Raw genomic sequence first — 55,476 nt, 5'->3', positions numbered from 1 at the left:
CGGAACTGTTCAGCCTGGAAAGCTACCCGAACGTGCATCACCTGGTCAGCAGCGTGACCGGCGAATTGGCCGACGGTAAAGACGCCCTGGACCTGATCGCCGGCAGCTTCCCCGGCGGCTCCATCACCGGCGCCCCGAAGATCCGCGCCATGCAGATCATCGACGAACTCGAACCGACCCGACGCGGGCTGTATTGCGGCTCGTTGCTGTACCTGGACGTGCGCGGGGAAATGGACAGCTCCATCGCCATCCGCAGCCTGCTGGTCAAGGATGGGCAGGTGTGTTGCTGGGGTGGCGGCGGGATTGTCGCGGACTCGGACTGGCAGGCGGAATATCAGGAATCGATCACCAAGGTCAAAGTGCTGCTCGATACCTTGCAGAGCCTCTGAGCCTCAATACAGTCCTGTTTGATCGTTCCCACGCTCTGCGTGGGAACGATCGATCAACAGCGTATGGGGTTACAGGCTCAGGTGGCGGTTCGAGGCCTTGAGGAATTCCTGTTTCAACTCGGCAAAGCTGTGTACCGCCGGGAATTGCGGGAATTCCCGGATCACATTGTCCGGCGCATGGAACAGGATGCCGGCGTCGGCTTCGCCGAGCATGCTGGTGTCGTTGTAGGAATCACCCGCGGCAATTACCCGGTAATACAGGCTCTTGAAGGCCAGGACCGACTGCCTCTTGGGATCCTTCTGACGCAGTTGATAGCCCGTCACCCGTCCCCCTTCATCCGTGATCAGGCGATGGCAGAGCAAGGTCGGGAAACCCAACTGGCGCATCAGGGGTTGGGAAAATTCGTAGAACGTGTCGGAAAGAATCACCACCTGGAAGCGCTCGCGCAGCCAGTCGACGAACTCGATGGCGCCGTCCAGCGGCTTGAGCGTGGCAATGACTTCCTGGATGTCGGCGAGTTTGAGCCCATGTTCGTCGAGGATGCGTAACCGCTGCTTCATCAGCACGTCGTAGTCGGGAATGTCCCGAGTGGTTGCCCTGAGGGATTCAATCCCGGTTTTTTCGGCAAAGGCGATCCAGATTTCCGGAACCAGCACACCTTCCAGGTCGAGACAGGCAATTTCCACAAGACACTCCATTTTCTGATGTTTATCGGTTGGGTGAACAAAAGGCCTGCCGACTCTAGCCGCAACGCACAGGAACGCGCCAGCCCTGGCCACTTTTGTTACCATCAGCGCCTATAGAGCGCGCAGCGCCACCGACCTGTAGGAAACCGCCTGATGAGCCCAACGTTTGATGTCGTGGAACTCGCCACGACCTATGCCAACAAGTCTCCACAAGACATCCTCAAGCTGGCCTTCGCCGAATTCGGCGATGACCTGTGGATATCTTTCAGCGGCGCCGAGGATGTGGTGCTGGTGGACATGGCCTGGAAGCTGAACAAGAACGTCAAGGTATTCAGCCTCGACACCGGTCGCCTGCACCCGGAAACCTATCGGTTCATCGATCAGGTCCGTGAGCACTACAAGATCGACATCGAACTGATCTCACCGGACCATGCGAAACTGGAGCCTTTCGTGAAGGAAAAGGGTCTGTTCAGTTTCTACAAGGACGGCCATGGCGAATGCTGCGGCATCCGCAAGATCGAACCGCTGCGCCGCAAACTGTCCGACGTCCGCGCCTGGGCCACCGGCCAGCGCCGCGACCAGAGCCCCGGCACCCGCAGCCAGGTGGCTGTGCTGGAAATCGACACGGCGTTCTCCACGCCGGAGCGTACCCTGTACAAATTCAACCCGCTGTCGCAGATGACCAGCGAGGAAGTCTGGGGCTACATCCGCATGCTTGAGCTGCCCTACAACAGCCTGCATGAGCGCGGCTTCATCAGCATCGGCTGTGAGCCCTGCACCCGCCCGGTGCTGCCGAACCAGCACGAACGCGAAGGCCGCTGGTGGTGGGAGGAAGCCACGCAAAAGGAATGCGGCTTGCACGCCGGTAACATCATCAGCAAATCCAAGGCCTGATACGTAGCCGATCTTTCTGTACACAAAAATGTCACTTCAGGTGGCATTTTTTGTGTGCACTTCGTCAGGAAATGCACCGAAAAGTTACACCTTTGCGTTTCTCCCGCTGACCTTCGTTTCTCTCCTTCCGATTCTCAGAAAATAAATACCTGTTCAAACGGTCAATTTATAAGTCCGTAACTTCAGTGACTTATCTAAAATCGATAACTAATCGGAATCAAGGTTGCTGTAGTTAGACCTTTGACTGGCATAAATCTGGCTTGAGACGACAAGTGTTTTGTATACAAACCAAATAAAACATACACACACTTTAGATCCGCAAGCCTGAAGCGCCCTATCCCGTACAGGCTGCAGATGCCCCGTAACCAATGATGCTCGCCGTGCCGCGACGAAGATTGCCGAGCCTCGCGCTCATGCACAGTCATCGCTGCGCCGAGAATCAGGAGCCTGCCGGAATGCGTACAAGCCTCTCCAATAACATCGCGCTGGATCTACCCTCTCCAACCACTGCCTTCGATGACAAAACCGCAGCCACCCTGGCCTTGAGTCCAAGGCTGCACAACAAGGACCTGGCGCCAACCAAGGCCGAAGGTCGACGTTGGGGTCGCTACAGCATTTTTGCCCTGTGGACCAACGACGTACACAACATCGCCAACTACTCCTTCGCCATCGGCCTGTATGCACTGGGCCTGGGTGGCTGGCAAATCCTGTTGTCCCTGGGGATCGGCGCGGCCCTGGTGTACGGTTTCATGAACCTGTCCGGCTACATGGGCCAGAAGACCGGGGTCCCCTTCCCGGTCATCAGCCGGATCAGCTTCGGCATCCACGGCGCTCAAATTCCCGCGTTGATCAGGGCCGTCATCGCCATCGCCTGGTTTGGCATCCAGACCTACCTCGCGTCGGTGGTTTTCCGAGTACTGCTGACGGCGATTCATCCAGGCTTCGCCGACTACGACCACAACTCGATCCTTGGCCTGTCGAGCCTGGGCTGGGTGTGTTTCGTGGCGATCTGGTTCGTGCAACTGCTGATCCTGGCCTACGGCATGGAAACGGTACGCCGTTACGAAGGCTTCGCCGGGCCGGTGATCCTGGTGACCGTTGCGGCCCTGGCCGGGTGGATGTATACCCAGGCCGACGCAACCATTGCCTGGTCGATCCGCGAGCCGCTGACCGGCGGCGAGATGTGGCGCAACATTTTCGCCGGCGGCGCGCTGTGGCTGGCGATCTACGGCACGCTGGTGCTCAACTTCTGCGACTTCGCCCGCTCTTCACCATGCCGTCGGACCATCATCGTCGGCAACTTCTGGGGACTGCCGGTGAATATTCTGGTGTTTGCCGCCATCACTGTCCTGTTGTGCGGTGCGCAGTTCCAGATCAACGGACAGATCATCGAGAGCCCGACCCAAGTGATCGCCTCGATCCCCAACACCTTTTTCCTGGTGCTCGGTTGCCTGGCGTTCCTGATCGTCACCGTGGCAGTGAACATCATGGCCAACTTCGTCGCGCCGGCCTTCGTGCTCAGCAACCTGGCGCCCAAGTACCTGAATTTCCGCCGCGCCGGGTTGATCAGCGCCGCCATCGCCGTGCTGATCCTGCCGTGGAACCTCTACAACAGCCCGCTGGTGATCGTGTACTTCCTGTCCGGGCTCGGTGCCCTGCTCGGCCCGCTGTACGGCGTGATCATGGTCGACTACTGGCTGCTGCGCAAAGGTCGTATCAACGTGCCGCAGCTGTATAGCGAGGACCCGAACGGTGCGTACTTCTACAGCAACGGGGTCAACCTGCGGGCCGTGGCGGCATTCATCCCGGCGGCGCTGATCGCGATCGTCCTGGCGCTGGTGCCCGGCTTCGATAGTGTTTCACCGTTCTCCTGGCTGATCGGTGCTTCGATTGCCGGCCTGCTGTACCTGATCATCGCCAAGCGCCAAGCGTATTACGAGGACGTCAGCGGTGAATCCATCGCTGTGGATAACGTCAGCCATTGATCGTTCAAGGCGGCCCGCCGGTGCGGGCCGCCGTCTTTTCTGCGTTAAAGGAAACTGCTCATGCGAATTCTTGTAGTCAACGTCAACACCACCGAATCCATCACCGAGGCCATCGCCCGACAAGCCCAGGCCGTGGCCGCCCCCGGCACCGAAATCGTCGGGCTCACACCGCATTTCGGTGCCGACTCCGTTGAAGGCAATTTCGAAAGTTACCTGGCCGCCATCGCCGTGATGGATCGGGTGATGTCCTACGACCAACCGTTCGACGCGGTGATCCAGGCCGGCTATGGCGAGCACGGCCGCGAAGGTCTGCAGGAACTGCTCGACGTCCCGGTGGTGGACATCACCGACGCGGGCGCCAGCACCGCCATGTTCCTCGGCCATGCCTATTCGGTGGTCACCACCCTGGACCGCACCGTGCCGCTGATCGAAGACCGCCTCAAGCTTTCCGGCCTGTACGACCGCTGTGCCTCGGTGCGGGCCAGTGGCCTGGCGGTGCTGGAGCTGGAGGAAGACCCGCAGCGAGCAGTCGAAGCCATCGTCCGTCAGGCCGAGCTGGCGGTGAGCCAGGACAAGGCCGAAGTCATCTGCCTGGGCTGTGGCGGCATGGCCGGGCTCGATGAGCAGATCCGCCAACGCACCGGAGTGCCGGTGGTCGATGGGGTGACGGCGGCGGTGACCATTGCCGAATCCCTGGTGCGGTTGGGCCTGTCGACTTCGAAAGTGCGCACCTATGCGACGCCTCGGCCCAAGACCATCATTGGCTGGCCGGGGCGGTTTGGGCGGTGAGTTCACAGCTGTAGACCGCGTCGCCCCTATCGCGAGCAGGCTCGCTCCCACAGGGGATTTGTTTGCGCTCCAGATTCATGTGGGAGCGAGCCTGCTCGCGATGGAGGCAGCTCGGTCTGAAGCCAGGCTCACACCGCGCTGAACCGCTCCCCCAACCCTTGCGCGGCAAACTGCTCGATGATGAAGTCCACAAACGCCCGGGTCTTGCCCGGCAGCAGTTTGTGCTCGGCGTAATAGATGGAAATGTTGCCATCGTCGACGTACCAGTCCGGCAAGACCCGCTGCAAAGCACCGCTCTTTAGATAGGGTGCGGCGAACGGCATGCTCACCAAGGCAATCCCCAGCCCTTGGCTTGCGGTAGCGCAGGCGGCCTCCGAATCGCTCATGGTCATGCGCACTTTGAGCGTCAACGGGCTGTGTTGCCGGCTACGGCTGGTCAGTTGCCATGAACGGATGCGACCGGTTTGCGGTGAGCGGATCAAGATGCCCTGGTGCTGTGCCAGGTCTTCCGGCTCGACCACCGGAGCCTGTTGCTGCAAATAGGACGGCGCGGCGACCAGTACCCGGTGAGCCACCGTCAGCTTGCGTGCGACCACTCCCGGGGGCAGTTCGAACCCGCCGCCAATGGCTGCATCGAAGCCTTGGCCGATCAAGTCGACCTGGCGGTTATCGAAATGCCAGTCCGGGTTGATCGCCGGATACCGCCGCAAAAAGTCCCCCAGCAATGGCACCACATACAATCGACCGAACGCGGTGCCCATGCTCACCTTCAGGGTTCCTGCCGGTTGTCCACCGGCGCTGGCGAGGTTGGCGACGGCGTTCTGGATGGTATTGAGGCTGCTGCTCACTTCACCCAGGAACAATTGGCCCGCTTCAGTCAGTGTCAGGCTACGGGTGCTACGCTGGAACAGCCGCACACCCAGACGCGCCTCAAGCTTGGCGACGCTTTTACCCACCGCCGCCGGGGTCACGCTCAGGCGGCGCGCGGCTTCGGCAAAGCTGCCGACTTCGGCGCTACGCACAAAACATTCGATACTGCTGAAAGTCTCCACTGGCGCCACTCTAAACTTTTGGTTGATACAGACTGTAGCAAAAACCGTCTACACAAGGTGGCGCCGCATCCTGATACTCACCCCATCGCCGCGGCATCTCGCCCCGGTACATTTTGGAGAACATCATGAGCACTCACACATTGAACGGTAAAGTCGCCTTGATCCAAGGCGGTTCCCGCGGCATCGGCGCCGCCATCGTCAAGCGCCTGGCCGCAGAAGGTGCCGCAGTGGCCTTCACTTATGTCAGCTCAGCCGCCAAGGCTGAAGAATTGCAGAACAGCATCACGGCAGCGGGCGGCAAGGCCCTGGCGATCAAAGCCGACAGCGCCGACGCCGATGCCATCCGCAACGCCGTCGAAGCGACTGCCAAGACCTTCGGCGGGCTGGACATTCTGGTTAACAATGCTGGCGTCCTGGCGATGGCACCGCTGGACGAGTTCAAGCTCGAGGACTTCGACCAGACCCTGGCCATCAACGTACGCAGCGTGTTCATCGCCACCCAGGCCGCCGCGCGCCACATGACCGAAGGCGGTCGGGTGATCAATATCGGCAGTACCAACGCCGACCGTGTGCCCTTTGCCGGCGCAGCTCCTTACGCCATGAGCAAAGCCGCGTTGGTAGGCCTGACCAAAGGCCTGGCCCGTGACCTTGGCCCGCGGGGGATCACGGTCAACAACGTACAGCCAGGCCCGGTCGACACCGACATGAACCCGGCCGACAGCGACTTTGCGTCCAGCCTGATGCAGCTGATGGCCATCGGGCGCTACGGCAAGGCGGACGAAATCGCCGGCTTCGTCGCCTACCTGGCGGGCCCGGAAGCGGCCTATATCACCGGGGCCAGCCTGACCATCGACGGTGGTTTCGGCGCCTGATCCGGGCATGAAAAAACGCCGGTCATGGCTTCAACCATGACCGGCGTTTCGTTGTGTCGCTGCGGATCGTCAGGCCCGCTCCAGCTCCGGCAGGCCACAGAGCCCTGGTTGGAACATTTTCAGCGAACGGATGATCCCGTCGGCGTGAGTATATTTTTCGTCGGCCATGGCCGGATCCGGGATGGCGATGGCCGTCATGCCTGCCGCCTTCGCTGCCGTGACGCCGAACGGTGAATCCTCGAACACCAGGCAATCACGAGGATCAACGCCCAGGCGACGGGCCGCCACCAGGAAGATATCCGGTGCCGGTTTTGCCGCGCCCACCTCCGGATCGTCCGCAGTGACAATGAAGTCGAACAGCGCGAACCAGTCCCGATGCAAAGTGGTTTTCAAAGCAAAGGTATGGCGTGATGAACTGGTGCCCACCGCAATGGGCACGCCACTGGCCTTGAGGTGGCGCACCAGTTCCTCGGCGCCCGGCATCGCCAGGGCATGGGGAAAACGCTCGCGCATCAACGGCTCGCGGATCACCAGGAACTCCTCCGGGGTAATCGGGAGCTCCAGGGCCTGGACCACATAGCGGGCCAGATCCCCGGCACCCCGGCCGATGATGTTCTGCTTGACGCTCCAGTCGAACGTGCGCCCGTAACGCTCGGCGATAATGGACGTGACCTCGGTATAGATGCCCTCGGTGTCCAGCAGCAGCCCATCCATGTCGAAAATCACGGCTTTGATCGGGCCAAACTCTTTCAGGGGTGCATTCATCGCATCTGATCCGTTATCAACACAACATTCCAGGGATGGCTCAGGTGCGACCGGAGCAACGTGTTTGCCTTAAAGGATTCAGCAGAATAGCGAGGGGGGCCCGGATGAGGCAACGGGAAATCGTATGAACATCCCGTAGGAGCTGTCGAGCATAGCGAGGCTGCGATCTTTTGATCTTGATCTTCCCAAAACTTGTGAACATAGGGAAAAGATCGCAGCCTCGCTACGCTCGACAGCTCCTACCGGGTTCCATCAGGACTTGGTCATTGGCTTGAGCTGCTGGAGCCGCCCGAGCTACCGCCGCCGCTGCTACCGGCCGCGGTTCCGCTGCTGGAGGAATCGCCGCCCATGGTGCTGCCACCGCTGGTGGAACCGCTGCCGGTGCCGGGGCTCGTACTGCTGCCACTGGCGTCGCCGCCATTACCGCCACTCACGGAACCGGGAGGCAGCGCGTTGGCATTGGCGTTGGAGTCGGAGGTCCGGCCGGCATCCATTTGAGTCGAAGGTGGCATGCCGCCCTTATCCACAGGCGGGCTGCCGCCCGAAGACTGAGCGACAGCAACGACTGAACTGACTGAAAGAATGCCGGCGAGGGTCATTGCCGTCATGTTTGACTTCATCATGGTGAGTCTCCTTTTCGAAGTACCTACCTGATGTGGCAACGGGGGCGTGCAGATGGTGCCGGAAAATCGACAGGCGGCCCGGGCCGTCAGCTCGGTTTGCCGGAAGCATCATCACCGGCGATATCCGGATCATCCGGGCTCGCCTCGACCTCCTCGTCCTCGCTCGGCCCCGGCTCCGCGCCGGTTTCATCATCCGGCGGCCGTTGGTCGCGACTCAGGGAATTGGTTGGCGAAGGCAGCGGGTATTCCGGGGTTTCGTCCTCGGTCTCGATCAAGGGAACCAAGGCATCATCCATCAGCGAACCGGGGTCTTCATTGCCCGGATCATTGACGGAAGACAGACCCGGCGGGCCTTTTTCTTCCTTGCCTTCGGTTTCCGGCGTCATGGCACACCTCGCATTTGCACATGGATGTATCAATTCGAGGCGCAGGGACAGTAAACGTTCCGACAAATACCAAGAAAGGAAAAAATCGGCACAACGCCCAACCGTGGGAGCAAAGCTTGCTCGCGATAGCGGTAAGTCAGTCAGCAATAACGTTGACCGACCTGCCGCTATCGCGAGCAAGCTTTGCTCCCACAGGGTTTGCACCGTTTGATCCTTAACTGACCGGCATCAGGCACAAGGCCGGGCTTCCTCAGTCAGACATCGACTCAGCGATGCTTTCTTTTGTGTTTGTACTTCTTGCCGGAATGACGGTCGTTGTCGTTGGACAGGTTGCTGCCCAACGCACCACCCGCCGCGCCGCCGATACCCGCGCCGATGGTCGAACCGGAGGAGCCACCCAGGCGATTACCGACAATCGAACCACCGGCCGACCCCAGGCCGCCGCCAATGGCTGCTTCTGTACGGCTGCCCTTGCGAGCGCCTACCGCACTGCCAGCCGCGCCGCCGACACCGGCACCAATCGCAGCACCTGTGCTGCCGCCCATCTGCTGGCCGACCACATTACCCAATACACCGCCAAGGCCACCGCCGATCGCAGCGGTACCATCGCCAGCCGCCATCGCACCTTGGGCAACCACAAGCCCAAGCACCAGGGTGGACAAAGTCAAACGCATGATAAAACCTCAAGAATGCCGCATCGGGAAAGATGGCCGGTGCGTGCGGGCGCGAGTTTACGCCAAACCGCATCAACCATGCTGTTTGGACAACAACCACAAGGAGAGTTTTATGACAGGCAAAAAAAAGCCCGCTGGGGAAACGGGCAGGTACTGCTTTCTAACGGATGAGCTCAGCCTACGTATCCGAGTGTGAAAGAAACGTGAAAGAAATCGCTCGTAGGAAAAAAAGTAAACGTCTTTTACATCGCAGAACAGGCATAGTCTGAAGCGAGGGAACTCGCCCCAGCCAGGCTGCACAGCGGAGCGCTTTGTGAATGCCTGGCCCCAAGTGGGAGAAGCTCCCTCGCCACAGGCTCATCCAATTTGAATGAACAGCATGTGTCTTCAGTGGCGGGGCTGTGCTGCGTTATTTGCGGGCAGGGACCCTGGGCAGGAACTTGGCTTTTTCCCCTCGCTGCACTTTTGCAACCTTCGTCCGGATGGACTTGATCGGCTCATCGCCAAAGTCCGACCGATACGCCGATTGACCACACTGCAGCCCTTCATTGATCGGATATGCGGCTGCGACTTCCTCGCTGTACGGTGCTCCCATCGCCTTTCCCCTTTCATCGAGATCGATACCGGCATCACCCGACGGCCTGAAAAATATCGACCTTCACGACTTTGAGACTAGCCGGTCATCAACGGACCGCACGACCACACGAACATTGCCCGACGAATGGAACCCACTGTTTCAAAAGGGAAACACTCAATCGGCGGCGCGCATCGTGCGGCTTAGAATCCGGGAAACCTGGTCGGCCGAATATGGCTTGGGCAAGAACTCGAAGCCTTCAGGGCCGCTATGGGCAAGCTCCTCGCTGTAGCCCGAAGTCAGAATCACCGGCAAGTCCTTACGGCGCCGACGCAATTCCCGAGCCAGGGCGATGCCGCCGATGCCTGGCATGACCACATCGGAAAATATCGCATCGAACGCAGCGGCGTCCGGGCCGGCCATCTCCAGCGCCTCTTCGGCGTTGGTCGCCCAGGCGGTTTCGTACCCCAGGTCCTGCAGGATCTGGTTGGCAAAACGTCCTACCTCCAGGTTATCTTCCACGATCAACACCCGGCGCCTGCCCTTTTCCAGTATCAGGTGCGTGGATTCTTCCCTGGTGGGTTCATGCCGCTTTTCGGCTTCGACTTCCGGAAGGTACAAGGTAAACACGGTGCCCTCCCCGACAACGGTCGAAACATCGACGTTGCCACCGGACTGCTTGGCAAAGCCGAACACCTGGGACAACCCCAACCCCGTGCCCTTGCCCACCTCCTTGGTGGTGAAGAAAGGTTCGAAAATGTGCTCGAGGTCTTCCGAGGCAATACCCGTCCCGGTGTCCGCCAGGGTCACGGCGACAAAGGGCTGGCCAGACCCGGCATGGCCACGAATCGGCGGCATGCCTTCACCACATTTGAGCCGAAGCCACAATGTGCCCTGGCCGTTCATGGCATCCCGGGCATTCAACGCCATGTTGATCAGGGCCGTTTCGAACTGGCTCAGGTCCGCACGGATGTAGCAAGGTCGATCGCACAACTCGACCTTGACCTGCATCCGCGCGCCCGTGATGGTTTCCAGCATGTCCCCCAGGTTCTGCACCTGTTTGCCGACATCGATGACTTCCGGCTTCAACGGCTGGCGTCGGGCAAATGCCAGTAGTTGGCTGGTCAGCTTGGCGGCCCGATCCACCGTTTCGGAAACCGCAGTCATGTAGCGCTGGCGGCGCTCATTGGACAGACCGGGCATACGCAGGAAGTCGACGGAAGAACGGATGATCGTCAGCAGGTTGTTGAAATCATGGGCCACACCACCGGTAAGCTGACCGATAGCCTCAAGTTTTTGCGACTGGCGCAGCGCTGCCTCAGTCTGTTTCAGGCGCATGCTGCGTTCCTCGACCCGCTCCTCAAGCGTTGCATTCAACTCGGCCAGGGCCGCCAGGCCTTCCCGCACGGCGGCGTCCGCACGGGCGCGCTCGATATGGGCCCAGGATCGCTCGGTGACTTCCTTGAGCAGCGCCAGATCATATGAAGACCAGCACCGGGGCGTTTTGTCATGGATCGCCATCAACGCCGTCAACCGCCCGCCCTTGATCAGCGGAACGCAAATGGTCGCCGCAATGCCAAGGGACTGGAACGTCGCCGCCTCCTGCGGTGCCAGTTCCACCCGGTTGTCGTTGACCACCAATGCCTTGCCGGCCCGAAGGTTGGCGACGGCCAGTCGACCGAAATCCGCCAACCGGTAATGCCCGACAATACTGGGCGAGCCCGCCCTGGCCCAGTCGCCGCGAATCGTGAAACCGTCTTCGTCCTCATCCATGTCGGCATAAGCGCAATTGGACAGGTTCAGGTGCGCCGCCAGGATTCGCGTGGTGGCCGCCATGATGTCTTGCGGATCGGTGACGTTCGCCACGGCGGTGCCGATGGCATCCAACACCGCCAGGCGCTGGTTCATGAACACCGTCGAGGTGGTCTCGGTGACGGTATCGAGCATGCCCACGACCTTGCCGAACTGGTCACGGATGGGGCTGTAGCAGAACGTGAAATAAGCTTGCTCGGGACCTTCGCCACGCTCGATGACGAGAGGGAAGTTCTCGATATAGGTCGCCTGCCCATCGAAGGCCCCCTGCACGATCGGGCCGATCTCGCTCCAGGCTTCCCGCCAGACCTCATCGAACCGCCGCCCCAGCGCATCGGGCTTACTGCCGAGAATGGGCACAAAGGCATCGTTGTACAACATGATCAGGTCCGGCCCCCACACAATGGCCTGGGGAAAATGGGAGGCGAGACTGAGCGCCACGGTGGTCTTGAGTACATCGGGCCACTGTTTCGGTAACCCAAGGGGCGTGCTCGCCCAATCATGGCGCCGCACCCGCTCGGCCATTTCCCCATAGCTTTGCAGCCAGTCTGTCATTGCGTTAGATCCTTCTGCCGCCCATTCAGTCGAGGTACGAAGCACTCCGGCTTCAGACCGGTGCGTATTATCCCGCTGAGTGTGGGAATGTGCGACGGATTCTGAAGGATGGAACGTATTAAATCGTGGGAGCGTGGCAGAGATGGCTGATTGGCCTACGGTAATGTCCTACATATCTTGGGATAATCGAGTTGGCGCACCGTGAACGGCCGACAAAACGCTTCGCACAAGCTATGGCAACCTCCTACATAACATTGGGAATCGTCTGCCGAATCAACCCCTTGTGTCATTTTTGCCGTGGCGACTATAGTTTTGGCGTCGTCCAGATGGCGACCGGGTTTGGCGACCCGTAGTGGGATGCGAAAGCGCTTGCTTGTTGCAGGCGCTCTTGCATCTGTAGAGTTGTCGTTATGGCAGCTGTACGCGGGAGACCTTCGGGTCTGCCGGCTTCCACTCCGGTTCGCCAACCTGCGTACAGTTGCCACCTATTCGTTTGGCGACGATTGGTGGCGAAACTTACCAGTGGAGCTTACCTATGAACCGCTACATGAGCCTTACCAGCAACGCCGACGAGCAACCCTTATACGTCGACACCACCGCCCCGCTCCACGTACTCCTTGACGCAGCGGGCTACCGAATCCGAGCCGTCACCCAGTTCCTGGAAAATATCGCGATGCGTGACGAACGCCCTATCGATCCCACGACCCTTCAGGACCTGGCGCAGCTTTGCTGCATATCCCTGCGCGATGGCTGTGATGTGATGGATGTGATTGCGCGACGCCTGGATGCAGCACCCGCCGGGTCCGCTCTGTAAGGCGTGGAAATGCTGGAAACCGAAGCCCCCGGCTCGAATCAGGGGCTTTCATTCATAACCAGCCAAACCCCTTGGCCATCATCCCGGCCAGTCCCAGTGAGGCCACGATCAAGGCTGCGAACAGAACCCTGAAGTCCAGCCTGGTTTCGGTGCGATGTTCCCGCAGGTCCACGCCCATTCCGTTCAGTTCATGCCGGATATATTCGACATGGGTCTCAAGCTTCACGACACGCGATTCCATTCCCAACCTCCCAAAGATGCGACCTCATTTCAAGGCCTTAAACGTTGAGATTGCACGATAGCTCTTCTTGGCTTTGGACGTTTCTGTATGGAAAGTAGGAGGTTTCTTGTTTTCTTGTATCCGCTGCTCGTGCAACGCCAGACGCTATGAATACGGCGTCTCCCTCTCGCCCCCTCGCGAGCGTTTCAACAGTAGCTTGCCGGCGATCTCGACAAAGGGGGTGACAATCAGACTATAGACCGTCCGGTACCGCTGCTGATCCTGCTCCCCGGTACCAAAGCGCAGCGCCTCGGGCCGGGCGCTGGTGACGTAGAGCGTGCCGAACATCCAGTCCCAGAGTGACAGGTTCGTACCGAAGTTCCGGTTGAAATGACGAGGGGCATCGCTGTGGTGGATCTGATGCTGAGCGGGGCTGTTCAACACGTGTTCGAGCACCGGGCCGAATGACAGCCAGACATGGGTATGGCGCAAATTGGCCGCCAGGCTGTTGAAGATGAACACCAGGTAGGTCATGCCAAACAGTGTGTAGTGGCTGATCTCACCACCGCTCAGGTACCAGAAGCCCCCGGCGTACAGGCCAAGACAGGCGGTAACGCCGAGGTTTCCGGCAATCCGCTCCACAAAATGAATCCGGCTCGCCGTCGCCGGTACCAGCACCGATGCCGAATGATGGACTTTGTGGAATGCCCACAGCCAGCGCGAATGAAACGCCCGGTGCGTCCAGTAGTGGACGAAATCCTTTACCAGGAACACCCCCAGCCCATAGAGCAAGGCCAGCAACAGCGCCTCCCCCGAGCGCGGTCGCGCGCCCCAGAGGTTGTTGAAAAAAGCCAGGTAGTCCCCGGACCGCAGGATATACGGATCGACCAGATGAACGATGGGCAACATGAGCGCAATCTTGAGCGTCGTCCGCAGGAGGTAGTAGCGACAATCCAACCAGGCGGAGCGATGGAAATAGACCCGACTGCCACCGATGAACTGCCAGAACGAACGGGCTTCGGTCAGGCCGCGTTGCTTTCTGAAACGGAACAGGCCATAGGCCACGCCATAGGACGCACAGAGGAACAAAACCCCGAGGCGGCCATTGAAACTGAAAATGCTGTAGAACTGTTCGGTGATGGGGGTGATCACCCACTCGACCAGTTGCTTGTAGATCACGGGAAACACATCCACGAAAGACCGGCCTCTGTTGAAGAGGGGCCATTGTAGATCAGTCGATTGGAGGATGGCGTTCCAGAACCGACAAGGCGCTTCGGGCCTTGAGCATCGATACCCTTATAGACAGGGCTGGATCACGAACGGCCACGGAGGCGAAAACATGGGTCACCTCGCGGCGAAACATGATCGAGTTTATCAGGGTATCGCACTGATCGTCGGCGCGGTCCTGCTGCTGTCGCTGGCCGATGCATCGGTGAAATATTTCAGCAATCGATTGGCGTTATGGCAGTTGTTCCTGCTGGTGTCCTGCCTGACGGTGCCACTGCTGGGTGGTTGGCTGCTGCTTGGGCTCAGATCCGGGCAACTGCAGGTCACTTCGGTGGGCTGGGTGGTGGCCAGGAGTATCTCGCTGTTGCTGATGTGGGTGGCCTACTACTCAGCCCTGCCGCTCATTCCGCTGTCCGTGGCTGCCGTAGCCATCTACACCACGCCCTTGTTCATTGCGCTTTTTTCGACTTTTTATGGTGGAGAGAAACTCTCCCTTCTTGGTTGGATCGCTATCGGGACGGGTTTTGCGGGCGTCGCCCTGGTGCTGCGCCCTGGAGCGGACGCCTTTAACCTTGCCGCCCTCCTGCCCGTCATTGGCGCCGTTTTCTATGCGATAGCCATGGTGATAACGCGCCGTCACTGTCGCAACGAACATCCTCTGATATTGGCGCTGGGACTGAACGTGGCGTTCCTGATTGCAGCCAGCCTCGGCGGCATCGCCTCTTTTTTCGACAACGGAACCCTCGCCGACCGGGCCCCTTTCCTGCTGTCGGCCTGGCAACCACTCGGCTGGCAAGGGCTGGTCTTTGTCTGCGGGTATGCCATCGCCCTGATTGCTATCAATACCGCGACGGCAAAGGCCTATCAAATCGCACCGGCCGCGCTGATCGGCACTTTTGACTACGCCTACCTGGTCTTTGCCTGTTTCTGGGGGTATTGGCTGTTTGACGAGGTGCCGGACGGGCTGACCTGGGGTGGAATGTCGCTGATCCTGGGTGCGGGGTTATTGGTGTTACGCCGATGACTGTCGAACTGTTTCATTGAAAGACGGCTGAACCTCCAGGCGCTGCAACGGACTTGCGCAGCCGCCCTCCCGTGCCGCCGCTACGCTGCCTTTCACTTCGATCGAACGCCTCCCACCTCGACAGGTCTTCTCCTTATCACGCTTCTGGAATCAGACCATGTCCGCACACAAGGGCCTTGTTGTACTCGCTCGGGGCGGTTACGCCGCCCGAGGCGTTATCTACTTGATCATCGGCATCTTCGCTTTGCTGGCGGCCCAGGATTCGAGCCGCCCCAAGGACAGCCACAAAAGCCTGGAGGCGTTGCTGAGCCAGCCATTCGGGCACGTATTGGTCGGTCTGGTGGTAGCGGGTCTGCTCGCCTTCGCCGGGTGGCGCATTCTGCAAGCGACGCAAGACGTGGACCATCATGGCAAAGACTTGAAAGGCCTGGTGATACGGGCAGGCCTGTTGGCCGGAGGTGCAGTCAACGGTGCGCTGGCCTTTTTTGCCTTGGGCCTGCTTATCAGCGGACTTAGGAGTTCCAGTGGTTCAGGCGGTGGACAGACCAAGGACCTGCTGGCCCATCTGCTGTCCTGGGAACACTCCAATATTTTGATCTACATGATGGCCCTGGTCCCGCTGGGCACAGGCCTCGCTCATATCTTCAAGGGCTGGAAGGCTTCGTTCGAGAAGTACTTCGAAGCGGACGAAGAGGTCATGCGTTATGTCCGTCCGGTGTCGCGATTCGGTCTGATCGCCCGTGGCGTGGTCTTCATCGAAATCGCCCTCCTGCTGGCGATCAGTGGTTCGAGCTACCAGGCGATGGATCCACCGGGAATGAGGGAGGCGCTCGACGCCCTTCAGAACCTGCCTGCCGGCAGTGTCGTTCTGATGTTGATGGCTCTGGGGTTGATCGCCTTCTCGGTCTACAGCTTTGCCGAAGCGTTCTGGCGCCGGATAAACATGGAAGTGCCCGGCGTTGCCGCTATCCGATAGCCCCGCGCAGTCAAAGCCCGATGAACTTCACGCCCCACAACGCCAGCATCCCCACCACCAACGTCAGCAGCGTACTGCGCCAGCGCCAGGCCACCCACGCCGCCGCAATCGCTGCCGGTATCTGAGGGTTCTCCAACACCAATGCCCCTTGCCCGTTGGGATAGATCACCGCAGGCAGAACCAGGGCCGCCAAGACGCTCGCTGGCACGTACATCAAGGCCCGACGCATCAGGGGTGGAATCCGCCAGCGGCCATAGAGCTCGATGAAAGACAGTCGCATGGCGAAGGTTCCCAGACCCGCCGCGAGGAACAGGCCCCACAAGGATAGATCACTCATGATGGCTCTCCTTCGATGCCATCGGCGGTTGCACGGTTTGAAATGCTCTCAATCACCAACCCGGCCAGAACTCCGCCGATGGAGGCCGTGATCAACCCCAGGTTGTAGGGCAGCTTGACGGCCAGTACGGCAAGCAGTCCGCCGACCGCCGCGGCGCCCCAGCTTGCCCGACTCCGCAGTCCGGGAATGAGCAACGCCAGGAAGGAAAGTGGTATGGCAAAACTCAAGGACCAGGTGTCAGGGATGCTCGCGCCCAGGTACACCCCGGCCAGCACCGAGAGTTGCCAGGCCAGCCACATGCCCACCGCCGTACCGGCATAGTAATGATGGGCGAATGCTCCCAATTCACCCGATGAAAACTTCAAGCTGCACAGTGCATAGGCCTGGTCCGAAAGCAGGTAAGCCATCGGCCAGGTCCAGCGACGGGGCAAGTGGTGCAGGTGCGGCGCCAGGGAAGCGCTGTACATGATGAAACGTAGATTGATGACCAAGGCCGTGGCCACGATCGCCACCGGCACGACGCCGTTGTGCAACAACTGGAGTGCCACCATTTGGGCGGAGCCGGAATAGAACAGTAGCGTCATGCCCATGCTCATGCCGGGCGACAAGCCCATTTCAATGGCCATGACCCCCGTCACCAGCCCGAATGGGACGACACCCGGCGTCAATGGAAGGAGCGCACGAATACCTTGCATGAAAGCTTCTTTTCCACTTTGGCAGGGCATTTGTTTTCCTTGTTCGTTGTGCTCGCGCTAACGTTGCTCAGGGCATCGTGCGGTAGAGTGTAGGCATCGATGATCGCCGGGCTGAATCAACTTTTTTTCCGGCTAAACAGGTAGTTTTTGTTATGGCACGAAACGCCCCGCCTGATCAGGCGCTGATGAAAATGCCCTCGTTCAAGGCCATGAGATCCTTTGTCGCAGCAGCCAGGTATCGCAACTTTACCCGGGCGGCCGAGGCGTTATGCGTCACTCAGGCGGCGATCAGCCGCCAGATTCGCGATCTGGAAACGTACCTGGGCACAGAGTTGCTTATTCGCACGGGAAGAGAACTCAAGCTGACGCCGTCGGGAGCCGCGCTATTCGATGCCGCGCAGCTGTCGTTGCTCAACATTTTCCAGGCCACGGAAAGAATCCGCCGCAAAAAAAGCGAAAAACACATTCTCACCCTGTGCTGTACGCCCGCCATGTCGACCCTTTGGCTATCCCATAAGCTGAAGGACTTTTTCAGCGCCAATCCCGACATTGACTTGAACGTCATCACCACCCAGCACTTCCTGACCATGGAGCCCGGCATCAACCCGGATATCTTCATCGCCAAAAGCAGCGATCACTACCCCGGCTACTTGCGTCAGGCGCTGTTTCACGAAGTTATCTATCCGGTGTGCACACCACGCTATCTGGAGACGCATCCTGAACTGCGCACATTGGAAGGCGTGCGTAACAGCACCCTGCTGGACCTGAATCCCTATGGTCGTTCCCAACAGTCGGAACAGATCGACTGGAATGTATGGTTCGCCTATCAGTCCCAGGATTTGCAACTGCCCGTATCGGACAGCCCGCATTACTTCAGCAGCAACGACTACAGCCTCCTCCTGCAAATGACCCTGGATGATCAAGGCGTCGCGCTGGGCTGGGATCATCTGGTCAGGCATCTCGTGCAACAAGGTCGTCTGGTTAGGCCGGTCGCGGAAGAGTTGTCGCTCAGAGAATCGATCCAGTATCTGATGATCAATGAGGACAAGAAAGAGGATCCTGCTTGCGTGCGTCTGAAGGGGTGGTTGGTCGATCAATTTCAATCGTGAGGGTGGGACATTAACCCCACACTTCTGAAACTGACCCACCGCTATCGCGAGCAGGCTCGCTCCCACATTGGATCTGGGGTGCGCGCGGCCTTTGCGTGGCCCCGCGCAAAAACTGTGGGAGCGAGCCTGCTCGCGATGGCGGCGACACAGCCAACATCGCCGCAAGCTGACACGCCGCTATCGCGAGCAGGCTCGCTCCCACAGAGAGCCAGGTCGCCAATGCCTCAACCGGTGACACAGCCCTGCGGCACTTTCCCGGCAAAACTGTCCACCAGGCTCGCCACCACCATTTCCCCCATTCGCGTGCGGGTCTGCCGGGTTGCGCTGGCGCGGTGGGGTTGCAGGACCACCTGCTCGTTGCCGAACAAGGCGTCGGGAACATTCGGTTCATCGACGAACACATCCAGCCCCGCCCCCGCAATGTCACCAGCGGCCAGCGCCGCCACCAGATCGGCTTCGTTGACCAGCTTGCCCCGGGCCACGTTGATCAGGTAACCGCCCTTGCCCAGGGCACGCAGTACGTGAGCATCGATGATGGCTTCGGCCTGGTCGGCGGCGGCCGCCAGGATCAAGGCATCGCTGGCGCTGGCCAGTTGCTTGAGATCGGCGATGAAAGTGTGAGCGACATCGTTCATCGGCTGCAGGTCGGTGTAGCTGATCGTGCAACCGAACGCCGCCAGTCGGGTTGCCACGGCCCGGCCGACGCGCCCCATGCCGACGATGCCGACGCGCATGCCGGACACTTGACGGGCCAGCGGCAATGGCGCCAACGGCGTCGCGCTGTGGGGCCATTGGCCCGAACGCACGTAGCGATCGCCGGTGCACAGGCCACGGCACACCGCAATCAATAGGCCGACGGCCAGATCGGCAACGTCTTCGGTCAGTGCACCGATGGTGGCGGTCACGCGGATCCCGCGATCCCGGGCGTAGGCCAGGTCCACCGCATCGGTGCCCACACCATTGACCGCCACCACTTCCAGTTTGGGCAGCTGTGCCATGAGCGCCTGGCTGATGCCGGTATGTCCGCCGGTGATCACACCGCGAATGTGAGCGCTGTGTTCCTGCAGATAGGCCTGTTTGTCGGCCTGTTCAAAATAGCGCCTGACCGTAAACAACTCATTGAGCCGGGTGTTGATTTCAGGAATCAGGATCGGACTGAGTTGCAGGACTTCTGGTTTCATGTGGACCTCATGGAGCGAAAGAGTAGATCGATTCAAGCGTATTGCTGCCCGCTTACGGCGTAGCGAATGCCTGTGTTCAGGCTCAACCGCGACCGGCAAAAGGCATGGCCGTGGCCATGACGGTCATGTTCAGGACGTTGGCCGACAACGGCAGGCCAGCGATGTAGCGCACGGCGTCGGCCACATGCTTGACGTCCACCATCGGCTCTACCGCGATGCTGCCGTTGGCCTGGCGCACCCCCTTGGTCATGCGCACCGACATCTCCGTCAGGGCATTGCCGATGTCGATCTGGCTGCAGGCGATGTTGAATTCCCGGCCGTCCAGGGCCAGGGATTTGGTCAGCCCCAACACCGCATGCTTGCTGGCGGTGTAGGCGCTGCTGAGCGGCCGCGGGGTATGAGCGGAGATCGAACCGTTATTGATGATGCGCCCGCCCTGCGGCTGTTGTCGGCGCATCAGCCCGAAGGCCCCACGGGCACACAGGAAAACCCCGTTGAGGTTGGTGTCGATCACGTTGCGCCATTGCTCGAACGTCAATTCATCCAACGGTACGGCCGGAGCGTTGACCCCGGCGTTGTTGAACACGACGTCCAGGCGTCCGAATGTCACGGTGATGGTTGCAAACAGCGCCTCGACGCTGGCCTGATCGCGCACATCGGTGGGCACCGCCAACGCTTTCCGCCCCTCGCTGGCGGCCAGCTCGACCAATGCCTGCAAAGGCTCGGGACGGCGTCCAGCCAATACCAAGGTGTACCCGTCTTCCATCAGGCCCAGGGCCACGGCGCGGCCGATGCCACTGCCGGCGCCGGTAACCAGGGCCACTTTCAATGGGTTGGACATACTGTCATTTCCTTTTCAAATCCATAGGACACGTACCGCGCTCAAGGTCGCTGGCCGACCCGCATTTCCAGTTGGCCGATGCCGTCGATGCCGGCGCTGATGAGGTCGCCGGGGCGCAGCTCGTCGACGCCTGCCGGGCTGCCGGTCATGATCAGATCCCCAGCCCTGAGCGCCACCGATTGCGAGATTCGGCTGATCACTTCACTGACCGACCAGATCTGGCTGCCAAGGCTGTCGCGCTGACGCTCCTGGCCGTTCACGCTCAGCCACAAGTCACCCTCGGGATGCCCCGCCTTCGCGACCGGCACGATGGCGGTCATCGGCGCAGCACCGTCGAACACCTTGGCGCCCTCCCACGGCAAACCGTCGCGTTTGGCCTGGCGCTGGACATCACGGCGCGTGAGGTCAAGACCGGTGGCGTAGCCCCACACATAAGCCAACGCCTGGCTCTCGGGAATATTCGCGCCGCCCTCGCCAATGGCCACCACCAATTCGATTTCATGGACAAACTCTTCGGTCACCGACGGAAACGGTGCTTCACCGACCGCATCCATCACGCAGCTGGCAGGCTTCATGAAGAACACCGGTGGCTGGCGGTTCTGCCCCTGGGCATCGGGCCATGGGTAATTGCGACCGACACAAAACACCCGGCCGACGGGAAAACGCTGTGGGGTGCCGACAACCGGCAGAGTCACTGGCAGGTCTGGAGTAAAGACATACTCGGTCATGTTCATCCTGGTAAAAGTCCTTGTAGAAACGTCAGCGTACGGCGGCAGTCTTTGGCAAAGTTGGACAAAAACCGCCTCGTCTTGGAGAAAAACAGGTTTCAGGCTCGGGTCTTGAGTTCTATGCGATACAACCGCCCAAGCAGAAACGAGTAGGACAAGGTGCCCACCAGCGCCACGCCGCCGATGAACCAGAAGGCCAAGGCAAACGAACCGGTCTTGTGAACAATCGCACCGATCACGATCGGGGTGACAATACCGCCGATGTTGGCGGCCAGGCTGGTGATCCCTCCGGTAAGCCCGATGAGCTCCTTGGGCGCGACCTCCGACACCGCAGCCCAAGAAGACGAAGCAATGCCCTGGGCGAAGAAGGCGATGGTCAGGATGGCAATGCAGATGACGTTCGAGTCGGTGAAATTCACCAGGACAATGGACATGCCCAGCATCGAACCCACCACCAGTGGCAACTTGCGGGCAAAGGACAGCGAATAGCCACGGCGAATCAGCAGGTCGGAAATAATCCCGGCGAGCAGAATACCCACCGTCGCCCCCACGAACGGCAGCACGGCGAAGATCCCGGCCTTGATCATGGTCAGTTGACGCTCTTCGATCAGGTACGTCGGGAACCAGGTGAGGAAGAAGTACAGCGCCGAAGTGCTGGCGAACTTGCCGATGCAGATCGCCCAGACCTGCCGATAGCTGAACAGCTCGGCGATCTGCCGCCAGTTGAAGCGGGTACGCTCCTGGCTGCTCTTGACCAGCCCTCCCCCGGCCTCGATGTATTTCAGCTCTTCCTTGCTGACTTTCTTGCAGTTCATGGGATCGCGGTACAGGTACAACCAGAGCACACCGAACACAATGCCCAATGCGCCGGTGCTGTAGAACACATGCCGCCAGTCGTAGGTGGTTGCCAGCCAGAGCAGCGCACCGGTAAACAACGCCGTGCCCAGGTACTGGCCGCAGACGTAGATGCTGCTCGCCAGGCCCCGCTCCCGCGCCGGAAACCAGACCGTGACCGCCCGGCTATTGGCCGGAAACGCCGGCGCTTCCATCGCCCCCACGGCCAGGCGCAGGCCAAACAGCGAAGCGAATCCCGTGGCGAGCCCCTGACAGACGGTGACTGTCGACCAACTGATCAAGGACACCCCGTAAGTGAACCGCGAACCGAAGCGATCAGCGATGAATCCGGCGGGCACTAATGCGATGGCATAGGTCCAGGCAAAGGCGGAGAAGACCAGGCCCATTTCGATCTTGTCCAGGCCCAGGTCCTTGGCCAGGAATGGGGCCGCAATCGAGATATTCACCCGATCGATGTAGTTGATGATCGTCGCAATCAACAGCAACGACAGCATGAACCAACGCCGGCGGGACGGCCGCCGGGCAGACACGGCGGCGTCCAGGGCGCTGGCCGCCAGTGGCGGCGCGGTGGTCTGGGAGGTGTGGGAATTCGACATGGGTTGACCCTTCATTATTGTTAGACGAATCGAAGTACTTGCCAGCAGCACACCTTGATTGGCCTTGGTAGGCAGGGGCTGCATGGTCGCCAATGTGGTCGTACAACCATGTGAAATCAATTGAGGCGTTAGATCGTTTTTTTCCAGGAAAACGGCGATTGATGAGGCTGTCCAAAAAAATCGGCGCTGAAAAATGTGCGAAAATTTTCTAAAAATTTATGTAAATTTCTGTTTTAAAAGAAAAATATACATAAGTGACGCTTGTCGTGTCTTGGACAAGCCCCGTCCTCCTTTGAGCCGATAAATTCCATGCAGCCCCGACGTCATCGTATGACTTGTTGAAATGCAGCGGATGACACCCCCACAATCACAACGACCAAACCGCTGTCGAGGATCACCTGGAGATGTCATCACCGAGCCAAGTCCCCACCTATTTCATGCAGCAACGCTGCGAATTGACGGACTTCTACATCCGCGACAAGAAGGGCCGGCGCGCCGAAACCAGCCCCCATCGCCACGAGTACTTCCAGATCCAGATCAACCTCGGCGGCGACACCGTGCAGCACATCGGTCATGTCGAGCGTCCGTTCCCGCGAAACACCCTGGCGTTCATCCTGCCCCATCGCGTGCATGTGATTCCGCACCCGGCGGACAGCAATTTCATGGTGATCAACTTTTCCCAGACCTTCCTGCTGCCCCATCTGCAGTGCGACCCGATGGATCTGGAAGAAGTCTCGATTCTGCTGGCACCCGAGTTATCGCCATTCCGTTTCCAGGAGCACCTGGATTTCATTCTGGGCCAAGAGGATTTCGCCAAAGTCTGCGGACTGATCGAGCAGATGCGTGTCCTGGACAGGAACCGCCAGTTCGGCACCCGAGAGGTCCTCAAGGGGTTGTTGCTGCAACTGATCGGCAGCGTCTGCGCCTTATATGCCGAGCCGCTCAAGCAGTTGGCCGAAGAGAACGCAGCCGAAATCAGCCGACGCGATGCATTGGGCAGGATGTCCGAATATCTGCGCAGGAATATTGCCGACCCCGACCTCAACCTGATCAAGGTAGCCGCTGCAACCTACCTGTCGCCGACCTACCTGACCCACTGGCTGCGCAAGGAAATCGGCAAGACATTCACCGAGCTGGTGCTCGAGCGCAGGATGCACGCGGCGCGCAACTACCTGCTCAATGGCACCCGCCCGGTGGGCGAAGTGGCGAGGCTGTGCGGGTTCGCCGACGAAGCTTATTTTTCACGACGTTTCCGCCAGATCCATGGGCTGCCGCCCGGACAGTTCAGGCGCACGCAACTGGATCCGGACCGGCCGCAGTTGGCGTTGAATACGTGACCCTACCGAGGGCATCGGTTCAACCCACGGCCCGCTTCTGGGTCACGAGCCAATCGAGCACTTCATCCCAGAGCGGCTCTGCCGACGGCCGGAAATATCCCATGTGGCCGATCGGCTGCTTTTTCGTCTCGGGGTGGAGATCACGTACCCGAAACGGAGCATTGCGATAACCCTTGATAAAGGCGTCCCGCGAGGCAGGCGGCGCCCAAGGATCATCCACCGCATTGGCGAACACGCAGGGGGTACGCACCTGCGCGTAAAGCGCGGCGACATCCGCCATCGAAGGGTCGTCGAAGAAGTAATGGGGATAGACACACCAGCGCCGCCAGTCCTTATAGACCCCGAGCGGCAGGTCGTCGCCCATGCCCAGCATGCTCCAGGCCATGTAGCCCTTGTACGCCACGATCAGCGGCAAGACGCACCGCCACAGCAAGCGAACCTTGAACGCCTCCAGCCTGGGCATCCACCCGGCCCACCCGGCGCCGGTACCGAAGCAATAGGCCGCCGTGAGCTTGTGGTGATTGGGCAGCAATCCCAATGCATGCCCTCCAAAGGAGTGACCGACCCAGTACAGCGGGCTGTGGCCATCGTCCATGTACTCAACGGCCGCTGCCAGGTCACGCAGCCCCCAGTCCAGGTAGGTCATTTCAAAACCTTTCAAGGAATCCGGCCCGGAGGCCCCGACGCCTCGATAGTCAATCGTCAGGACGTTGAAACCTTGAGAACTGACACCCTCGGCGAAACGGCGGTAGAACCGCTGTTGCACGCCGGTCGCGCCAGCCATGATGAGATTGCCCTTCAATGGCCCCCGGGCCGAATAACGGGTGGCGGCCAGCCGATAACCATCGTCGGCCACCAACGTCACTTGCTCGATCACGGCCAGATCCGTTCTGGATGTACAGGGTAAATTGCGCGCCCCCAATGGCGCCTGGTGCTGCTGCATCGTTTGCTCTGCCCTTGAATTAACGGCCTTTGAACACCGGTTCACGCTTTTGCATCATTGCCATGACGCCTTCACGCACGTCTTCGCTCTTGATCAGTGTGAATAGCAGCTCGTTGAGCTTGGAGAGCGCCGCGTCATCACCCTCGTCACGGGCCTGGAAGGCCGATTGCAAGGTGGCCTTGATTGCCAGAGGCGCCGCCCTGGCAATGCGTTCGGCGTATTCGATGGCGCGGGCCAGTGCCTGGCCGGGCTCCACCACTTCCGTCAGCAGGCGCATGCGCAAGGCAGCATCAGCATTGAATTCTTCGCCAGTCAGCATGTAACGCATGGCGTTGGTCCAACCGGCAGCCTGGGTGAAACGCACGGTGGAGCCGCCGGACGGTGAAATACCGCGCAGCACTTCCAGGTGAGCGAAACGCGCGTCACTGGCGGCAATCGCAATATCGGCGTTGAGCAGCAGCTCGATGCCGGCCGTCCAGCAAGTGCCTTGCACCGCAACAACCAGCGGTTTGCTGCGCCGTGGCTTCGATACGCCCCATGGGTCGATGCCTTCATCCGGGTATTTGAAAGCCCCCGAAGCCAGCTTCGGTGTCAGCTCCATCAGATCGAGGCCGGCAGTGAAATGCTCGCCGTGAGCAAATATGACAGCGCAGCGTATCTCACTGTCGCGCTCGTATTCGCCCAAAGCCAAAGCAAGGTCGGTCAACATCGCGCTGTCGAACGCATTGCGCTTGCCGGCCCGATCCAGGCCGATGAGGAACAGATGTCCGCGCCGCTCCCGGGTGACACGACCCGGGCCGCTGTTTGTTTCGCTCATGGAAAATTCTCCTGGCTTCATGAGGGTGAGCCTGAAAGATTCAGGCCTATTTTCATTACTTACCGAGCGTTCGGTTTTTCAAACCTAAACAAACATTCGGTAACCGTCAAATTGAGGGCCCCAGGCTTATGACGTAGAATCAATTTGCATGATTAATGGCAGGAGTAACCTGTGCGCCCACCGAAAATCCCACGCGATGAGCTTCTGCTGCGCTGTGCCAATACCTTCAAGCGCCTCGGCTACCATGGCACCACCATGGATGAGCTGTCGTCCGCGTGCGGTCTGACCAAGGCGTCTTTCTACCACCACTACCCCAACAAGGAAGCGCTGTTGCGGGATGTGCTGGACTGGACCCATGAAGGCTTGAAACAGTCGCTGTTCAGCATTGCCTTCGATGAGGACCTGTCTGCGCAGGAACGCCTCACTCGGATGGGGCGCAAAGCCAAGCGGCTGTTCCAGGAGGATTCGATTGGCTGCCTGATGGGCGTCATCGCGGTCGATGCCACGTATGGAAAGGTGGAGCTCATGGCGCCAATCCGACGCTTCCTGGATGACTGGACCGCGGCGTTTACCGAGCTCTATCGCGCGGCCTATAGCCAGGCCGAAGCACAGAGCCTGGCGCGACAATTGGTGGCCGATTTCGAGGGCGCGATCCTGTTGGCCCGGATCTATGGTGATCCGAGTTATATCGATGCCGTGACCGAGCGTGGTTTACGCCAGCTGTAGCTCGCCAGGGTCAGCGCTTAGAGTTCCCGTTCGAAGCTTAGCTTCAGTTCTTGCCAGATAAGCTCCAGCGGTGTCGAGCTGCGTGCGGCTCGGCACAGGGCCACCGAGCCCTCGATGGAAGCAATCGCCAATAATGCCAGGCTGTGGGCACGCACCTCAGCCACGCCCGCCAATTGCAGTGCCTCGGCGACGATCTCTCGCCATTGCCCGAAAATGGCTTCGGCTCGATCCAGGAGCTGCTGCTGAATCTGGAGTTCCAGTTCAGGTGCAGACTCGCCGCGCTGTTCGGACACGTACTGCTCCACCGACACGGCCAATACCGCACAGCCAGCCTGGAAAGCCGACTCTTCGAGGGTCTTGCGCCATTGCCCAACGAATAGCTCCATGCCTTTCACCGGACCATATTTGCCCAGCAGCAGTGTCAGCGGCTCGCTGACCTCACGACCGGCATAGTCGACCGCGGCTTCAAGCAACTGACGCTTACCACCAGGAAAATGATGAGCGATGGATCCGCGCGGTGTCTGAGAGTGCCGAACCACCTCACGCATGCTCGTCGCAGTCATGCCTTTGCGGCGCAAGAGATCCGCCGCCCCCTCAATCATTCGGTCACGCGTGGAAGAACTCATAAAAAACTATGTCATCCGTCATATTGTGGTGTAGCCTCGATCTCGACTATGCCATCTGTCATAGACGCTATCCAACCCTTTCGGTACGAGGTACAAGAAAAATGACAACTCGCCCCACCCTGCCCAATCCCGTCGACTCCGTAGCCCTCGCATCGCTGGACACTCCCGACGGCTGGCTCGAATACCCATTGGGGAAGGATGTGATCGAAGGCAACCCTGACACCCGGATGAAGCTTCTACGGACTGTCGGTGTAAAAACGCCCTACAAGGCCGTGGCGTTTTTCACTTCGCAACCTTCGAAGTTTGATTGGCGTTTCGACAACGATGAAGCCTTCGTGCTGATCGAAGGCCACATCGCCATTACCCTGGACACCGGTGAACGCTTCGAGATGAAGGCCGGTGATGCGGTGTCCGTTCCGGCAGGTCATACCGGTGTGTGTGAAGTGCTGGAGTTCAGCCGCAAGTTCACGGTGGTGACCAGCGGCTGAGTGGGGCAAACCCATCACCGCCAAGGCATAGTGCAAACGGCTCGTTATTCAACGAGCCGTTTGCACAAGAGCTCCGAATCGCCCTATGCATCAGCGCAGAATCAACACCGCCGCCACTGCTATCACCAGCACCACGCCGAACACCATGCGTGCAATCCACGGCGCGGTCAGCCAGACCCCGGTCACCCCGGCAATCTGCCCGACGTTTTTCTCCGTCAGGCGGAAACTCGGCTCGCGAAAGGGGTTGCCGCATTGAGGACAAGCGTATGCCTTGTCGGAAATACGGGAAGAGCACTCAGGACAATCGATCAGGCTCATTGCGCTACCTCAGGTGGGTTGAACTTAGGCCACTCAACAGACCATTCATCAGTTCTTTTGTTCTGAGTCGAGCTTAGCCGATTGGAGCGATGCTAATGGGCAGGTTGCACACGCAACATGAGATCGTTCAGCACATAGGTATCCAGGAACGCCTTGACCTCGACGACCTGCCCCTCCTTGAACGTCATGTGCCACAGGTAGGTATTGTTATAGGGTTTACGATCCCGAGCGGTGGCGTCCCCTTTCCAGAGCACGACCACCACATCGCCCTCGGCAATAATGCTCTGGACATTGGGAGAAATAGGCGTTGCCAACCGGGCACTGATGGGGCGTACGGCCTGCTCCATCAACTGCGCCTTGCTGTTGTATACCGCTGAAACCGGGCTGGATCCGGCGACGATCCATTTGGCATCAGGCGCCAGCAGATCGAATACCGTACCTTTGCCTTGCTGCCAATTCGTGAAAGCCTCGCGTACCAAGTGCGTATTGGTGCGCTGGGTCGATGTTTGCGCAGCCGAAACAGCACTGATCGACAATGCCAGGCACAGTGCAACAGCCTGAAAACGCAGCGCCAAACTTATCCGTGGGCCCATGATGTTCTCCTGCAGTGAATGAATCTCAGGAGAACCTTAACGGCACGCGCCCGGAAGCTTTTGCTCGATGCTGCTGCGAGCTTGCCTGATGCTGTCCGGCAAACTCGCAGGAACCGAGATCGCTTCGCGGCCTATTACTGAACATATTTGGACAAGGTTGCCTTGAGCGCATCGGAGACGAGCGAAACCAGGATGGGTTGGGCATTGGCTTGCATGTAGCGACCTATTCCGGCTTGGCGTTCTTTCACTTCTGGCGCGTATTGTGAAGCGCGACCTTGCGAAACGAGCGACGACAATTCTTCTTCGGAGAAGGATTTCTCATAGGCTCTGGCAAGGCTTTCATCCCACTTGGGCTGGTATTGCGGCAACAGCGCGTTGATTTCGTCGGATACCGCACTGTTCGCACTGGCGTTACCAAGCTTATCGGCGATCGTCGCGTAGGTGGTCGTGCTCTTTGCCGTCAACAGCGCAAGGGAGGAGAGCTTCTTGCCCAACCCGGTCTGGGCGACCAGTACACGTGCCTCGCTAAGCGAAGCCGCGTCAGCTTGAACGGTGGTCGAACAGGCGATGAATAGTGTCAATGCAATAACTGTCAACGAAATCCCTTTCATTTTTTCCATTTCCAATCAGAGAGCAATGGGTCCTAGAGTAGTTTCATCCCTCAAGCCATGCCACCGGGGGCGCCGCGTATCACTTGGCACTGGATTGCTCGCCCTTGAGCGGCAAGCGCCATAGTTCGTAGCGCTCCTCACCGGGCTTGACCGCCCCAGCGAAGTGCTGGTTCAGGTTGCTCGCCGTGAACACCAGCGCGCCGTCGGTGCGATCGTCGGTGTGTCCGGCCCCAAGCTGGATTGAAGCACGTGCCATAAACGAAACCCAAGCCGTGCCCCATGCTGATGAAAACACGTCAATCAGCAAGGGCCGAGGTCAGGAAGAATGGACATCCGAAGAAGGTTAAGTAAGTGCCATTCATCTCAGTCTATAATTGGAGCCTTCGAGAATCTAATTCCTGCGTCATTTTTTAACAGAACACACCCAAGCAAATAGAATACACCCCAATAAAAGGCCAAGGATTGCGCAGTAATGAATAATAAGGCAAATTATCTCCTCACCGCATTATTGACAACATCAATTTTATTCATGTTCGTCGTATCTCCACTCACTGGCTTTTTCGAACATCGCAGACTCGCTTTAAACCTAGCAATGCTAGGAACATTTGTTTGCTTCATTATTCTGCTCGAACTGAAACAAGACCGAGTATTAAAAGGAATATTCCTTATAGGATTTGGAGTTTTATATCAACTCATCTACCCTAAATACCTTTTTGTCTTTGTAGATAAAACTCAGACACCACAAGACGCTCTCGAGCATTTCGAGGTGGTCGGTCAAGTGATGTTGTTAGCTTGCTCTGGCGCTGGCGGCAGCATTATTGCATTGCATGCTGATAAGTCCTCGAGCGACAACGAATCCGTTATCGCCAACGTCCCGATGACGAGCGTTAACTTAGAGAAAGCGGTGTTAGACAATACGACGCGCATTGAACAACTAATAAAAACAACCGAACAATTACTGAAAAGCGTCAACGCATTGCTTGCAACTGCCCTGGGCATTATGATCATGATGGTACTACTAGCAATAATCATATCAGGTTAAGCAAATTACTGATCAAGCAGCACCAAATGCGGTGCCGCTTGAGATTTATCGTAAACCCATGCCCAATGATTAGCTCGACCAAGGGTATTCCCCTATTCTTACCAGCCTGAATTTTTGGTTTAACGACCCTTTCTTTTCCCAAGGAATGATATCTGTATTAACGGCTGTATTACTCCCCTTCACATCCACCACAATGTTTGAATTATAGCTATTTACTATATAATACAACCCATCACCCGCCTCCTGAAAATGCCAATAACTTCGACTATCACCACCTCCATTAGCTGCCAAGTAACCTGGCCCAAGATACCCAATATATCGAAACTGGTCCGTGGCGTTAACAATACTAAAGGCATTCTGACCTCCTACATTGTATATAATTGCCCAAGTCGATTCGATTTCATTACGATCAGGATACAGCTTCACATTATAATACCCATTGGAATCTGCAGTGAGCGACATATCAACAAGCATTCTGGAATTCAGTGCTGTGTATATTTTGTAGAGTCCAGCTTGAGGGTATAACGGTATCTTTTCAGAATCCGTCGAAACTTCTTCATCTTTCATGATAACTCTCCTTGTCCGCTAGACAATGTAAAACACTCACATACAACTTCCGACAGGAAGCCTCGTAGGCACACGACTCTGAATGACGTGCTATTGGTTAGACTGATCGAATTTCATAATCCGATCCACTGTCAGAGATGACAGATTTATAGACGTTTTATTACTAACTATCAGAACTTTTGGTCCTGTTTCTTCTGAAAGATTCCTGTCTAATTTCAGCGTCTGTAAATTCTATCGACACAAGCTGTTCTAGATGCGAGCCTGATCGTGCAACGTCACCATCGCGCTCATGAACGACCTACCCACCCTCACCCGCCTGATCGAAAACCTCATCCGCTACGGCACCATCGCAGTCGTCCAGATGAAGCCCCCACGTGTACGAGTGAAAACCGGAACCCTAACCACCGCATGGCTCCCCTGGATCGCTTTGCGAGCCGGTGCCGACCGCGAATGGAACCCTCCGACAGAAAACGAACAAGTCATCCTATTCAGTCCCTCCGGCCAACTTGTTAACGGCGTCGTCCTAACCGGTCTATTCAGCGACCACATCCCAGCCAACGCCGACCGCGACTGCTGGCGCTATCACGGCGCAGCCAGTTTTGAGCATGAATATGCCCTCACCTGCGTGGCTTTGAAAACGGTCCTCCAGTCCCATATGGCCTTTTTTCAGACACCAAAAACCACAAACCCCCGACTTTCTCTAGGAAAATCAGGGGTTTGTGTTTGCAGAATGTGGCGGTGAAGGAGAGATTCGAACTCTCGATACAGTTTCCTGTATACACACTTTCCAGGCGTGCTCCTTAAGCCACTCGGACACTTCACCGTGTCTCGGCAAACTGTTCAGTCTGTCGAGGCGCGCTAATGTAGTCGAAAGCCTTTCCGATGGCAAAGGTTTTTTTCAGAATTTTCATGCGGTTAAGGTGTTCCGGCATTTCAAACGCGACGGAACAGGGCAAACCGGCCAATCTCCGGGTTGGCATGTACACCGCTCCACGGATGCAGACACGGCCGACTGGGCGGGACAGACTGTTATTACGGCTCGGAGCTGACCGGTGAGTCAGTCATGACGCTTTACCTGATCCGCGACGGTGGGTAACGTTTGAGCCACTTCTCTTACAAGGAATGCGTCATGAGCGACCTGATTGCCTACCATCTCGAAGACGGTATCGCGACCCTGACCTTGAACAACGGCAAGGTCAATGCCATCTCACCGGACGTCATTGCCGCGTTCAACGCTGCACTGGATCAGGCGACGGAAGATCGGGCAGTCGTGATCATCACCGGGCAACCGGGGATCTTGTCGGGGGGTTATGATTTGAAGGTGATGACGGCCGGCCCCAAGGAAGCGGTAGGCCTGGTCACCGCCGGCTCGACCCTGGCCCGTCGCCTGTTGTCACACCCCTTCCCCGTCGTTGTCGCTTGCCCCGGCCACGCCGTGGCGAAAGGCGCATTCCTGCTGCTTTCGGCAGACTACCGCATCGGTGTGGACGGGCCGTTCAGCATTGGCCTGAACGAAGTGCAGATCGGCATGACCATGCATCACGCCGGTATCGAGCTGGCCCGTGATCGCTTGCGCAAATCCGCGTTTCATCGCTCGGTCATCAATGGCGAGATGTTCAACCCGCAGAGCGCCGTGGACGCTGGCTTCCTCGATAAAGTGGTGGCGGCCCAGGAACTGCGGGATGCGGCGCTGGAAGCGGCGCGTCAGTTGCAGAAAATCAACATGAAGGCGCACAAGAACACCAAGTTGAAAGTGCGCAAGGCATTGCTGGAAGCGCTGGACACGGCGATCCTGCTGGACCAGGAATACCAGGGCTAATCCCTGTTTATCCAGGACACACTTTTGTGGGAGCGAGCCTGCTCGCGATAGCGGTACATCAGCAACGTATCTATTGAATGTACCTTTGCCATCGCGAGCAGGCTCGCTCCCACAAAAGCCGAGGCCCTCTAGCCTGCGGCTCTCCCTCCGTTGAACACATGCGCTCGAACATCGCCCATCTCCTCCCTCTGTAGGGACAATTGCCGAAAACAGTGCACATTCGTACACTGCGCCACCTTTTGTCCCGGTGGGCCTGTAGATGTTGTTCGTACTGCGTATGTCGTTGATGGCTCTGCACTTTCTCGTCGCAGGTGTGCTGGGTATGATCCTCGGGCTGTGCCGGCCCTTCAACCCGGACAACAGCCGTTTATGCGCAAGGTTGTATGCGCGGCCCGCCATGTGGATTCTGGGTCTACGGGTCATGGCCGATGTCGATACGCTGCGGGATAAACCCCAGAGCTGCGTGATCATTGCCAATCACCAATCCAACTATGACCTGTTCGTGTTCGGCAACGTGGTGCCCCACCGCACCGTGTGCATCGGCAAGAAGAGCCTGAAGTGGGTACCGCTGTTCGGGCAGTTGTTCTGGCTGGCGGGTAACGTGTTGATCGACCGGAGCAATGCGATCAAGGCGCGCCGCGCCATACAGACCACGACCCATACGTTGCAGCATGAACAAACCTCCATCTGGGTGTTCCCGGAAGGCACCCGAAATCTTGGCGGGGATTTGCTGCCGTTCAAGAAAGGCGCCTTTCAGATGGCGATCGCCGCCGGGGTGCCGATTGTTCCGGTGTGCGTCAGCCGCTACATCAAGCACATGCGCCTGAACCGTTGGCACAGCGGTGACATTCTCATACAGTCACTGCCGGCGATTCCTACGCAAGGTCTGACCCTGGACGACATGCCCCGCCTCATCGCCCAGTGCCGAGAACAGATGCAGACGTGCATCGCGGCGATGGACAGCCAATTGCAGGCCGGCTGAGCGCAGCCTATACCCACGACGGGTCTTTCTATTGGAGAACTCAGCGGATTTTGCCGACTCTCAAGCAACAGGGCGCGCTAAGCTGCACGGTGCCTGCCACTGCCATTTTCCAATAAGAAGTGAATCACCATCATGGGTAGAGTCGTTGCTGCTGCGGTCTACAGCGCCGGTAAGAAAGTCACCAATATCACCCTCGACGAAGGCAGCGCCTGGGCTGCAAAACCAGGGCATTTTGTGTGGATCGGCCTCGAAGAACCCAGTGTCCAGGAGCTGACCAATCTGCAGCGTCAATTCAACCTGCACGAACTGGCGATTGAAGACGCCATGGAGAAGCACAGCCGTCCCAAGCTTGAGACTTTCGGTGATGCGCTGTTCATCGTCACGTATTCGCCGATACGCAAGGACGGCAAGCTGCAGTTCATCGAAACCCATATCTTCGCCGGCAAGGGCTACATCATCACCGCCCGTAATGGGCATTCGGCCTCCTACGCCCATGTCCGACAACGCTGTGAGGCACGTCCACTCCTGCTAGAGCATGGGGAAGATTTCGTACTCTATGCCATCCTCGATTTCGTGATTGAAAACTATCAGCCGATGGGTGAAGCCATTCATAACGAGATCGATGAACTGGAGCACCATGTGCTGTGCAGTGCCTTGAACGAACGAGACATCCAGAACCTGCACAGCTTGCGTCGCGACGTGCTGCGCCTGCGCCGCTACGCAGCGCCGATGGTGGAAATCAGCGAGGAACTGCAAAAGCTGAACTTCCCTTTTATCGACAAGAACATGCGTCCGTATTTCCGCGATGTGCAGATTCATGTCACGCGGCAGATGGAAGATCTGACGACCCTGGCGGACATAGCCAGCCAGACCATCGAAGTCGGCGTGCTGCTCGAAGCGTCACGCCAGAGCGTGGTGCAGCGCAAGTTCGCAGCATGGGCGGCGATCCTGGCGTTTCCGACGGCGGTGGCCGGGATCTACGGGATGAACTTCCAGGACATGCCGGAACTGAGTTGGCACTACGGCTATTTCACGGTGCTGGGGGTGATTACCGTGGGATGCACCGCGTTATGGGCCAGCTTCAAGCGGTCGGGATGGTTGTAGGCAGGCCTTCTCCCCATTTGCCCCAGGTACACATAACCCTGTGGGAGCGAGCCTGCTCGCGATAGCGGTGGATCAGCCAACAACAGCGCTGACTGGTAAACAGCTATCGCGAGCAGGCTCGCTCCCACATGAAAGTCTTCAGCGCTGGGTCGTTTCTGCCTGGGGTTTGTGCGCGACGAAACGCATCATCCACTCGGCCACGGTCGTGCCGTGATGTTCCTGTTCCAGGCTCGCCACGCCCTGGCTGTAGACCTGCTCGCCAAGGTGTTGCTGGCGCAGCTCCAGCAGTGCACGGGAATAATCGTGGATGAATTCGGGGTGGCCCTGGAAGCACAGCACCTGATCATTGATATGGTAGGCGGCGTAAGGGCAGAAATCGCTGGAGGCGATGACCGTAGCGTTTTCGGGCAACTGAGTGACCTGGTCCTGATGACTGATCAGCAGGGTCAACTCCTCCATCACCGGACTCATCCAGGGGGCCTTGGCCGCGAGCTTGTAGCGGTGGGTGCCAACACCCCAGCCCTGGGTCGCGCGTTCGGTCTTGCCGCCCAGTAACAGCGCCAACAACTGGTGGCCGAAGCAAACGCCCAGCAGTTTGTCGCCACGCTGGTAACGGTCCAGCAGATACTGCTTGAGGGTTTGAATCCAGGGATCGGTACCAAAGGAATCGGCCTTGCTACCGGTCACCAGGTAAGCGTCGAACACCTCATCATCGCTCGGGTATTGCCCCTCCATGACGTTGTACACGACGAAATCGGCCGCGACCGGCTGTTGTGAAAACAGACGCTGGAACATCTGCCCGTAACCCTGATATTGATCGACCAGCTCCGGGCGCAGGATATCGGTTTCGAGAATGCAGATGCGTAGGGACATAAAAAATACCTGACACGGTGATGGGAATATTGCACACCCCAGAGCCTGCCTTGAAACACCCCTCAAGGCAAGCCCCCGCGATCAGAACAAGGCCTGCCTGGCGGCTTTTTCCAGCAACAGGGCCGGCGGCGAAAAACGTTCGCCATACTGCTCGGACAGGTACTGGGCCCGGGCGACGAAGTCCCGTGGGCCATACTGGTTGATGAACTGCAACGCACCGCCGGTCCAGCTCGCGAAGCCGATCCCGAAGATCGAGCCAACGTTGGCATGGGCCGTCGACATGAGCACGCCCTCCTCCACACAACGCACGGTTTCCAGGGCCTGGATAAACAGCAAGCGATCGCGGATGTCCTGGGGCGGAATCTGTCGGTCGGCATCTTCGAAACGACGTTTGAGCTCCGGCCACAAATGTTTTTTTCCGCCGGCTGGGTATTCATAGAAACCGGCCCCGGCAGCTTTGCCCGACCGCTGGTATTCCTTGAGCAACAAGTCAATCACGGCGAACGCCGGGTGCTCAGTCGGCGTTTTCCCTTCTGCTTGAAGGTCCTTCGCGGTTTCGTCACGGATATGGCTGATCAAGCTGAGGGAAACTTCGTCAGACGCCGCCAGAGGCCCGACGGGCATCCCGGCCTTGCGGGCGTCGGTCTCGATCATCGGCGCACTCACCCCTTCACCGAGCATGGCGATGCCCTCATGGATAAAGGCGCCGAATACCCGCGACGTGAAGAAACCGCGACCGTCATTGACCACAATCGGTGTCTTGTTGATCTGCAGGACGAAATCGACACCACGAGCCAGGGTTACCTCGCTGGTGTGGGCACCTTTGACGATCTCCACCAAGGGCATTTTTTCCACCGGGCTGAAGAAATGCAGGCCGATGAACTTCGTCGGGTCCGTAATTGCAGCAGCCAGGCCAGTGATGGGCAACGTCGAGGTGTTGGAGGCAATCACCGCATCCGGTCCCACCACCGCCTGGGCGGCCGCCGACACCTTGGCTTTCAGGGCACGATCCTCGAACACCGCTTCGATGATCAGATCGCAACCGGACAGGTCCGCATCGTTATCGGTGGTATGAACCCGCGCCAGCGTGGTTTCGCGTTGCTGCACGGTGATCTGCTGGCGGGCGACTTGCTTGTCCAGCAGCGCGGCCAAACGGGCCTTGCCCTTTTCAGCTGCGGCCAAGTGGATATCCTTCAGGACCACCTCGATGTCGGCCAGGGCGCTGACGCAGGCAATGCCGGCCCCCATCATGCCAGCGCCAAGCACACCGACTTTTTTGGTCAGATACGGCGCAAACCCTTGTGGGCGCGAGCCTCCGGCCTTGATCTCGTTGAGCTGGAACCAGAAGGTACCGATCAGGTTCTTGGCGATCTGGCCGGTGGCCAGCTCAGTGAAATAGCGGGTTTCGATCAGGTGAGCCGCGTCAAAACCCACCTGTGCACCTTCCACCGCGGCACAAAGGATTTTCTCCGGTGCCGGCAAGCAACCCTGGGTCTTGGCGCGCAGAATCGAAGGGGCAATCGCCAGCGTCTGCATGACGTTCGGATCGGACGGCGTCCCCCCGGGAATCCGATAGCCCTTTACGTCCCAAGGCTGCACCGCGTCCGGGTTGGCGAGAATCCAGGCCCGCGCCTTGGCCAGCAGTTCCTCACGATCGACCGCCAACTCATCGATCAACCCGGCCTGCATCGCTTGTAGAGGGTCAACCCGCTTGCCTTCGAGCAGATACGGCAAGGCCTTCTCCAAACCAAGCAGGCGCACCATCCGGACTAACCCACCGCCGCCCGGCAACAGGCCCAGGGTGACTTCCGGCAGCCCGATCTGCACCGACGGATGATCCAGCGCGATGCGATGATGACAGGCCAGGCAGATCTCCCAGCCACCGCCCAGCGCTGCGCCATTGATGGCAGCCACCACCGGCTTGCCCAGCGTCTCAAGGGCGCGCAACTGCGCCTTGAGCCCCAGGATCATCTCGTAGAAGGCCTTGGCCTCGGACTTGCCGACCGCAACCAGCTCGTTGAGATCGCCGCCGGCGAAAAAGGTCTTCTTGGCCGAGGTGATGATCACGCCGGCGATCGAGTCTCTTTCGGCAACCAGACGGGCAACGCAGACGGCCATGGCCTCACGGTACACCGCGTTCATGGTATTGGCGCTCTGGCCAGGCAGGTCCATGGTCAGGACGACGATCCGGTCGTGGCCGGTTTCGTAACGAATGGCAGCGGTCATTGAGAATGTCCTTCAGAGGCGTTCGATCACAGTGGCAATGCCCATTCCGCCACCCACACACAAGGTCGCCAGGCCATAGCGCAGACGACGCACCTCCAACTCATCGAGCAGGGTGCCGAGAATGGCGCACCCCGTTGCTCCCAAGGGGTGCCCCATGGCGATGGAGCCGCCGTTGACATTGACCCTGGCGGGGTCGATGGCCATGTCCTTGATGAACTTGAGCACCACCGAGGCGAAGGCTTCGTTGACCTCGAACAGGTCGATGTCCTCCACCCGCAACCCGGCCTTGGCCAAGGCTTTGCGCGTGGCCGGTGCCGGACCGGTGAGCATGATGGTCGGATCGGTGCTGGTGACGGCCGTAGCGATGATCCGCGCCCGAGGCCGCAGGCCCAGGGCGCGCCCCTTGGCTTCGGAGCCGATCAGCATCAGCGCCGCACCGTCGACAATCCCGGAGCTGTTGCCGGGTGTGTGCACATGATCGATCCGTTCGACATGGCTGTAGACCCTCAGCGCCGTGGCGTCGAAGCCCATCTGGCCCATGGCTTCGAAACTCGGCTTGAGCCTGCCCAGGCCTTCAAGGGTGGAGTCGACCCGGATGAATTCGTCGTGGTCCAGCAGTACGATGCCGTTCTGATCCCGCACCGCCACCAGGGACCTCTCGAAAGAACCATCAGCCCGGGCCCGCCCGGCTTTTTTCTGGGAGTGCAGCGCATAGGTATCGACGTCTTCGCGGCTGAAACCTTCCAATGTGGCGATCAGGTCGGCACCAATGCCTTGAGGAACGAAGTGCCCCTGCAGGTTGGATTGCGGATCCAACGCCCAGGCGCCGCCGTCGCTGCCCATTGGCACCCGGGACATCGACTCGACCCCACCGGCCACCACCAGGTCCTCGAACCCCGAGCGCACTTTCATGGCGGCCAGGTTCACCGCTTCAAGGCCCGAGGCGCAGAACCGATTGAGCTGGAGACCCGCAACGCTGACATCCCAGCCGGCCACCAGGGCGGCGGTCTTGGCAATGTCGGCCCCTTGTTCGCCTACGGGCGTTACGCAACCGAGCACGACGTCATCGACCTGGCGGGTGTCCAGGTCCATGCGCTGCTGCAAGGCCTGGAGCAACCCTCCCACCAGATTCACCGGCTTGATACTGTACAAGGCGCCGTCCGCCCTGCCCTTGCCACGGGGCGTGCGCAAGGCATCGAAAATCAACGCTTGGGTCATGACATCCTCGAACCACGACGGATAACGCAATGCCTCCAACCATAAGCCCAGCGGTGCCGGATTCAATGACCCGAGTGCTCAACCGCATTGACGACCACGGTCAGACGAACGGTAGCGTGCTATCGGGTTAACCGATTCAGGAACGCAAGCTGTCTAGCTAAAGGACCCGCAAGAAGGTGGCAATAGGCCTCATTCCTTTTTTATAGCAACACGTTTGAACCTGATACGAATTGGATCTAAGCCAAAGCGGCTGCGGCCCCTAATGTAATCCTTGTACAAGAATGTCGTCGGGTTTTGCCGAGGCGCTTGTCAGACAGGAAGTGCAACGCCAGCCATCATGGAGTTATGCAGGCTGGCCTCAGGAAATAACAAAAAAGGCGGGTCAGCCATGTTCAAACATTCGAAAGTTCGTCAAGCCGGACTCATTCTCTTCGCCACCACGCTGCTGTTGATTTTGCCGAATATTCCCAAAATGATCGGCTGAGTATTGCGTGCGGGCGCCTGCATCAACAGTGATGCGGTATCGCCATCCATTGTGTCGCCAAAAAATGTGACGGGTTCGTTGTTCGAGCGGCGTTGGCTGTGCCAACCTTGCGCCACTCTCTCGACATGGAAGGCGATCCATTGAAAGCTCTCATCCTGTTCGGGGCGTTGCTGCTCAGCACGCCCCTGTATGCCGCTCAACTGGTGCTGGAGTTGGGTGCGACTGCGCGTACCTGGCAAACCGAAGAACTGCTCAAGCATCCTGAAGCTCGAACGATCCAGATACCCGACGACGTTTCCTACAAAAAACCGATGAGCTATCGCGCCGTACCGCTGACGTCGCTGCTGACCGGTGTCCAGCCGGATGATCATCTGCAGGCCGTGGCCCTGGACGGTTTCGCCGCCGAAATGTCCGCCGCGCCATTACTCAACAAGAACGGCGCACGCGCCTGGCTGGCCATCGAAGACCCGGCCGCCCCTTGGCCCTCCCTGGGAGAGGGCAAGTCCAGTGCCGGACCTTTCTATCTGGTCTGGACCGATCCTCAAGCGGGCCATATCAGCCCGGAACAGTGGCCGTACGCGGTGGCGAGCATCAAGCGCATGTCAGCCGTGGCCGAGCGCTTCCCCGCCCTGCTGCCGGCGTCCACCCTGTCCAAGGACGATCCGGTCAACAAGGGCTTCGAGCTGTTCCAGAAAAATTGCCTGGCATGCCATCGGCTCAATGGCGCAGGCGACGCACAGTTTGGCCCGGACCTGAACATTCCCTTCAATCCCACGGAATATTTCTCGGGCGACTTCCTCAAGCGCTATATCCGGGATCCGCAGGGACTGCGCCACTGGCCCCAAGGCAGGATGCCGGCGTTTTCAGCGGCCGTGCTGCCAGACCCTGAACTGGATCTGTTGGTGGGGTATCTGAAGCATATGGCCGGGCGTAAACAGCCGTTGGGCCAATAAGACCTTCCCTTGGCGAGGGAGCAAGCTCCCTCGCCACCGTTCCACGTCATTGCTGCTGCACTGTGATCACCGGTGCCGGCGTCGCGGCCACCCTGGCCCGCATCTGCTCACCGCCACCACGACGCAGGCCACGTACCGGGCAAGCATCCAGGTAGTCCAGGCCAACGGCCAGTTTCAGGTGTCGCTCCGGACGAGACAACTGGTGGGTCACGTCGAAGCTGTACCAGGCGTCCTCGAGCCAGGCTTCGGCCCAGGCGTGGCTGGCCAGGTGTTCACTGTCCCCGCTGTACACGTAGCCCGACACATAGCGTGCCGGTATGCCCAGGCTGCGGGCGCAGGCCAGGAATACGTGGGCATGGTCCTGGCACACACCGGTACGGCCGGCGAATGCCTGGGCCGCGCTGGTTTCCACTTCAGTGGAACCGGGGGCGTAGGTCATGTGCTGGTTCACCCCGTGCATCAGGTCGATCAGCGCCGTGCGGTCGCGACGTTGCTTGCATTGCTCCCGAGCGAAGGCGCGGAGCGCCTCGTCTGCCTCGGTCAGCCGGGTGAAGCGCAGGAACGGCAAGGCTGACTGCTCCTCGTGTTCGGCCTCGCGTAGCGGGTCGATGTCCACCTGGCCCCGTGCGCCGATGATGATCGTTTCGTGGGGTTCCTCCAGGGTAAGGACGTGGAGGATGTTGCCGAACGGGTCCAATTGCGCGTGCACCGGCCTCGGCAAATCGAGCTGCCAGCTCAGCACATGCTGGCGTTCGGTGTCGTGGGGCGTCAGGCGCAGGTACTGGATACTGGCGCGAACCTGCTGCTCGTAGTGGTAGGCCGTTTCGTGGCTGATCGAGAGTCTCATATGATCTCCAGGTAGGAACTGTGGATGGCGTCGCCCAGTTCCCGAACCAGCGGGATGAATTCGGTGAGCCAGGCATGCAGGCCACCGTCGAGGATTTCGTTGATACCGGTGTAGCGCAGGCGTGCATCCATTTCCGCCGCCAGACGTTGTGCCAGTCGTCCGTTGGTGCCCGACAGGCTGGCGAGGATCGGGTCGATTTCCTCGGTGCAGGCCCGCAGCGAGCGCGGCACGTCGGCACGCAACAGCAACAACTCGGCCACAGGGCGAGCCCCGGGAGCCTCACGGTAGAGTTGCGTATAGGCCTCGAAGGATGACAAGGCTCGCAACAACGCGCTCCATTGGTAATACGCGTGGGCCGTGCCGTCGCTGACGGTGGCAGCCTGATCGCCAGCCATTTCGTAGCGGGCGTCAAGTAAGCGTAGTGTGTTGTCGGCCCTTTCGATAAACGTTCCCAGACGAATGAACCTGAATGCATCGTTACGCATGATGGTGCCGAAGGTGGCCCCTCGAAACAGGTGGGATCGTTCCTTGATCCACTCACAGAAGCGGCTCAGGCCGTAATGCCCCAGGCCCTGCCCGGCGATGTCGCGAACCTCCAGCCAGGTGGCATTGGTGTTTTCCCACATGTCAGCGGTGATTCGCCCACGCACCGCATGGGCACAGGCCCGCGCGGCGCCCAGGCAACTGTAGATGCTGGCCGGGTTGGCAGCGTCAAGGGCGAAGAAGTTCAGCAGACGCTCGGCGTGCAGGCCGCCGTGCCGTTCCCGGTAATCGTCCAGGGTGCCGGTGATCATCAAAGGCATGGCCAGTTCGTGCAAGCCATCGCCGCGACCATCCTGGGGCATCAATGACAGCGAATAGCTCACATCGAGCATCCGCGCGAGGTTTTCCGCCCGCTCCAGGTAACGCGCCATCCAGTACAGGTTCGAGGCGGTCCGACTCAACATGGCCATCCGTCCTTCAATCCCTCGACCACCCAAGTGTCCCTTTGGTAATACTCCCAAGCATAGTCATGGAAGACAGACATGGCCTCTACTCGACACAACCAGGTACAAAGCCTGTTCGGGATAGATCAGTCAGGTTCATGGCGATGGGTGGCTGTGACGCAGCATCTGTCAGCGCTCGGCTACAGACTGCACACACGAAAACGGCCAACCCGAAGGTCAGCCGTTGTGGTGTGGCAGGGCACGGATATCAGGCCTGGAGACGCCGGATCTCCTGCTTCACCCCCCAACCTTCGATGATGCCGCCCAAGGGCTCCACCACCGCTTCGAAGTCTTGCTCGAAATCTCCAATGTCATCGTAAGTGGCATACATCACCCGGCTCAGTTCCAATGACCAGGCACCGTCGTCCCGTGCGCTGATCTGTGCGTTCAATGACTCACCCCGAAAATGACCCGCCGCCCTGCGCGCCCGCTCCTCGTCCGGGAAAATGGCGTAGAACTCGATAGGATGGAATCGTGAGAAATCGAACCCGCCTTCTTTCATGCGGCGCAACACACTGGTGCTGATGTCTTCTTGATAGGCTGTGCTCATGAAACGTCCTCCTCAGATCGATGGATAGACTTTCCGTCTTCCCACGCGGGCAACCCGTGGATTGCAAGCGATACGGCATCAAATGACCGTCGGGACACAAGCATGTAGCTGACAAGACCGGACCTTGGCGATCCTTTCGCTGATCTCCATTGCAGAGTAGCCTCAAGTGATAGCCACTGCCAAGCGGGGCCAGGCCACGAACTTCATGAAATCGGTGTAATGCTGATGATTTCGATGCTGTGCTGGGATTTGAGATTCTTGACCGTTGGCTCGGCAGTTCGCCCTTCCAGGTCATTGAGGTCCAACTTGGCGGGCACCGGGAGCAATCTTTCACGAATCAACTGTGCCGCCTGCTCCATGGTGGGCTCCTGGTCATAGTCGAACTGCTCGGCGATCGCTTCGCCGTGGTCATCAACGAACGTGATTTCCCACTTGTGCATTAGTGTCTCCTCGATCAAATCATGGCCGGGCTTACCTCTATCTCGACCTTTGGGTGTGAATAATCGTTCCGCTGATTACCTGGACGGCACAAACGAAAAGACCGCCTGGCAGGCGGTCTCCGTGTGGGCATCCATCAAGCCTGACGATTATTTCTCGGCACGTTCCCTCAAGGCCTTCAAGGTGTTGAACGGTGCATCCACCACGAATTTGTTGGCCAGCCAGGACGGTACATCACCACCGGGTTCGGTGTGGACCTGATAGGTCACCTCGATCTGGTCCGCGCCCTTGGGCGTGAATTTCCAGAAGCCATCGACCTGGGCCACTCGCACAAACCCCTTCTCTTCCGGCAGGTAGGTCGGTACACCCTTGAGGTTGCGGGTCAGGCTGCCATCGGCGCCTTCGACGGTGGTGACTTGCAACACCGAATCCCGGGACGTGACCGGCCATGGCGTATTGAACTGGGTGTAGGTCCAGCTCTGGTTGCCTTCGTGCTTGAGCAGCTTCTGGGTTTTGCACTCATGAATCCAGGCACAGGCACCCGGGACATCTTCCTGCAGGGCCCGCAACTTCGTCATGCTGGTTTTCATGACCGTCACGCCGCGGTAGGCCTTGTACTTGGAGCCGGCCACTTCACTAAGAGAAACCTTGATACCGTCCTGCTCCTTGACGACCTGCCAGTCTTCCGCCTGCGCAGTTGCGGTTGCCAAAAATGCACTCAAGCCACACAACACAGCCATACGATGCAGCGAACCCATAGTTTTTTTCCTTATTGTCGAAGTCCGGTCAGTTGAGTTTCGTCATTGGGCTTCACCATCAGCCCAGTCCATTGACCCATTACACCGCAGTGGCCTGCTCCCACCACCCGATCAGCCGGATGGCTTCCTCACGGCTGTTGCCGCAGACCTCAATGTCGGCCGCGAAACCCGAGCACACCGCCGGACGTTCCGGCTGGCCGAAGATCCGGCACAAGTTATCGACCGACAATTGCACACAACGTTCTCCCGCCGGCTTGCCATGGGGCATGCCGGGGATCGACGAACTGATGGAAGGGGCAATGCAACAGGCGCCACAGCCTTCACGGCATTTCATGACGACAACATCCTCACGGGTAATGGCCCAATAACGGAACACAGAGTAGCGGCTTAAACACTCGTTTTAAATTACCGTCTGCGTGTTTTTTCACCCAACGGAAGATGACCGGGCAGTCAGCGTCGAATTGTATTCACCGAAGATTTATCGCTTGAATTCGAAATCCAGGGCCGCACCCTCCACTTCCCGGCGCTCCGAATTACGCAGTGGCAGCTGCATTTCGTTATTCAGCAGGCGGCCATTGAGCTGGAACGGGTCCGGCTTCTGCTCGAACATCGACGGTAGCAACGACTCACGCTTGGGCAGCGGCACCTTCCCGGGTGGTTGCAGCTGCTGAACCATGTCATGGGGCAGGCTCAGATCCAGGTTGGCCGGTGGTAATGGAGTCTTGGCAACCTCATGGGCGGATTTGCTCTTCGAGGCAATAGGGGCCCGTTTCTTCTGCGAGGAAGCCGTTTTTTTAGCGACTTTCTTCTTCGCCGCCGGTGGCTTTTTCGACGCATTTTGGGTGGCGCTGGCGACCGGTTTTTCTTGCACCGAAGCCGCCACGACGCCTGCGGCATGGAAGGCAGTCAGCAGGCCGATCAAAACCCAGGAGGCAGGAGCAATGGCTTTCATAAAGACAACGGCACTTACGGCAGAGAAGTACATGCTCGCCTGATAATCCGACGCTGACAAGCCCGCTGATACCTACAGGAAACCGCTGGCGGTCTCCTGGCACAATTGCGTGGCCAACAGCCCCAATGTCATCAACGCCCGTTCCGCCTCGCGGTTCCAGGGTATGCCGCAGTTCAGGCGAATGCAGTGGTTGAACTGCTCGGTGTTACTGAAGATCAACCCCGGCGCGATACTGATCCCCTGTTGCAACGCCCGGACGTGCAGCTCCTGGGTATTGACCCGCCCCGGCAAGCTGACCCACAGGATGAAGCCACCGGTGGGACGACTCATTTGCGTGCCTTCGGGGAAGTACTGTTGCACCGCCAGCTGGAAGGCACTGAGGTTCTTGCGGTACTCCTGGCGGATATAGCGCAGATGGCGGTCATAGCCGCCATTTTCCAGATAGGCCGCGATGCCCATCTGCGTGACGCTGCACGCCGAGTGTGTACTGAACGTCTGCAGTCGCTGGATCTCCTGCTGGAATTTACCGGCGATCATCCAGCCGATGCGTACGCCCGGCGACAACGTCTTGGAAAAGCTCGAACAGTAGATGACCCGGTCTAGCCGGTCATAGGCCTTGAGTGCCTTGGTCCGCCCCTGCTCGAACATCAACTCGCCGTAGATGTCATCCTCGACCACCTGAATGTCGAAGTCCGAAGCCAGGCGCAACAGTTGCTTCTGCCGCTCCTCAGGCATGGTACCGCCGAGGGGATTGCTCAGCCGCGTGGTCAGCACCAGCGCCTTGATCGACCACTGGTTGGCCGCCAGTTGCAGGGCCTCCAGGCTCATGCCGGTCACCGGGTCGCTGGGGATCTCGATGACCTTGAGGCCCAACAGATCCGCCAGTTGCAGCAAACCATAGTAAGTGGGCGATTCGGCGGCAATCAGATCCCCCGGCCGGGTCAGTACCCGCAGGGACATTTGCAGCGCATCGACACAACCGTGGGTAATCACCACTTCGGAAGGGTCCACCACGACACCGGCATCGCGCATGCGAATCGCCACCTGACGACGCAACGGTTCGAAGCCGGGGCTGAACATGTAGCTGAACGCCCGCGGGCTGTGGAAGCGCGTGACCTTGGCCAACTGCTGATGCAGTGCCCGTACAGGCAGGTAATCCACACTCGGCACCGCCGCGCCCAACGGAAATACCCCTTCGCGACGGGACTCGACCAATACCTGTTGGATGATACTGCTGCGAGTCACCAACCCCGGACGCTCTACCCGGGCGATATCCGGAGTCGGCGCCGTAAGCGCCGGCGTCTGGTGCACGTAGTAACCCGATTGCGGCCGCGCACGAATCAGCCCCTGGTCCTCAAGGTTGGCATAGGCCTGCAACACCGTCGCGTGACTGACGTTGAGCTGCGAACTCATCTTGCGCACCGACGGCACGCGTTCACCGGGCTGATACACACCCCGGCGGATGTCTTCGGCCAGTTGCTGAGCAATACGTTGGTAGAGCAGGAGGTTGGTCATGACGCAGCACTCGATTTCACGGGCATGTTGTTCTTGTAGGAAACGATACCGGAACAGTTTAGAAGTGTACGGGGACAGTTGCCAGATTACTCGACCGTACAGTGCAGTGACAGCCCCAACTGTGTGCGAATGTGCGAACTACAAGCACAAAAAAACCCGGCACCCCTGGGGGGCCGGGTTTTCCAGTGACGCGACCCTTTAGCGGGCAGCGCCGAGCTGGCCCTTCTCGTCGGAGAACACAATTTCAACCCGACGGTTCTGCGCCCGGCCACGCTCGGTGGCGTTGACGTCCACCGGGAACTCGTCGCCGTAGCCTTCGACCTGGATGCGCTTGTCATCAATCCCCAGGTCTACCAGCACGTCCGCCACCGCCTGTGCGCGGTCTCGGGACAGCTTGAGGTTTTCCTGCTTGCCGCCGGTGCTGTCGGTATAGCCTTCGATGCGCACCACTCGCTTGGGGTTGAGCTGCAGGAACTGCACGATCTTGAGCACCACCCGGTTGGCCGAGTTCTTCAATTCAGCCTCGCCGGTGTCGAACAACACATCGCCGAGGGTCATCACCAGGCCCCGATCGGTCTGGGTGGTGGTCATCTCCATGATCTGCTCTTCCAGCCATTTGCCTTGCTGCTGGACACTGAGCAACTTGGATTCGCGCAAGGCCAACTGCAGACGCTGGCGCTCCAGTTCGAGCTTTGCCGCGCGCTCTTCGTTGAGCACCTGGTTACTGTGTTCCCGGGCGATTTCACTGTAGCGCTGGCTGAGGTAGGCGTAATGCAGTACATCCTCACCGCTGCCCCAGTAACTGGACAGGCGATCGGCCCGAGCCAGCGACTCACCGGCGCGAATCACGTCCCTGGGCGCTGCGCGCAAGACGTTGGCGTCTTCCTTCACCTTCTGGAAATCGGTACTGGCTTTTTCCAGTGCCACTTCACTGCGTTGACCCGCGCAGCCGTACAAGCTGGCCAGGCCCGCCAGGATCAAACCGCCAAACACATGGGAGTGCTTCATTGGGCATCCTCCCTCAGTTGCTTGCGCAAGCGCTTGATGCGGGTGTCGAGCACGTTCAGTTGCTCCTGGCTCTTGAGGGTCAGCACCTTCGCTTCGGCCAGACGTGCGTCCAGCTCGGCCTGCTCGGCACGCATGCGCGCTTTCTTGTACGACGCGTCGGCCATGTTGGATTTGGCGCGGGCGAACTTGTCTTCGGCGAGTTTCAGTTCCGGCACTTCATCGGCAGTGGCACCCACCGCCCGGGCTTGCTCCAGTGCCTGTTCAGTCAAGCGGATCTGTTCATTCGGCGCCGGATCGGCTGCGCAGCCCGCCAGAGCCAGAACGGCCAGGGCAGCGAAAAGAGGTCGAATAGTCACTAATGTTCCCTACTGTTTTGGGGCACCGACAGGTGGCTGCAACTGTGTGTTCCAACGTTCGAGATTGCGTTGCAACACAGCCTCCGTCAGGCCGGACGCGGCCAATTCTGTCATCTTTTGCGCCAGCTGTCCGCGCAACCATGGCTCGTTGCAGGCAGAGTCATGGGAAACCGCGAGGAACAGCCCCGGTTTATCCACCGGTTGTGGAGCCGCTTGCAGGTCGTTCGCCATGCCCAGTGTCTGCGCCATCGCCAGGCCCGAGTAGCGCCCGGCGAGGACATATTCCACCTCTCCCAGCAGCAATTTCTGAAAGGCCTGGGTCAGGTTGGAGGTGCGGACCAGGGACAATCTCTGCTCGGCGAAGAGGCTGAATTCCTGAGTCATGCGAGCCTTTTCCGACAAGGCGCCGGGATGACCGTGTAGATCCTCGGGCCCGTTGACGACCAGCTTGGAATCCTTGCGGGTCCAGACCAGGTAATCGTTGTCCAGCACGGGAGGATGGACATAGTCCAGGAAATCAAGCCCGGTCGGCGTCAACGGGGCGTCGGCAAGTAGATCCATGCGCCCGCTGCGCACCTCGTCCAGTGCCTGGGCGCGCTTGCCGGCATAGAGCAATTCGACCTTGATGCCCAATTCTCCCGCCACCTGGGTCAGCAAGTCGGCACTGGCACCGATCAAGTGCTTGGGATCCTGAGGGTCTTGCCAGAGATAAGGCGGCGCATCCGGGCTGCCAGTGGCGATCATCCGCTCGCACTTGCCGGCGGCGACAGACAGACCCGGCACGCCCGCCAGCGCCCACAGCAACGACCAGCCGGCCAAACGGCGAAGATCCATGGCGTTACGCTCCCCTTGAAAATGCAGACAATAAAAAGCCCGGCCAGGACCGTATTGCGCTCATTCAAGGACTCAGAAGAACCTTAAATGAGCTGCACTACGGTCAAAGCCGGGCTCTTTATAAGTGAAGAGGCCGGATTAGACCAGCTTCTCCAACTCAGGGACTGCTTCGAACAGATCCGCCACCAGGCCGTAATCGGCCACTTGGAAGATCGGTGCTTCTTCGTCCTTGTTGATCGCAACGATCACCTTGGAGTCCTTCATACCGGCCAGATGCTGGATCGCGCCGGAGATACCGACGGCGATGTACAGCTGTGGCGCAACGATCTTGCCGGTCTGGCCGACCTGCATGTCGTTGGGTACGAAACCTGCGTCGACCGCTGCGCGGGAAGCGCCGACGGCAGCGCCCAGCTTGTCGGCCAGGGCGTACAGGTGCTTGAAGTTGTCACCGTTCTGCATGCCGCGGCCGCCGGAAACGACGATCTTGGCAGCGGTCAGTTCAGGACGATCGGACTTGGCCAGTTCTTCGTTGACGAAGCTGGAAATACCGGCGTCGTGGGCAGCGCCTACGGCTTCGACGGCGGCCGAGCCACCTTCGGCTGCAACCGGGTCGAAGCCGGTGGCACGCACGGTGATGACCTTGACCGAAGCGCTCGATTGCACGGTGGCAATGGCGTTACCGGCATAGATCGGACGCTGGAAGGTGTCGGCGCTTTCCACCGAGATGATCTCGGAGATCTGGTCGACGTCCAGGGCAGCGGCAACCCGCGGCAGGATGTTTTTGCCGTTCGAAGTAGCGGCAGCCAGGATGTGGCTATAGCCCTTGCCCAACTCGGCTACCAGTGGTGCAACGTTTTCCGGCAACTGGTGCGCATAGGCGGCGTTGTCGGCCGACAGCACTTTTGCCACACCAGCGATTTTCGCGGCGGCTTCGGCCACGGCGCCAGCGCCCTGACCGGCTACCAGAACGTGGATATCGCCACCGATTTTGGCAGCGGCAGCAACGGTGTTCAGCGTGGCCGGAGCCAGCGCCTTGTTGTCGTGTTCGGCGATTACCAAGATAGTCATAGTTAGATTACCTTCGCTTCGTTTTTCAGTTTCTCGACCAGTTCAGCCACCGACTTGACCTTGATGCCCGCGCTGCGTGCAGCCGGCGCTTCGACTTTCAGGGTCTTGTTGGTGGAGGCGGTGGAAACGCCCAAAGCGTCAGGAGTCAGCACTTCAAGCGGCTTCTTCTTGGCTTTCATGATGTTTGGCAGGGACGCGTAGCGCGGCTCGTTCAAACGCAGGTCGGTGGTGACGATGGCCGGCAGCTTCAGGGAAACGGTCTGCGCGCCGCCGTCGATTTCGCGGGTCACGGCAACGCTGTCGCCGGACACTTCGACCTTGGAGGCGAAGGTGCCCTGACCGTAGCCGCTCAATGCGGCGAGCATCTGGCCGGTCTGGTTGTTATCGCTGTCGATGGCTTGTTTGCCGAGGATCACCAGCTGTGGCTGTTCCTTGTCGACAACGGCCTTGAGCAGCTTGGCCACGGCCAGGGAAGTCAGCTCTTCGGCGGATTCGACGAGAATGGCGCGATCGGCACCCAGCGCCAGCGCAGTGCGCAGTTGCTCCTGGGCGGTGGTCGGACCGATGGAGACGACGACGATCTCGGTCGCTACGCCTTTTTCTTTCAGGCGTACGGCTTCTTCCACGGCGATTTCGCAGAAAGGGTTCATCGACATCTTGACGTTGGCGAGGTCGACGCCGGAGTTGTCCGCCTTGACGCGAACCTTGACGTTATAGTCGACCACTCGTTTGACAGCTACAAGAACCTTCATGGATTCCTCGTTACTCTCCGGTGAAAAGAAAGTCGCCTAGGCGAACCTGGCGGTTGATGCTCATGGGCGCAAGGGCACCTCTAAAAACGCCGGCATGAACCACACATGACCTTGCTCACGGGAGTGAAGACCGTCCGTCAGTGATGACCGATGAGTCATTCATTATCGCGGCGTGTAAACTGCGCGTTCGAACACGCAATACGTCACTTTGTGCTGCCTTCGCCCTGTCTTTAGAGGTGCTCTTGAAACCAACAGTCAGCCTACGGCGAGCGCAAAACCGCCCGTATCTTGACCGGAACGCCTATTCCGGTCAATACGGCAAAATGGCCAGTCATAAGCCGCACGTCGGTGATTTATCTGGCCTGCGGCTATTTCAAACAAACGTTTGTATTGGACCTTGAGAGTGGTGTAGATATAATGCGCCGCCAAGAGAGAACCGCGGGTCATCCATTGTCACTTTCGTCGTTTTTCCCGAAGGAAACAATGGATGCAACGCCCAACCTCCAATTAGAAAAACCGTGAGCCTTGAGAGTAGGAGATAGCCTGTGGAACGCGAATACATGGAATTCGACGTGGTCATCGTCGGTGCCGGCCCCGCTGGCCTGTCTGCCGCCTGCCGCCTGAAGCAGAAGGCCGCCGAAGCCGGTAAGGAAATCAGCGTCTGCGTGGTGGAAAAAGGCTCCGAAGTGGGTGCGCACATCCTTTCCGGCGCGGTGTTCGAGCCCCGCGCCCTGAATGAACTGTTCCCGGACTGGAAAGAACTCGGCGCTCCGCTGAACACGCCAGTCAAGCGCGATGACATTTATGTCCTGAGGAACGCCGACACTGCGAACAAAATCCCTGACTTCTTCGTGCCCAAGACCATGCACAACGAAGGCAACTATATTATTTCCCTCGGCAATCTTTGCCGTTGGCTGGCCCAGCAGGCCGAGAACCTCGGCGTGGAAATCTACCCGGGCTTCGCCGCCCAGGAAGCGCTGTTCGACGAAAACGGCGTGGTTCGCGGGATCATCACTGGCGATCTGGGTGTTGACCGTGAAGGCCACCCGAAGGAAGGTCTCTACACGCCTGGCATGGAACTGCGCGGCAAGTACACGCTGTTCGCCGAAGGCTGCCGTGGCCATATCGGCAAGCAACTGATCAAGCGCTTCAACCTGGACAGCGACGCCGATGCCCAGCACTACGGCATCGGCTTGAAGGAAATCTGGGAAATCGACCCGGCCAAGCATCAACCCGGCCTGGTGGTGCACACCGCCGGCTGGCCGCTGGACATCATGGGCACCGAGAACACCGGCGGCTCCTTCCTTTATCACTTGGAAAACAACCAGGTGGTCGTGGGCCTGATCGTCGACCTGTCCTACAGCAACACCTACCTGTCGCCGTTCGACGAATTCCAGCGCCTCAAGCATCACCCGGTGCTCAAGCAGTACCTGGAAGGCGGCAAGCGCGTCAGCTACGGCGCCCGTGCCATCTGCAAGGGCGGCCTGAACTCGCTGCCGAAAATGGTCTTCAAGGGCGGCGCGCTGATCGGTTGCGACCTCGGCACGCTGAACTTCGCCAAGATCAAGGGCAGCCACACCGCCATGAAGTCCGGCATGCTCGCCGCCGATGCCGTGGCCGATCGCCTGTTCGCCGAATCCGAAGGCGGTGATGAACTGACCGCTTACGTTGACAGCTTCAAGAACAGCTGGCTGTACGAAGAGCTGTTCGCCAGCCGCAACTTCGGCGCAGCGATCCACAAGTACGGCGCAATCGTCGGTGGCGGCTTCAACTGGCTCGACCAGAACATCTTCGGCGGCAAGCTGCCGTTCACCCTGCACGACAACAAGCCCGACTACGCCTGCCTGAAGCTGGCGGCCGATTGCAAGAAGATCGACTACCCGAAACCGGACGGCAAGATCAGTTTCGACAAACTCAGCTCGGTGTTCATCTCCGGTACCAACCACGAAGAAGAGCAGCCCTGCCACCTGAAGCTGACCGACCCGAGCATCCCGATCGGCAAGAACCTGCCACTGTACGACGAACCGGCCCAACGCTACTGCCCGGCCGGTGTGTATGAGGTGGTGACCAAGGAAGACGGCGAGAAGCGCTTCCAGATCAACGCCCAGAACTGCGTGCACTGCAAGACCTGCGACATCAAGGACCCAGCCCAGAACATCACCTGGGTATCGCCGGAAGGCGCCGGTGGGCCGACTTACCCGAACATGTAAGCCGATTCGCTGAACATCAAGGCTCCCGCAATGGGGGCCTTTTTGTTGCCTGCGACTCTAACAACCACCCAAAACAATGTGGGAGCGAGCCTGCTCGCGATAGCGTTCGATCATTCAACATCTGCGTCGGCTGACACACCGCTATCGCGAGCAGGCTCGCTCCCACAGGGATTGGCGCTGGATCAGGCAGCGCGCTCTTCCCCGGGGTTGCGCTCGAAGTAGCGCTTGTACTCCCGGCTGAACTGCGACGAGCTCTGGTAACCCACCTGATGTGCGACCTGGGCCACGCCCATGCCCTCGCTGAGCAACAGCCGCTGCGCCTTGAGCAAGCGCAATCGCTTGAGGTACTGCACCGGCGACAGCAACGTACTGCGCTTGAAATGCTCATGGAAAGTCGAGGCGCTCATGTTCGCGCAGTTGGCCAGGGTCTCGACGTTCAGCGGCTCGGTGAAGTGCGCGTGTAAGTGGCTCAATGCGGCAGCGATCCGAGCGAACTGCCCTTGCTGCTCCACCAACGCCCGCAACACATCGGCCTGGGGCCCGCGCAACGCCGCGAAGAGCAATTCCCGCAACCGCGCCTGGCCCATGACCTGGCATTCCAGTGGGTCGTGCAAGCATTGCAACAGACGCTCGACGCATCCGCGCATGGCGTCATCGAGCACGGCGCTGGTCATGGATTCCGGTGTCTGCGGCGGCAGGTTCCGTCCCGGCGTCAATCCCATGGTCAGCACCAACTCGCCCAACAGCGCCCGATCGATCGCAACGGAAATCCCGAGCAGCGGAGCATCGGGCATGGCGTAGGTTTCGCACTCGAACGGTACCGGCAGCGCCTGGATCAGGTAGTGCCCGGCGCCGTACTCCAGCGTGCGCGGTCCCAGGTACGCCAGTTTACTGCCTTGGGCAATGATCACCAGGCTCGGCTCGTAGAGCTGCGGGCCACGGGCGATGTCTTCGCTGCACCGCAGTACTTGCACGCCAGGCAGCTGTGTAGGAATAAAGCCGTCACGGGTCGCCAGAGGTTCGATCAGCGAAACCAGCGCCGCGTTGGCATCGAGATAGCGGGTCAGCAACATGGGAAAAACTTCACGGAAAAAGGGATGGGAACATCATCGCAGGTCTGGCGCTCCATAGGATCAATCTACGGTCAAGGCCGGAGGATTAGGCATGACACCCGTAGGAATCGCCATCGCGGGATGCCGCCATGGCTCCCAGAATAGATCGCCTGACTGTTCATTGTTTAGCGAGGTTCAATATGTACACTGCCATCGGATACGCCGCTCAATCGTCCACCGCGCCCCTCGCCCCCATGAAGTTCGAGCGGCGCAGCCCGCAGGCCGACGACGTGGCAATCGACATTCTCTACTGTGGCGTCTGCCACTCCGATATCCACCAGGCCCGCAACGAATGGGGCATCGCTGTCTACCCGCTGATGCCCGGCCACGAGATCATAGGGAAGGTTACCGCCGTCGGTGCAAATGTCACCCGCTATAAGATCGGCGACTTGGTGGGTGTTGGCTGCATGGTCGATTCCTGCCGCGAGTGCGAAGCCTGCCATGCTGACCTGGAGCAATATTGCTACCAGGGCATGACCCAGACCTATGCCAGCCCGGACCGTATCAGCGGCGGCCATACCATGGGTGGCTACTCCGACAGCATCGTGGTCAACGAACATTTCGTGTTGCGTATCCCCGCCGCACTCGACCCGGCCAGCGCCGCACCGATTCTCTGCGCCGGCATCACGACCTACTCCCCCCTCAAGCACTATGGCGTGAAGGCCGGTGACAAGGTCGGCGTGCTCGGCATGGGCGGCCTCGGCCACATGGGTATCAAGTTCGCCAAGGCCATGGGCGCCGAAGTGACGTTGTTCACCCGCTCGGCGAGCAAGGCGGAGGAAGCCCGTCGCCAGGGCGCAGACCATGTGATCGTGTCCACCGACGCCAAGCAGATGGCCGCTGCCGCCGGACGCTTCCACTTCCTGTTGGACACGATTCCGGTACAGCACGACCTCAATCCCTACCTGGGGACGTTGCGTTTCGACGGCGTACATATTCTGGTGGGCCTGGTCGAGCCGATCGATCCGCCGGTCCATGCCGCCAATTTGATCATGGGCCGTCGTGTATTGGCCGGTTCGTTGATCGGTGGCATCGCAGAAACCCAGGAAGTGCTGGATTTCTGCGCCGAGCACAACATCAGTTGCGACGTTGAAATGCTCGACATCCGCCAGATCAACGAAGCCTACAGCCGCATGATCGCCGGAGACGTCAAGTACCGCTTTGTCATCGACATGGCGACGCTCAAGGCCTGACGCAGTGGGTTTTGAGAGCATGAGTTAGCCACACAGGCCACTAATCAGACCTTGGCACCCAGCTCCGCCGACAGCCGAGCTGTGACCCCTTTGACCAGGGGAATCAGCTCGGCCATTTTTTCCAACGGCATGTACGGCACGGTGCTGGCAATGCTGATACCGGCGACAATCCGCTTGCCGGCGTCCCGGATCGGCGCCGCCACGCAACGAATCGACGGTTCATTGTCCTCCAGGTCGAAGGCATAGCCTCCCGCCACATACTCCACCATCCGCTGCTGGAACTGTTCCCAGGACTGCTCCTGGTGCTGGGGCCAGAACTGATTCTTCCCAGCGGCCGGCAGACTGATTTCATACAGCCGCCGCCAATTGTCCTCGGGATCATCGAGCATCAGGGCCTTGCCAATCCCCGTGCGCGCCAACGGCATGCGATGGCCCACCCGCGAACGCATTTCCGGACCGTTGCGCCCCGGATTCTTCAGCAGGTACAGAACCTCGTCACCCTCGCGAATC

The 55,476-nt window shown here is 59.2% G+C and carries 61 protein-coding genes and 1 tRNA gene (2 of these 62 running past the window's edge); 20 read left to right on the top strand and 42 right to left on the bottom strand.

Translation table 11 applies throughout. The features are described from left to right. A protein-coding gene (pabB, locus tag FGE05_RS26205; RefSeq protein ID WP_139649503.1) for an aminodeoxychorismate synthase component I crosses the window boundary here: on the top strand, positions 1-389 show its 3' portion. Its footprint begins 955 nt before the window's first position; the window shows 389 of its 1,344 coding nt (coding positions 956-1,344); its start codon lies beyond the left edge, outside the window; the stop codon is at positions 387-389. Positions 390-458: 69 nt separating this feature from the next. Here pabB and thrH read toward each other — a convergent pair whose 3' ends face one another. Continuing rightward, positions 459-1,076, bottom strand: coding sequence for a bifunctional phosphoserine phosphatase/homoserine phosphotransferase ThrH (gene thrH / locus FGE05_RS26200; RefSeq protein ID WP_139649501.1), 618 nt, complete (start codon positions 1,074-1,076; stop codon positions 459-461). A gap of 153 nt (positions 1,077-1,229) precedes the next feature. Between thrH and FGE05_RS26195 the strand changes: the two genes are divergently transcribed. From FGE05_RS26195 to FGE05_RS26185, 3 genes are all read left to right on the top strand, one after another. Further along, positions 1,230-1,970 (top strand): phosphoadenylyl-sulfate reductase, encoded by a 741-nt coding sequence (locus FGE05_RS26195; RefSeq protein ID WP_139649499.1) that lies wholly within the window; start codon positions 1,230-1,232, stop codon positions 1,968-1,970. A 455-nt stretch (positions 1,971-2,425) separates the two neighbouring features. Further along, complete coding sequence (locus FGE05_RS26190) at positions 2,426-3,955, top strand: NCS1 family nucleobase:cation symporter-1 (protein ID WP_139649497.1); 1,530 nt, start codon at positions 2,426-2,428, stop codon at positions 3,953-3,955. Between the two features lie 60 nt (positions 3,956-4,015). Then, the gene (locus tag FGE05_RS26185; RefSeq protein ID WP_041021375.1) at positions 4,016-4,744 is read left to right on the top strand and encodes an aspartate/glutamate racemase family protein; all 729 of its coding nucleotides are present in this window, start codon (positions 4,016-4,018) and stop codon (positions 4,742-4,744) included. A gap of 128 nt (positions 4,745-4,872) precedes the next feature. Here FGE05_RS26185 and FGE05_RS26180 read toward each other — a convergent pair whose 3' ends face one another. After that, a complete protein-coding gene (locus FGE05_RS26180; RefSeq protein WP_139649495.1) occupies positions 4,873-5,796 on the bottom strand; it encodes a LysR family transcriptional regulator in 924 nt (307 codons plus the stop codon). 125 nt (positions 5,797-5,921) lie between these two features. Between FGE05_RS26180 and FGE05_RS26175 the strand changes: the two genes are divergently transcribed. Continuing rightward, positions 5,922-6,668, top strand: a complete 747-nt coding sequence (locus FGE05_RS26175; RefSeq protein WP_139649493.1) for a 3-oxoacyl-ACP reductase family protein — start codon at positions 5,922-5,924, stop codon at positions 6,666-6,668. Positions 6,669-6,737: 69 nt separating this feature from the next. On the opposite strand, the gene FGE05_RS26170 is transcribed toward FGE05_RS26175, so the two are convergent. The 5 genes from FGE05_RS26170 to FGE05_RS26140 form a co-directional block, all read right to left on the bottom strand. Then, positions 6,738-7,433, bottom strand: coding sequence for an HAD-IA family hydrolase (locus FGE05_RS26170; RefSeq protein ID WP_139649491.1), 696 nt, complete (start codon positions 7,431-7,433; stop codon positions 6,738-6,740). Positions 7,434-7,696: 263 nt separating this feature from the next. Next, positions 7,697-8,056: a hypothetical protein gene (locus FGE05_RS26165; protein ID WP_139649490.1), complete on the bottom strand. Its 360-nt coding sequence runs from the start codon at positions 8,054-8,056 to the stop codon at positions 7,697-7,699. 86 nt (positions 8,057-8,142) lie between these two features. Beyond that, on the bottom strand, positions 8,143-8,442 hold the full coding sequence (locus tag FGE05_RS30515) for a hypothetical protein (protein WP_139649489.1): 300 nt from the start codon (positions 8,440-8,442) through the stop codon (positions 8,143-8,145). A 266-nt stretch (positions 8,443-8,708) separates the two neighbouring features. Next, positions 8,709-9,116 carry a glycine zipper domain-containing protein gene (locus FGE05_RS26150; RefSeq protein ID WP_139649487.1) on the bottom strand — a complete coding sequence of 136 codons (408 nt, stop codon included), beginning with the start codon at positions 9,114-9,116 and terminating at the stop codon, positions 8,709-8,711. Positions 9,117-9,867: 751 nt separating this feature from the next. Continuing rightward, the gene (locus FGE05_RS26140) at positions 9,868-12,057 is read right to left on the bottom strand and encodes an ATP-binding protein (RefSeq protein WP_139649483.1); all 2,190 of its coding nucleotides are present in this window, start codon (positions 12,055-12,057) and stop codon (positions 9,868-9,870) included. 535 nt (positions 12,058-12,592) lie between these two features. Between FGE05_RS26140 and FGE05_RS26135 the strand changes: the two genes are divergently transcribed. Further along, positions 12,593-12,871: a short-chain dehydrogenase gene (locus tag FGE05_RS26135; protein ID WP_139649481.1), complete on the top strand. Its 279-nt coding sequence runs from the start codon at positions 12,593-12,595 to the stop codon at positions 12,869-12,871. Between the two features lie 52 nt (positions 12,872-12,923). Here FGE05_RS26135 and FGE05_RS26130 read toward each other — a convergent pair whose 3' ends face one another. Next, positions 12,924-13,112, bottom strand: coding sequence for a hypothetical protein (locus FGE05_RS26130; RefSeq protein WP_041024573.1), 189 nt, complete (start codon positions 13,110-13,112; stop codon positions 12,924-12,926). A gap of 144 nt (positions 13,113-13,256) precedes the next feature. Next, a complete protein-coding gene (locus tag FGE05_RS26125; RefSeq protein ID WP_139649479.1) occupies positions 13,257-14,285 on the bottom strand; it encodes a sterol desaturase family protein in 1,029 nt (342 codons plus the stop codon). Positions 14,286-14,430: 145 nt separating this feature from the next. On the opposite strand from FGE05_RS26125, the gene FGE05_RS26120 reads away from it, so the two are divergent. Both FGE05_RS26120 and FGE05_RS26115 read left to right on the top strand, forming a co-directional pair. Further along, positions 14,431-15,342 carry a DMT family transporter gene (locus tag FGE05_RS26120; protein ID WP_217510166.1) on the top strand — a complete coding sequence of 304 codons (912 nt, stop codon included), beginning with the start codon at positions 14,431-14,433 and terminating at the stop codon, positions 15,340-15,342. Between the two features lie 157 nt (positions 15,343-15,499). Continuing rightward, positions 15,500-16,318 carry a DUF1206 domain-containing protein gene (locus FGE05_RS26115; protein ID WP_139649477.1) on the top strand — a complete coding sequence of 273 codons (819 nt, stop codon included), beginning with the start codon at positions 15,500-15,502 and terminating at the stop codon, positions 16,316-16,318. A gap of 10 nt (positions 16,319-16,328) precedes the next feature. On the opposite strand, the gene FGE05_RS26110 is transcribed toward FGE05_RS26115, so the two are convergent. Then, complete coding sequence (locus tag FGE05_RS26110) at positions 16,329-16,655, bottom strand: AzlD domain-containing protein (protein WP_139649475.1); 327 nt, start codon at positions 16,653-16,655, stop codon at positions 16,329-16,331. Then, positions 16,652-17,380: an AzlC family ABC transporter permease gene (locus tag FGE05_RS26105; protein ID WP_139649473.1), complete on the bottom strand. Its 729-nt coding sequence runs from the start codon at positions 17,378-17,380 to the stop codon at positions 16,652-16,654. Before FGE05_RS26105 ends, FGE05_RS26110 begins: the two co-directional genes overlap by 4 nt. Positions 17,381-17,502: 122 nt before the next feature. Here FGE05_RS26105 and FGE05_RS26100 point away from each other — a divergent pair, with 122 nt between their 5' ends. After that, positions 17,503-18,459 (top strand): LysR family transcriptional regulator, encoded by a 957-nt coding sequence (locus FGE05_RS26100; protein ID WP_176563039.1) that lies wholly within the window; start codon positions 17,503-17,505, stop codon positions 18,457-18,459. Between the two features lie 224 nt (positions 18,460-18,683). Here FGE05_RS26100 and FGE05_RS26095 read toward each other — a convergent pair whose 3' ends face one another. The 4 genes from FGE05_RS26095 to FGE05_RS26080 all read right to left on the bottom strand — a co-directional run bounded on the left by FGE05_RS26095 (position 18,684) and on the right by FGE05_RS26080 (position 22,660). Then, positions 18,684-19,640, bottom strand: a complete 957-nt coding sequence (locus tag FGE05_RS26095) for a 2-hydroxyacid dehydrogenase (protein WP_139649472.1) — start codon at positions 19,638-19,640, stop codon at positions 18,684-18,686. 82 nt (positions 19,641-19,722) lie between these two features. Then, complete coding sequence (locus FGE05_RS26090) at positions 19,723-20,481, bottom strand: SDR family oxidoreductase (RefSeq protein ID WP_139649470.1); 759 nt, start codon at positions 20,479-20,481, stop codon at positions 19,723-19,725. A gap of 41 nt (positions 20,482-20,522) precedes the next feature. Beyond that, positions 20,523-21,215, bottom strand: a complete 693-nt coding sequence (locus FGE05_RS26085) for a fumarylacetoacetate hydrolase family protein (protein ID WP_139649468.1) — start codon at positions 21,213-21,215, stop codon at positions 20,523-20,525. Positions 21,216-21,307: 92 nt separating this feature from the next. Next, a complete protein-coding gene (locus FGE05_RS26080) occupies positions 21,308-22,660 on the bottom strand; it encodes an MFS transporter (protein WP_139649466.1) in 1,353 nt (450 codons plus the stop codon). Positions 22,661-23,064: 404 nt separating this feature from the next. On the opposite strand from FGE05_RS26080, the gene FGE05_RS26075 reads away from it, so the two are divergent. Beyond that, complete coding sequence (locus tag FGE05_RS26075) at positions 23,065-23,997, top strand: AraC family transcriptional regulator (protein WP_139649464.1); 933 nt, start codon at positions 23,065-23,067, stop codon at positions 23,995-23,997. Positions 23,998-24,016: 19 nt separating this feature from the next. Here FGE05_RS26075 and FGE05_RS26070 read toward each other — a convergent pair whose 3' ends face one another. Both FGE05_RS26070 and FGE05_RS26065 read right to left on the bottom strand, forming a co-directional pair. Continuing rightward, entirely contained in the window at positions 24,017-24,871 is an 855-nt protein-coding gene (locus FGE05_RS26070) for an alpha/beta fold hydrolase (RefSeq protein ID WP_241801757.1), read from the bottom strand. Positions 24,872-24,959: 88 nt separating this feature from the next. Beyond that, positions 24,960-25,757, bottom strand: a complete 798-nt coding sequence (locus FGE05_RS26065) for a crotonase/enoyl-CoA hydratase family protein (protein ID WP_139649460.1) — start codon at positions 25,755-25,757, stop codon at positions 24,960-24,962. A 171-nt stretch (positions 25,758-25,928) separates the two neighbouring features. On the opposite strand from FGE05_RS26065, the gene FGE05_RS26060 reads away from it, so the two are divergent. After that, positions 25,929-26,483 carry a TetR/AcrR family transcriptional regulator gene (locus FGE05_RS26060; RefSeq protein WP_139649458.1) on the top strand — a complete coding sequence of 185 codons (555 nt, stop codon included), beginning with the start codon at positions 25,929-25,931 and terminating at the stop codon, positions 26,481-26,483. A gap of 17 nt (positions 26,484-26,500) precedes the next feature. Here the strand turns inward: FGE05_RS26060 and FGE05_RS26055 are convergent, their stop codons facing one another. Continuing rightward, on the bottom strand, positions 26,501-27,085 hold the full coding sequence (locus FGE05_RS26055) for a TetR/AcrR family transcriptional regulator (protein WP_139649550.1): 585 nt from the start codon (positions 27,083-27,085) through the stop codon (positions 26,501-26,503). Positions 27,086-27,210: 125 nt separating this feature from the next. On the opposite strand from FGE05_RS26055, the gene FGE05_RS26050 reads away from it, so the two are divergent. Further along, positions 27,211-27,597 (top strand): cupin domain-containing protein, encoded by a 387-nt coding sequence (locus FGE05_RS26050; RefSeq protein WP_139649456.1) that lies wholly within the window; start codon positions 27,211-27,213, stop codon positions 27,595-27,597. A 90-nt stretch (positions 27,598-27,687) separates the two neighbouring features. On the opposite strand, the gene FGE05_RS26045 is transcribed toward FGE05_RS26050, so the two are convergent. The 4 genes from FGE05_RS26045 to FGE05_RS29945 all read right to left on the bottom strand — a co-directional run bounded on the left by FGE05_RS26045 (position 27,688) and on the right by FGE05_RS29945 (position 29,375). Then, positions 27,688-27,915, bottom strand: coding sequence for a hypothetical protein (locus tag FGE05_RS26045; protein WP_047699184.1), 228 nt, complete (start codon positions 27,913-27,915; stop codon positions 27,688-27,690). A gap of 92 nt (positions 27,916-28,007) precedes the next feature. Beyond that, entirely contained in the window at positions 28,008-28,508 is a 501-nt protein-coding gene (locus FGE05_RS26040) for a nuclear transport factor 2 family protein (RefSeq protein ID WP_217510164.1), read from the bottom strand. A gap of 134 nt (positions 28,509-28,642) precedes the next feature. Beyond that, on the bottom strand, positions 28,643-29,128 hold the full coding sequence (locus FGE05_RS26035; protein ID WP_139649454.1) for a hypothetical protein: 486 nt from the start codon (positions 29,126-29,128) through the stop codon (positions 28,643-28,645). Between the two features lie 70 nt (positions 29,129-29,198). Next, positions 29,199-29,375, bottom strand: a complete 177-nt coding sequence (locus FGE05_RS29945; RefSeq protein WP_175386288.1) for a hypothetical protein — start codon at positions 29,373-29,375, stop codon at positions 29,199-29,201. Positions 29,376-29,591: 216 nt separating this feature from the next. Here FGE05_RS29945 and FGE05_RS26030 point away from each other — a divergent pair, with 216 nt between their 5' ends. After that, on the top strand, positions 29,592-30,161 hold the full coding sequence (locus tag FGE05_RS26030) for a hypothetical protein (RefSeq protein WP_139649452.1): 570 nt from the start codon (positions 29,592-29,594) through the stop codon (positions 30,159-30,161). A gap of 69 nt (positions 30,162-30,230) precedes the next feature. Here the strand turns inward: FGE05_RS26030 and FGE05_RS26025 are convergent, their stop codons facing one another. Beyond that, positions 30,231-30,728: an RICIN domain-containing protein gene (locus FGE05_RS26025; RefSeq protein WP_139649450.1), complete on the bottom strand. Its 498-nt coding sequence runs from the start codon at positions 30,726-30,728 to the stop codon at positions 30,231-30,233. 289 nt (positions 30,729-31,017) lie between these two features. On the opposite strand from FGE05_RS26025, the gene FGE05_RS26020 reads away from it, so the two are divergent. Then, positions 31,018-31,470 carry a phage baseplate assembly protein V gene (locus FGE05_RS26020; RefSeq protein WP_139649448.1) on the top strand — a complete coding sequence of 151 codons (453 nt, stop codon included), beginning with the start codon at positions 31,018-31,020 and terminating at the stop codon, positions 31,468-31,470. Here the strand turns inward: FGE05_RS26020 and FGE05_RS26015 are convergent. After that, a tRNA-Ser gene (locus tag FGE05_RS26015) sits at positions 31,462-31,551 on the bottom strand. The two genes, FGE05_RS26020 and FGE05_RS26015, sit on opposite strands and share 9 nt — an antisense overlap. A gap of 306 nt (positions 31,552-31,857) precedes the next feature. On the opposite strand from FGE05_RS26015, the gene FGE05_RS26010 reads away from it, so the two are divergent. The 3 genes from FGE05_RS26010 (at position 31,858) to FGE05_RS26000 (ending at position 34,633) form a co-directional block, all read left to right on the top strand. Further along, a complete protein-coding gene (locus FGE05_RS26010; protein WP_139649446.1) occupies positions 31,858-32,547 on the top strand; it encodes a crotonase/enoyl-CoA hydratase family protein in 690 nt (229 codons plus the stop codon). A 259-nt stretch (positions 32,548-32,806) separates the two neighbouring features. Beyond that, positions 32,807-33,529, top strand: a complete 723-nt coding sequence (locus FGE05_RS26005; protein ID WP_139649444.1) for a 1-acylglycerol-3-phosphate O-acyltransferase — start codon at positions 32,807-32,809, stop codon at positions 33,527-33,529. A 132-nt stretch (positions 33,530-33,661) separates the two neighbouring features. After that, positions 33,662-34,633 (top strand): magnesium and cobalt transport protein CorA, encoded by a 972-nt coding sequence (locus FGE05_RS26000; RefSeq protein WP_041020886.1) that lies wholly within the window; start codon positions 33,662-33,664, stop codon positions 34,631-34,633. 138 nt (positions 34,634-34,771) lie between these two features. Here FGE05_RS26000 and FGE05_RS25990 read toward each other — a convergent pair whose 3' ends face one another. From FGE05_RS25990 to FGE05_RS25980, 3 genes are all read right to left on the bottom strand, one after another. Beyond that, positions 34,772-35,506: an amidotransferase gene (locus tag FGE05_RS25990; protein ID WP_139649440.1), complete on the bottom strand. Its 735-nt coding sequence runs from the start codon at positions 35,504-35,506 to the stop codon at positions 34,772-34,774. Between the two features lie 81 nt (positions 35,507-35,587). Beyond that, positions 35,588-37,732 carry a 3-hydroxyacyl-CoA dehydrogenase NAD-binding domain-containing protein gene (locus FGE05_RS25985; RefSeq protein ID WP_139649438.1) on the bottom strand — a complete coding sequence of 715 codons (2,145 nt, stop codon included), beginning with the start codon at positions 37,730-37,732 and terminating at the stop codon, positions 35,588-35,590. Between the two features lie 12 nt (positions 37,733-37,744). Next, positions 37,745-38,950 (bottom strand): acetyl-CoA C-acetyltransferase, encoded by a 1,206-nt coding sequence (locus FGE05_RS25980; RefSeq protein WP_139649436.1) that lies wholly within the window; start codon positions 38,948-38,950, stop codon positions 37,745-37,747. 609 nt (positions 38,951-39,559) lie between these two features. On the opposite strand from FGE05_RS25980, the gene FGE05_RS25975 reads away from it, so the two are divergent. Continuing rightward, positions 39,560-40,387 carry a cytochrome c gene (locus tag FGE05_RS25975; protein ID WP_139649545.1) on the top strand — a complete coding sequence of 276 codons (828 nt, stop codon included), beginning with the start codon at positions 39,560-39,562 and terminating at the stop codon, positions 40,385-40,387. Between the two features lie 46 nt (positions 40,388-40,433). On the opposite strand, the gene FGE05_RS25970 is transcribed toward FGE05_RS25975, so the two are convergent. From FGE05_RS25970 to FGE05_RS25910, 13 genes are all read right to left on the bottom strand, one after another. After that, complete coding sequence (locus FGE05_RS25970) at positions 40,434-41,234, bottom strand: transglutaminase family protein (protein WP_139649434.1); 801 nt, start codon at positions 41,232-41,234, stop codon at positions 40,434-40,436. After that, on the bottom strand, positions 41,231-42,181 hold the full coding sequence (locus FGE05_RS25965) for an alpha-E domain-containing protein (RefSeq protein WP_139649432.1): 951 nt from the start codon (positions 42,179-42,181) through the stop codon (positions 41,231-41,233). The genes FGE05_RS25970 and FGE05_RS25965 overlap by 4 nt, the downstream gene beginning before the upstream one ends. 247 nt (positions 42,182-42,428) lie before the next feature. Beyond that, positions 42,429-42,770 carry a ribonuclease E inhibitor RraB gene (locus FGE05_RS25960; protein WP_041021831.1) on the bottom strand — a complete coding sequence of 114 codons (342 nt, stop codon included), beginning with the start codon at positions 42,768-42,770 and terminating at the stop codon, positions 42,429-42,431. A 203-nt stretch (positions 42,771-42,973) separates the two neighbouring features. Continuing rightward, positions 42,974-43,210, bottom strand: a complete 237-nt coding sequence (locus FGE05_RS25955; protein ID WP_139649431.1) for a hypothetical protein — start codon at positions 43,208-43,210, stop codon at positions 42,974-42,976. Positions 43,211-43,357: 147 nt separating this feature from the next. Next, entirely contained in the window at positions 43,358-43,966 is a 609-nt protein-coding gene (locus FGE05_RS25950; protein ID WP_139649429.1) for an START domain-containing protein, read from the bottom strand. A gap of 79 nt (positions 43,967-44,045) precedes the next feature. Further along, positions 44,046-44,300 (bottom strand): YkgJ family cysteine cluster protein, encoded by a 255-nt coding sequence (locus FGE05_RS25945; RefSeq protein WP_139649428.1) that lies wholly within the window; start codon positions 44,298-44,300, stop codon positions 44,046-44,048. 144 nt (positions 44,301-44,444) lie between these two features. After that, a complete protein-coding gene (locus FGE05_RS25940) occupies positions 44,445-44,918 on the bottom strand; it encodes a translation initiation factor 2 (RefSeq protein WP_139649426.1) in 474 nt (157 codons plus the stop codon). Between the two features lie 72 nt (positions 44,919-44,990). Next, the gene (locus tag FGE05_RS25935) at positions 44,991-46,433 is read right to left on the bottom strand and encodes a PLP-dependent aminotransferase family protein (protein ID WP_139649424.1); all 1,443 of its coding nucleotides are present in this window, start codon (positions 46,431-46,433) and stop codon (positions 44,991-44,993) included. A 198-nt stretch (positions 46,434-46,631) separates the two neighbouring features. Next, positions 46,632-47,441, bottom strand: a complete 810-nt coding sequence (locus FGE05_RS25930; RefSeq protein ID WP_139649423.1) for an OmpA family protein — start codon at positions 47,439-47,441, stop codon at positions 46,632-46,634. Then, on the bottom strand, positions 47,438-47,797 hold the full coding sequence (locus FGE05_RS25925; RefSeq protein WP_041021838.1) for a DUF4398 domain-containing protein: 360 nt from the start codon (positions 47,795-47,797) through the stop codon (positions 47,438-47,440). Before FGE05_RS25925 ends, FGE05_RS25930 begins: the two co-directional genes overlap by 4 nt. Positions 47,798-47,806: 9 nt before the next feature. Continuing rightward, positions 47,807-48,631, bottom strand: coding sequence for an ABC transporter substrate-binding protein (locus FGE05_RS25920; RefSeq protein WP_139649420.1), 825 nt, complete (start codon positions 48,629-48,631; stop codon positions 47,807-47,809). Positions 48,632-48,769: 138 nt separating this feature from the next. Next, positions 48,770-49,699, bottom strand: a complete 930-nt coding sequence (locus FGE05_RS25915; RefSeq protein ID WP_041021840.1) for an electron transfer flavoprotein subunit alpha/FixB family protein — start codon at positions 49,697-49,699, stop codon at positions 48,770-48,772. A 2-nt stretch (positions 49,700-49,701) separates the two neighbouring features. Then, entirely contained in the window at positions 49,702-50,451 is a 750-nt protein-coding gene (locus FGE05_RS25910; protein WP_024776877.1) for an electron transfer flavoprotein subunit beta/FixA family protein, read from the bottom strand. A gap of 545 nt (positions 50,452-50,996) precedes the next feature. On the opposite strand from FGE05_RS25910, the gene FGE05_RS25900 reads away from it, so the two are divergent. Continuing rightward, positions 50,997-52,661: an electron transfer flavoprotein-ubiquinone oxidoreductase gene (locus tag FGE05_RS25900; protein WP_139649417.1), complete on the top strand. Its 1,665-nt coding sequence runs from the start codon at positions 50,997-50,999 to the stop codon at positions 52,659-52,661. A 182-nt stretch (positions 52,662-52,843) separates the two neighbouring features. Here FGE05_RS25900 and FGE05_RS25895 read toward each other — a convergent pair whose 3' ends face one another. Next, on the bottom strand, positions 52,844-53,734 hold the full coding sequence (locus FGE05_RS25895; RefSeq protein WP_139649414.1) for an AraC family transcriptional regulator: 891 nt from the start codon (positions 53,732-53,734) through the stop codon (positions 52,844-52,846). A gap of 179 nt (positions 53,735-53,913) precedes the next feature. Here FGE05_RS25895 and FGE05_RS25890 point away from each other — a divergent pair, with 179 nt between their 5' ends. Beyond that, entirely contained in the window at positions 53,914-54,966 is a 1,053-nt protein-coding gene (locus FGE05_RS25890) for an NAD(P)-dependent alcohol dehydrogenase (protein ID WP_139649412.1), read from the top strand. A gap of 44 nt (positions 54,967-55,010) precedes the next feature. On the opposite strand, the gene FGE05_RS25885 is transcribed toward FGE05_RS25890, so the two are convergent. Further along, positions 55,011-55,476, bottom strand: the 3' portion of a protein-coding gene (locus FGE05_RS25885) for an IclR family transcriptional regulator (RefSeq protein ID WP_041023886.1). The gene runs 338 nt beyond the window's last position; only the last 466 of its 804 coding nucleotides appear in the window; its start codon lies off the right edge, out of view; it ends in the stop codon at positions 55,011-55,013.

This window comes from Pseudomonas sp. ICMP22404, from assembly GCF_006227205.1.
Taxonomy (GTDB): Bacteria; Pseudomonadota; Gammaproteobacteria; order Pseudomonadales; family Pseudomonadaceae; genus Aquipseudomonas.
The sequence above is the reverse complement of the archived record's forward strand: the minus strand, read 5'-3'. Positions and strand labels throughout refer to the sequence as shown.

Coding starts and splice junctions, on each gene's coding strand:
- FGE05_RS26195 (WP_139649499.1), top strand. CDS start 1,230: ATGAGCCCAACGTTTGATGTCGTGGAACTCGCCACGACCTATGCCAAC.
- FGE05_RS26190 (WP_139649497.1), top strand. CDS start 2,426: ATGCGTACAAGCCTCTCCAATAACATCGCGCTGGATCTACCCTCTCCA.
- FGE05_RS26185 (WP_041021375.1), top strand. CDS start 4,016: ATGCGAATTCTTGTAGTCAACGTCAACACCACCGAATCCATCACCGAG.
- FGE05_RS26175 (WP_139649493.1), top strand. CDS start 5,922: ATGAGCACTCACACATTGAACGGTAAAGTCGCCTTGATCCAAGGCGGT.
- FGE05_RS26170 (WP_139649491.1), bottom strand. CDS start 7,433: ATGAATGCACCCCTGAAAGAGTTTGGCCCGATCAAAGCCGTGATTTTC.
- FGE05_RS26165 (WP_139649490.1), bottom strand. CDS start 8,056: ATGATGAAGTCAAACATGACGGCAATGACCCTCGCCGGCATTCTTTCA.
- FGE05_RS30515 (WP_139649489.1), bottom strand. CDS start 8,442: ATGACGCCGGAAACCGAAGGCAAGGAAGAAAAAGGCCCGCCGGGTCTG.
- FGE05_RS26150 (WP_139649487.1), bottom strand. CDS start 9,116: ATGCGTTTGACTTTGTCCACCCTGGTGCTTGGGCTTGTGGTTGCCCAA.
- FGE05_RS26140 (WP_139649483.1), bottom strand. CDS start 12,057: ATGACAGACTGGCTGCAAAGCTATGGGGAAATGGCCGAGCGGGTGCGG.
- FGE05_RS26135 (WP_139649481.1), top strand. CDS start 12,593: ATGAACCGCTACATGAGCCTTACCAGCAACGCCGACGAGCAACCCTTA.
- FGE05_RS26130 (WP_041024573.1), bottom strand. CDS start 13,112: ATGGAATCGCGTGTCGTGAAGCTTGAGACCCATGTCGAATATATCCGG.
- FGE05_RS26120 (WP_217510166.1), top strand. CDS start 14,431: ATGGGTCACCTCGCGGCGAAACATGATCGAGTTTATCAGGGTATCGCA.
- FGE05_RS26115 (WP_139649477.1), top strand. CDS start 15,500: ATGTCCGCACACAAGGGCCTTGTTGTACTCGCTCGGGGCGGTTACGCC.
- FGE05_RS26110 (WP_139649475.1), bottom strand. CDS start 16,655: ATGAGTGATCTATCCTTGTGGGGCCTGTTCCTCGCGGCGGGTCTGGGA.
- FGE05_RS26105 (WP_139649473.1), bottom strand. CDS start 17,380: ATGCCCTGCCAAAGTGGAAAAGAAGCTTTCATGCAAGGTATTCGTGCG.
- FGE05_RS26100 (WP_176563039.1), top strand. CDS start 17,503: ATGGCACGAAACGCCCCGCCTGATCAGGCGCTGATGAAAATGCCCTCG.
- FGE05_RS26095 (WP_139649472.1), bottom strand. CDS start 19,640: ATGAAACCAGAAGTCCTGCAACTCAGTCCGATCCTGATTCCTGAAATC.
- FGE05_RS26090 (WP_139649470.1), bottom strand. CDS start 20,481: ATGTCCAACCCATTGAAAGTGGCCCTGGTTACCGGCGCCGGCAGTGGC.
- FGE05_RS26085 (WP_139649468.1), bottom strand. CDS start 21,215: ATGAACATGACCGAGTATGTCTTTACTCCAGACCTGCCAGTGACTCTG.
- FGE05_RS26080 (WP_139649466.1), bottom strand. CDS start 22,660: ATGTCGAATTCCCACACCTCCCAGACCACCGCGCCGCCACTGGCGGCC.
- FGE05_RS26075 (WP_139649464.1), top strand. CDS start 23,065: ATGTCATCACCGAGCCAAGTCCCCACCTATTTCATGCAGCAACGCTGC.
- FGE05_RS26065 (WP_139649460.1), bottom strand. CDS start 25,757: ATGAGCGAAACAAACAGCGGCCCGGGTCGTGTCACCCGGGAGCGGCGC.
- FGE05_RS26055 (WP_139649550.1), bottom strand. CDS start 27,085: ATGATTGAGGGGGCGGCGGATCTCTTGCGCCGCAAAGGCATGACTGCG.
- FGE05_RS26050 (WP_139649456.1), top strand. CDS start 27,211: ATGACAACTCGCCCCACCCTGCCCAATCCCGTCGACTCCGTAGCCCTC.
- FGE05_RS26045 (WP_047699184.1), bottom strand. CDS start 27,915: ATGAGCCTGATCGATTGTCCTGAGTGCTCTTCCCGTATTTCCGACAAG.
- FGE05_RS26040 (WP_217510164.1), bottom strand. CDS start 28,508: ATGGGCCCACGGATAAGTTTGGCGCTGCGTTTTCAGGCTGTTGCACTG.
- FGE05_RS26035 (WP_139649454.1), bottom strand. CDS start 29,128: ATGGAAAAAATGAAAGGGATTTCGTTGACAGTTATTGCATTGACACTA.
- FGE05_RS29945 (WP_175386288.1), bottom strand. CDS start 29,375: ATGGCACGTGCTTCAATCCAGCTTGGGGCCGGACACACCGACGATCGC.
- FGE05_RS26030 (WP_139649452.1), top strand. CDS start 29,592: ATGAATAATAAGGCAAATTATCTCCTCACCGCATTATTGACAACATCA.
- FGE05_RS26025 (WP_139649450.1), bottom strand. CDS start 30,728: ATGAAAGATGAAGAAGTTTCGACGGATTCTGAAAAGATACCGTTATAC.
- FGE05_RS26020 (WP_139649448.1), top strand. CDS start 31,018: ATGAACGACCTACCCACCCTCACCCGCCTGATCGAAAACCTCATCCGC.
- FGE05_RS26010 (WP_139649446.1), top strand. CDS start 31,858: ATGAGCGACCTGATTGCCTACCATCTCGAAGACGGTATCGCGACCCTG.
- FGE05_RS26005 (WP_139649444.1), top strand. CDS start 32,807: ATGTTGTTCGTACTGCGTATGTCGTTGATGGCTCTGCACTTTCTCGTC.
- FGE05_RS26000 (WP_041020886.1), top strand. CDS start 33,662: ATGGGTAGAGTCGTTGCTGCTGCGGTCTACAGCGCCGGTAAGAAAGTC.
- FGE05_RS25990 (WP_139649440.1), bottom strand. CDS start 35,506: ATGTCCCTACGCATCTGCATTCTCGAAACCGATATCCTGCGCCCGGAG.
- FGE05_RS25985 (WP_139649438.1), bottom strand. CDS start 37,732: ATGACCGCTGCCATTCGTTACGAAACCGGCCACGACCGGATCGTCGTC.
- FGE05_RS25980 (WP_139649436.1), bottom strand. CDS start 38,950: ATGACCCAAGCGTTGATTTTCGATGCCTTGCGCACGCCCCGTGGCAAG.
- FGE05_RS25975 (WP_139649545.1), top strand. CDS start 39,560: ATGGAAGGCGATCCATTGAAAGCTCTCATCCTGTTCGGGGCGTTGCTG.
- FGE05_RS25970 (WP_139649434.1), bottom strand. CDS start 41,234: ATGAGACTCTCGATCAGCCACGAAACGGCCTACCACTACGAGCAGCAG.
- FGE05_RS25965 (WP_139649432.1), bottom strand. CDS start 42,181: ATGTTGAGTCGGACCGCCTCGAACCTGTACTGGATGGCGCGTTACCTG.
- FGE05_RS25960 (WP_041021831.1), bottom strand. CDS start 42,770: ATGAGCACAGCCTATCAAGAAGACATCAGCACCAGTGTGTTGCGCCGC.
- FGE05_RS25955 (WP_139649431.1), bottom strand. CDS start 43,210: ATGCACAAGTGGGAAATCACGTTCGTTGATGACCACGGCGAAGCGATC.
- FGE05_RS25950 (WP_139649429.1), bottom strand. CDS start 43,966: ATGGGTTCGCTGCATCGTATGGCTGTGTTGTGTGGCTTGAGTGCATTT.
- FGE05_RS25945 (WP_139649428.1), bottom strand. CDS start 44,300: ATGAAATGCCGTGAAGGCTGTGGCGCCTGTTGCATTGCCCCTTCCATC.
- FGE05_RS25940 (WP_139649426.1), bottom strand. CDS start 44,918: ATGAAAGCCATTGCTCCTGCCTCCTGGGTTTTGATCGGCCTGCTGACT.
- FGE05_RS25935 (WP_139649424.1), bottom strand. CDS start 46,433: ATGACCAACCTCCTGCTCTACCAACGTATTGCTCAGCAACTGGCCGAA.
- FGE05_RS25930 (WP_139649423.1), bottom strand. CDS start 47,441: ATGAAGCACTCCCATGTGTTTGGCGGTTTGATCCTGGCGGGCCTGGCC.
- FGE05_RS25920 (WP_139649420.1), bottom strand. CDS start 48,631: ATGGATCTTCGCCGTTTGGCCGGCTGGTCGTTGCTGTGGGCGCTGGCG.
- FGE05_RS25915 (WP_041021840.1), bottom strand. CDS start 49,699: ATGACTATCTTGGTAATCGCCGAACACGACAACAAGGCGCTGGCTCCG.
- FGE05_RS25910 (WP_024776877.1), bottom strand. CDS start 50,451: ATGAAGGTTCTTGTAGCTGTCAAACGAGTGGTCGACTATAACGTCAAG.
- FGE05_RS25895 (WP_139649414.1), bottom strand. CDS start 53,734: ATGTTGCTGACCCGCTATCTCGATGCCAACGCGGCGCTGGTTTCGCTG.
- FGE05_RS25890 (WP_139649412.1), top strand. CDS start 53,914: ATGTACACTGCCATCGGATACGCCGCTCAATCGTCCACCGCGCCCCTC.